A 57,671-nucleotide genomic window follows, 5' to 3' on the forward strand; every position below is an offset into this window, starting at 1 on the left:
TTTAGCCAAAGCACATCGGCAACGTATCTGCCCCAATCTCACGCAACCCCTCCTGGAGGCCAGCGTAAGCTGGCTGCTGCAACAGCGGCTCGTCGGGGCCGCACAGGGTTCCGGGCAATTTCCGGGCTATGCGGGCGATACCCAACCCACCCGGCTTGCCTGGTGCTATGGCGATTTGGGCGTAGCGGTGGCACTCTGGCACGCAGCCGGGGCACTCAACCGCCCAGACTGGCATCTACTCGCCATTGAACTGGTTGAAGAAGCCGCCCTCCGCACCCTGCCCGAAAGTGGCGTTCGGTGCAGCAACGATTATATCGACAGCGGCTTCTGCCACGGTACGGCGGGGCTGGCGCACCTGTTTCACCGCTTCCAGCAGGCAACAAATTCGCTACGGATTCAGCAGGCAGCGCAGTACTGGCTTCAGCAAACGCAGCAGGCAGCCGTTCGTTCCGACGCTGGCACGGCAAGTTTTCTGACGTATACGGCAACCGATTATGCCCCACAACCCAACGGCACCATCGCCCTAAGCTGGCAAACCGACGCGGGCCTGCTGGAAGGTATCACCGGAATAGCGTTGGTACTGCTAACGTTTGCCAGCCCCACTACCCCCGCCTGGGACGCCTGCCTGATGACCGACCTCTCCCCTATTGCTTCGCCATATGAAATTGGTACAAACATTCTGGTATAGTCCCGACCGGCCAACCGGCGGCTGGCTCCATCCAGCCTACAACCTGATGAGCTGGGCACTGAGTTGTCTGCAACTCCGGCAGTTTTATGACAACGTTACGCTGATTACAGACGAGGCCGGAAAAACCCTGCTGATCGATGAACTCGGCCTGCCCTATACCGACGTTCAGGTGGTGCTCGACGATGTGCTGGCGCAGTATCCGAAACCGCTTTGGGTGGTCAGTAAGCTCTATGCCTATGCACTACAGCAGGAACCGTTTCTGCATGTCGACGGCGATGTGTTTCTGTATGAGCCCCTGCCCACCGACCTGCTGACGGCCCCGCTACTGGCCCAGAACGAAGAAATCTCGGACTATTATCTGCCGTACCTGACCGAAATGGACCGAGCTTTTTCGTTTGTACCTCCTGCCATTCGCTGGCGTCAGACAACACTTCACCAACCCATTTCGGCGGCTAACGCTGGCATCCTGGGCGGCAACGACGTAGCTTTTCTGCGGGTCTACGCCGAAGCTGCATTTGACTTCATCGAGCAGAATCGGGCTTATTTCTCTACCCCACAACCACAGCTCAACAATTTCAACATTCTCTTCGAGCAGTATCTGTTCTCAAGCATGGCCGCGTATCACAACGTACCTGTCCGTTATGTTCAATCGCCTAACTTTCAGTTGGAACGCCCTTGTTTTGAGGATGCACCCCGGTTTCAGACGTATCTGCATCCCATTGCCCCGGAGAAAAAAGTTTACCAGACCTGTCAGCACGTGGCCCGCCGGCTCCAGTTGGACTACCCCGATTACTATCGGCGAATCAGTACACTGAGCAACCGTCGGTTCGTGTCTCCGGCTCAATCGCCGTTGTACCCGCTGTTTGCCAGTAGCCCGGCACCATCTGCCCCACCCATAAGCTGGACGCTGAACGGGCAACGCTACCTTCAGCAGCTAATCCCGGTTTTGCCCGACGCTTCGCCCCTGCCGGATCTACCTGACGTAGCTGCGTTACAGGCCAGCGACCAGGCAACGTATATAGATGAACGTGAACACTACCGGCAACACATGGCTGCTCAGACTAACCCGCCAGATGCTGTTACCCTCGATAGGCGGGCTGATGCGTGCTTACGCGCCGACCTGACCGACTTCGACCGACAGCGGTTTGTATTGAGCGACGATATACTGGTTATCGATTGCCAGTGGAACTGGGCACTACCCATCGAACTCGTGTTTCTGCCCGACGCTTTCGACGAGCATGTCAGCCATCAGGCCCGGCACCTCCTCGAAGCCGAACCGAAGTCGGTCAAAATATGCATAGAACCAGATTGGGACACCCGGATGCTGGTAGAAACACCTTACGAAGATATTGTTGATGTGGCAACGCTGGAAGTATTCAACGAACCGCACACCGTGGCAGAAGCCTTCGGCCAATTGCGCGCTTTTTTCGGACCCGACTTCCCCGAATACGAATCCAAAATCACGAAGCGATTCCGGCGACTGGTACGGCAGCTCGTGGCCCGGCGGTGTCTGGTGCCGGTTGAGCACACTGCAACACCTTGAAGTAGCAGGATATCCGCATAAGAAAGCCAAAATAACGTGTTTTAGCCCTTTACGCCCCAAACCTGTACGCCCGCCAGCCCGTAAGTTTTCCCGAATGATGCTTCCACAGCGTCAGTACGACGTAATCAAATTTTCATCATGAAACGAAAAAGAGTAGACCTGGGGCGGCTCGCCCTGGGCAAAGAAACGCTGGCCCACATGGACGGCGTACAGGGCGGAGCCTGGCCCCAGACCAGCGGCATGGGCGGGTATTCTCCCACGTGCGGAATTTCGTGCGGCTGCACCAGTGGCTGTACCCACATGAATCATTGCGAAACGATTGTCACGGTATACAAAAGCTGGGTGATTCCCTGTTTTTGAGTACGCCATTCTGCACCTGTTAACCAGAAAACACCAATGAAAAGACGAACACTGAATCTGGGCCGATTGTCGCTCCAGAAAGAAACGCTCGCCAGCATGGACAGCGTACAGGGCGGCAGTTGGCCCCAAACCAGCGGCATGGGTGGATACTCGCCGACCTGTGGCGTCTCCTGCGGCTGCACAAACTACTGCACGGAGGGGCTATTCTGCCAGGCGTACAGTGCCAACAATACCTGCTGGGTACGCCAGCAAACAACCTGTTACTAACGTGAACTAACGCAAATCATGAAAAAACAACGTGTCGATTTAGGCAAACTGACGCTCAACAAACAAACGCTGACCAATATGGACCAGCTTCAGGGCGGCTCATGGCCTCAGACGAGCGGACCGGGGGGCTATATGCCGACCTGCGGCCCAACCTGCGGCTGCACCATTACCTGCACAGACCGCTGCACCAATCAGGTCTGCGGAGTGTCGATTCTTGTATCTGTAGCCACCTTCTCACTGGCAGTCTGTTAATTTTTTTTCACCAATTCCATATATCAAATCATGAAAAAGAAAACCGTTAATCTCGGCAAACTTTCCCTTTCCAAAGAAACGCTGGCTAACATGGATCAATTGCTGGGTGGCAGTTGGCCCCAAACCAGCGGCATGGGCGGCTACTCGCCAACCTGTGGCGCAAGTTGTAATTGCTTAAGCTCACTGGCTTCAGTACTAATTTGTAAATAAGCCCTGTGTGTCCAAGCCAAGCCTTACCGGCTTGGCTTGGTGCTGAAAAGCCCTCAGGCGCAGCCTATTTGCAAGCGTCCGCAAAATCAGACCATTAGTTGCGGAGAAGAACAAACCCCCAGTTGGGGCGGTGCGTAGGTTTTGGCCACTGATGTACCGCTCACGATTATGCAAACCGACCTGCTCACCAGTCTCGACACCGCCCGTTTTCTGCATCAATTAGTCGATAACCACGAAGATTTGCTTACCCGCGATGATTCGCCCGCGCTTTACGTCGGGACCGGCGGCAGCATGCTTCTCTACGCGCATCTGTTCGTAGCCACGGGCGACAATCGCTATGCCCACTCGCTCTACAGCCTGCTCGACAAAGCGGTAACGTACCTGCGCGAGCGGGTGATGGACACGTCGCTGGTGGGTGGATTTACGGGCGTCGGCTGGCTGTTGCAGCACCTGGCAACGCTGAACCTCATCGATGAGGATGCCGATACGTTCACCCATCTCGACGGGCTGGTCAGCCAGTCGGTAGAGCTGGATATTCGGATGCGCTATTACGAGCTAATGAACGGGCTGGTTGGTAAGGGACTCTACTGTCTCAGCCGGGGAGGGGTGATGGACGATACACTCCGACGGGTGGTGGAAGGTTTGGTGCAAACCGCTGACCACCGACCTGAAGGGCTTACCTGGCGGTATTACGGGCAAGCCGAAGAAAGATACTCGCTGGGATTATCGCACGGCATTCCGGGTGTTATTGCCTTTTTGAGCCGCCTGCTCACACGCTCGTTTATGCCCCACATCGTGCGCCCCCTGCTAATCGACACTATCCGATGGCTGTTGAGCCAGGAAAATCAGGCCGGTCAGGAACGCCACTTCCCCCGCTTCGTACCCGACCGGGACCCGTCGCGGCTGGGCTGGTGCTACGGCGACATGGGCGTGGCAATTGCTTTATGGCCAGCGGCTCAGGCTCTGAACGACGACGTGCTACGGCAAAAAGCCATTCAGATTATGCTAACGGCGGCTCAGTGTTCGGTCGATCAGTCGGGCATATCGATGCATCCGCGCTGGGTCGATGGAGCATTCTGCCACGGGGTCGCCGGTATTGCACATCTGTTCAATCGGTTCTACCGGGCAACGGGTGACTGCCGGTTTGATGATGCCGCCCGGCACTGGCTACAACTGCTGCTGCAAAGTGCCGCCTGCGATTCTGCCGGGCCTTATTCCACCTTCCGCACCCTTATTCATGTCAATAACGCTTACGATGAGCAGGATCGTCCCATTATCGAATGGAAAACGCTGCCGACTCTGCTTGATGGACTATCGGGCATCGGTCTGGTACTGCTCTCCTTCGCCTACCCGGACGTGACGGACTGGGACGCCCCTTTTCTGACGGATGTTCACCGATGAAACCGCTACTCAATCGCCTTCAGCCACACAACTTTTTTGTTGTCCGAACACCCCTGCTGCCTTTAGAAGCCCTCCATGCGCTGTGGACATCTGACACAGACCGCACGGCAATCAGGCGGGCAATGCAGGCCATCTATCGTCAGCCACTCGTGCAGGAAGCACTTTACGTAGCCTCGACCGATCTGTTTATCACGCTGGAACGCTGGCTGACCGACGCCGACATGACTGATAAAGATCGGGATAAACTGGACCTCGCCTATGCCAAATACCTGCTGCGAATGGCCCATCGCCCAACGCCTTTTGGGCTTTTTGCTGGCCTGTCGGTTGGTGAGTGGGCCAACCAAACCGACCTGCACCTGGCAGACCTGATTACAGCACGGCGACACAGCCGATTGGACATGGATTTTCTGGGGGCGGTGGTACAGCAGTTGGCTCGTCAGCCCGACATCCGCGAGCGGCTGCTCTACCGCCCGAACAATACGCTTTATCAGGTGGGCAACCAATACCGCTACACGGAGTACCGCTACAGTGTAGCCGGTCGCAGTCATCATCTGGCAACCGTAGCCTGGTCACCGTATCTGCAAACGGTACTGGACCGGGCTACCTACGGTGCTACGCTACCCGATCTTCTGGCTACTTTAGTCAGTGATGAGATCACCCCAGATGAGGCACGGGCCTACATCGACGAACTAATTGACGGCAAACTGCTGGTCAGTGAACTGGAACCCCGCGTAACGGACCCCGCCAACATCGAGCGGCTGGTAGAAACGCTACGTGAACGCATACCCCACTGGCCCGGCCTGACGGCCTTAGAGCAGGCCGTGTATCGTGTTCATCAACTCGACCAAACACCCTTGGGCGGCAACCGCCCGTCCGATTACACAGCCATTCTCGACCATCTCCATACAGCAGGATTCAACGCCAGCCCATCCCGGCTGTTTCAGGTAGACTGGATAAAAAGCCTGTCGGGACAGACCTTGAACCGGGCCATCATCGATGAGATAAACGGGGCAGTCAGCCTGCTTGCCGACATTGCCAGGCTCGTGTACGAGCCACCGTTGCGGGCTTTTCAGGAGGCTTTCTCAGCCCGATATGAAGAACAGGAAATTCCGCTGCTTAACGTACTCGATACCGAGATTGGGTTAGGATATCCCCTGAGTCGGGCCGACAGCAGCGACAACACGCCCCTGCTCGATACCCTGATGGTTAGCCCGAAAACATCGCCATCGGTGCTGCGGGCGTCAGCGTGGGATCGCTACGCGCTCCAGCAGCATAGCCGGTTGCTGGCGCAGGGGGCTACCGAATGGGTAATCGATGAAGCCGACCTGCGTACTATTGTACCAACAGCCGCAGAACCACCCTTACCGCCCTCACTTTACGCGATGGCCCGACTGCTGGCACCGTCGGGGCAGGCCGTTGATGCGGGCCATTACCAGGTAGTGTTGCAGGGTACGGGCGGGCCGTCGGCAGCGAATCTGCTGGGTCGGTTTACGCACGTTGATCCGGTGCTGGCCGAACAAACCCGGCACCTGCTCGAGATCGAACAGCAGCAAATGCCGGAGGTTGTGCTGGCCGAAATCGTGTACCTGCCCCCGGCTCACGTGGGGAACGTGCAGCTCCGGGTTCCGCTCCGCGCCTACGAAATCCCTATTCTGGCCGCTGCCACCACCGACGACGCCCACACCCTGCCGCTGAGTGACTTATGGCTATCGGTGCGCCAAAACCGGCTGGTGCTGCGGTCAGAACGGCTGAATCGCGAAGTTGTGCCGCGCCTGAGTACGGCGCACAATTACGCGTTCAACGCCATTCCGGCCTACCATTTCCTCTGCGACCTGCAACGGCAGCAGCAACTGACGGGGCTTGGCTGGTCGTGGGGGAGCCTGCTAACCGGAGCTTCTTTCTATCCACGAGTACGATTGGGACGGGTTATTTTACAGCCAGCCACATGGCTTCTTCGCACTGCCGACTTTTTCCCTACCCACCTGACGGGCGACGCCCTGCTGGCGCATCTGCGGCAGGTTCGCACCCAGAAGCAGCTTCCTCGCCGGGTAGTCTACGGCGAAGCCGATAACCAGTTACCTATCGACCTTGAGAATAGCCTGTCGGTCAGTGTACTGCGCGGGCTGGTGAAGCATAGCGCACAGTTCACCGTCGAAGAGTCTTTTTTTGAGCCGAACGCATTGCTGATTAGTGACGGGCAAGGCAAAGGCTACACGAACGAATTCGTATTTCCGCTTCACAACGTAGCGGTCTCAAAGCCTGCTGCGGGTGTGTCTGCCCCGAAGAAGGCAGCAGAGGTGCCGCGTCAGTTCATACCCGGCTCCGAATGGCTGTACATTAAGCTATACTGTGGCCTTAAAATGGCCGATACATTACTGACGGAAGTAGTGGGTCCGTTGGCCGGGCAACTACTGACCGAAGGGCTAATCGACCGCTGGTTTTTTATCCGCTACAGTGATCCTGATAGTCACCTGCGCGTGCGCTTTCATGCGACACAGCCGCAGGCAGGCCACCTGCTCTCCTACCTACACACGGCCCTGTCTCCTTATCAGCAAAGCGGTCTGCTACGGGCGATACAGCTTGACACCTACAAACGGGAGCTGGAACGCTACGGCCCGGCCACGATGGAAGCCAGCGAGGTATTGTTTTTTCATGACAGCCGCGCCGTTGTGTCACTGCTTGAGTTGCTCGAAGGCGACGAGGGAGACACCTACCGCTGGCAACTGGCACTACTGAGTGTGGATAAGTTACTCGACGATTGGGGCCTGCCATTGCCCGACAAAAGCAGGCTTATGGAAACTCTTGCCGGGCATTTTGCTCAGGAGCATATGCTTGACGATACAACTGGCCGGGTGCAGTTCGACACGCACTACCGGCGTCTGCGCCCGACTGTCGATGCACTCATCAGCCGAACGCTGCCCGCCGACGAGTGGGGCGAAGTACTAAACCTGCTGGACCAGCGTACCCAAAACTGGCAATCTGTCATACAGCAGGTGAAACGGTCCTACGTGCAGGGTCTGGCTACCGTACCCTTCCACGACTGGCTCGCCAGCCACATTCACATGACACTCAACCGCTGGTCGCGGTCGCGGCCCCGGCAACAGGAACTGGTCATCTATCAGTTACTGCACCGGCATTACCGCTCGCTGCTGGCGCGTGCCAAACAGAGTCAGCTTACTTCTATACCGACATGAACGGTGTTCCCATCCTAACCGATCTTCTGCCCACGCCCCCTCCAGCGGGGCGGCTCCGCGAAGAAGATCTACAACTGCACAGCCAGCAGGTGTCGCATATTCTTGGCAGTCCACCCGGCTGGCTCCTCCGCTGGGGTATCACGCTGATGTTCTGCGTACTACTGGGCATGTTACTATTCAGCCACCTGATTCGTTATCCCGAACTGATTACAGCCGACATAGTGGTACGCACCCAAACGGCACCGGTACCGGTGGTAGTGCGCCGGTCAGGGAGTTTGCGTCTGCTGGGCGTTCGCGAGGGGCAACCCGTGCGGGCCGGGCAGTTGCTGGGTGTTATCGGTAACTCGTCCAGCTACGACGACGTGCAGGCCACCACCCGGCAAGTACGGGCATTGACCGAAACGCTGCTCAACAACGCCCCTGTTCCGGCGGGGGCACTTACGCATTCGGGCGGGCAACTGGGTGAGTTGCAAAACGCCTATGCGCAACTGCTGGCCGCTTATGGCGCGTACAGTTTCTTCCGCCAGGCCCGGCACCACGACCGTCGGCAGGCCGAGTTGCAGCGGCAGATCGAAACATACCGGACACTGGCAACCCGACTCGATAGCCAGATGGTGCTGGCACGTCGGCGGCAGGAACTGATGAGCCAGCGTAACGCCGTCAATCAGCGGCTGCTGAGCGAGAAGGTATATGCTCAGCTCGAAGCCGATCAGGCGCAGAACGATTACCTGCAATTTCGGCAGAGTACCGAAAATGCAGATGCCAGCCGATTACAGAACCAACTGGCTATTCAGCAGCGCGAACAGGCCGTAATAGAACTCCTGCAACAGCAACGCGAAACGGAGCAGCAGCTACGGCAGCGGTTGCAGGAAAACGCCCTGCTGTATCTGGCACAATATGACATCTGGAAAGAGAATTACATACTCGAATCACCGGTTGCCGGGCGCGTAACATTCGGGCAGCCGATTGACCGCGACCAGTACCTCGAAAGCGGTCGGGAAGCGATGACCATTCTGCCCAACAACGCCCGCCGACTGGCCGCTCATACGTATCTGACTGCTGATCGCTACGGCGAAGTAACTGTGGGGCAGCGGGCCTACCTGCACTTAGCCGCATTCCCCTACCAGCAATACGGGGCAGTGCCGGGGGTGGTAGCCCGCATGGCTCCGGCAGCCCGCAAAGGGCAGTATTTCGTTGTTATCGACCTGCCAGACGGCCTTCGCACCACCTATCACAAACGCCTGACATTCACGCAGGATATGCCGGGTCAGGTGCGGATTCAGACGCGCGATCTCAGCCTGCTCGACCGCTTTTTCCAGCAATACCGCCGATTCTTTACTCCCTGATACAACTGTGGCTTTATTCAATTCTTCGTTCCCTTTTTTCCGGCAGCTCGACCAGATGGACTGCGGCCCAACCTGTTTGCGAATGCTGTTGCAGTACTATGACAAGCCCTACTCGATTCAGTACCTGCGGGAGCTGACCCACAAGGGGCGCGGGGGCGTGTCGATGCTGGCCCTGAGCGATGCCGCCGAACAACTGGGCCTGCACACACTGATGGTCAAAGTGCCCTACCAGTTTCTGCTCGACGAGCCCGTGCTGCCTGCCATCGCCTATTTTGGCCGCGAACATTTTGTGGTTATTCACAAGATAAAAAACGACGTCGTTTATCTGGCCGACCCGGCTATTGGACTGATTACTTACGGTAAAGAGGAGTTCTGCCAGCTCTGGCTACAGGGCGGAGAGGGCTATCTGCTGCTACTCGAACCAACGCCCGATTTCTACGCCCGACAACCTGGCGACGACACGCAGTACAAGCGCGATATCCGGTTTCTGTTCCGTTACCTGACGCCCTATCGTCGGCAACTGGCGCAGGTGATGCTTGGTCTTTTCACGGGTACCGCGCTGTCGCTGATGCTGCCGTTTCTGACGCAGAGCGTTGTAGACGTGGGTATCCAGCAGCGTGATCTCAGTTTTATCTACGTCGTGCTGGGGGCGCAGTTGATGCTGTTTATAGGCAAAACATCAATCGACCTGATCCGCTCGTGGCTGCTGATGCACCTGTCGAGCCGGATCAACATCCGCATCCTGTCCGATTTCCTGACCAAGCTCATGCGCCTGCCAATTGGCTTCTTCGACGCCAAGAGTATGGGCGACCTCCTCCAGCGTATGCGCGACCAGGACCGTATCAAAGACTTCCTGACCTCGTCGTCGCTCGACGTGTTGTTTTCACTGGTGCAACTCGTGGTACTGAGCATTGTGCTGATGACCTACAGCCTGCGCATCTGGGTTATTTTCGGATTGGGCAGCGTCTTGTTCATGATCTGGACGCTCGTATTTATGAAACGGCGGAAAGTACTCGATTACAAACGATTCAGGCAGATGGCGACGGTTAGTGCCAACGAGGTACAGTTGGTGCAGGCCATGCCCGAAATCAAACTCCATAACTGCGAAAAACAGAAACGCTGGGAATGGGAAGACATGCAGGCGCAACTGTACCGCATCGACATGCAGGGGTTGCGGCTGGCGCAGTGGCAATCGACCGGTGGGGCGTTCATTAACGAGTTGAAAAATATCGTCATCTCGTTTTTCTCGGCCTACGAGGTTATTCAAGGACATATGACACTGGGCATGATGCTGGCCGCTACCTATATTCTGGGGCAGATCAACGGGCCAATCATCAGTCTGATTAGCTTTATCCAGCAGGCGCAGGATGCCGGGCAGAGCCTCGAACGGCTGAGCGAAATCCACAACCGTCCCGACGAAGACGCCAACCTGAGCATTGCTCTGCCCCCAGACCGCCAGCCAGATATTCGCCTGACCAACGTCACGTTTCGTTATGGCAGCGGGCCACCCGTGTTAAACAACATCAGCCTGACCATACCGGCGGGCCAGACAACCGCCATTGTTGGGGCCAGCGGTAGCGGAAAAACCACGCTCGTTAAGCTGCTGCTGAAGTTTTACCAGCCGGCAAGTGGTGAAATCACTGTCTGTAACATACCGCTGACGCACCTCAACAGCCGCGACTGGCGCGAACGCTGTGGTAGCGTGATGCAGGACGGGTTTATCTTTTCCGACACCATTGCCCGCAACATTGTGCTGCGCGACGAGGTCATCGATAAAGCCCGGTTGCTGCGAAGCGTTGACATGGCTAACGCCCGCGAGTTCATCGAAGCCCTGCCGCTTCATTACAACACCCGAATCGGGGGCGATGGCGTTGGACTAAGTCAGGGGCAAAAACAGCGGCTGCTGATTGCCCGAGCCATTTATTACAACCCGGATATGCTTTTTTTTGACGAAGCGACCAGCTCGCTCGATGCCAGCAATGAAAAAGAAATCACGGATAAGCTGGCTACATATCTGCGTCACAAAACGGCTGTCGTTATTGCCCACCGGCTCAGCACCGTCAAGAATGCCGACCAGATTATTGTGCTCGACCGGGGCGAAATTCGCGAAGTAGGAACCCACGCCAGCCTGGTGCAGAAACGGGGCCTGTACTTTGAACTGGTCCGTAATCAACTCGAATTAGACACTTAAATCGCCCATGAAGAGCGTTGTTATTGCGCCCGCAGAGCTTATTGGGCAGATTGCTGCTACAGCGGCTGCTACCTTCCAGTTGGGCAACCAGCAGATTGGCTGCGGTCTGGTAGAAGACGCTGACCCACCCTTCGACCCGCACGATTCACAGTTTTCAGAGACTGTGCTGCTGAAAAAACGCGCGTTCTCCTGCAATTACCGTGACCGGACAATCATTCAGTGGCTGGCCAATGCATCATCAGCGGTCGTCTCAGCCGATACGGTTCCGTTCGGGTACGTTGGCTCTGAGTTTGTGGCGGAGGTAATCGACGTGGGGCCGCACGTAACGACCCTGGCCGTCGGAGATCGGGTCATTGGCGATAACAGTTATCCGGTAGCACGCGGGCTGGCGCAGCCAGGCGTGGTTACCAACGAAGCCTCGGCCCGGTATGACGTGCTGCCGGAACACAAATTGGTGCGCCTTCCCGATTCCATGCCCGACGATATAGCCGCCGGGTTTTCGCTGGGGGCGCAAACGGCCTATGCCATGGTACGGAAAGCCCGGCCCCAACCCGGTGCCAGCATTCTGCTCACGGCGGCCAGATCCAACACGTCGTTATGTCTCGCACAGGCCCTGAACAACCACGACAACGTCTACGGCCTAACCTCCAGAACAGACCGGGCTGCTGCGTTACAGAGTCTGGGCGTTCGGCAACTGCTGCCGGTCGATTACGCCAGTCCGCAGTTACTGTCAGATGCGCTTCGGCGGGAGTGGGCAGCGAGATTCGATGTTGTCTTCGATCCATTTATCGACGTACACTGGCATCCGGTCAGCGGTCTGCTTGCGCCAGATGCTACTTATGTCAGTTGCGGCCTGTATCACCAGCAGCCATCTGTTGAGCAGCAACTTACGTTCAGCACTGCCGACACCTTTCTAACCTTTTACCGGTTGCTTGTCCAGAATATTAACCTGATAGGCAATTGCCTCGGCACTACCGATGATCTGACCCGCGCCCTCGCCGATTATACCGCAGGTCGTTACTCGGTATGCATTGATTCTGTCTGTCGCGGAAGCGCGGTTGCTACTTTTTTTGAGCGGTCATTTACAGCCCCAGATCGTTTGGGGAAAGTGATTTATTGCTACGAATAGCATCATCTGGCTGAAGATCGACCATAAAATGATGGTAATCTTTCATAAAGTGTGAGAAATCGTGATAACCCCACTCGGTCCAGTCTATGGCAGACCCATATCGCCCATACACAGGCAACGCCTGCCGAAAACGCTGTATCCGCAGGCAATGCTTCGGGCTGAGTGCCATGTGTTCTTTAAAATACCGTTCCAGCGACCGGTTCGTCACGCACAGCAGCGATGCCAGTTGGCGACTGAAGTAGTTGGCACCGTGAAGTTTATCGGGTTGCAACGCCTGTTGTACGTAACCGAGTCGACTATCGGGCGTGGCGCGTCCGACCAGGAGCCGCATCCAGGTGTTCAGCACCTTTTGAACGGTTGCGGGGTAGCCATCTTCGGCGAGCTGCGCTTCCAGCAGGGATGCGTTTGGCAATAGCACGTCCAGCGGCAACAACTGGTTCATCAGTTCCTGACCCTGCACCCGAAACAGGTGATTGGCCGCTGCCGGATGAAACGTTACTCCAATCAAATAATTTCCAAACTGATGTTTATACGATAACCGGCGAGTATGATAACCGACCAGCGCACTATGCGTGCAAGTATAGACCCGCTCGCCCTGCCGACCAAACACCTCGAAGGGGTTGCCCAGATTGACAATCAATATCGATTGCAGTTTCGCCAGATTGATTTCGACAAACCGGCTCTGCTGATGCTGCGGGTTTCGAAGGTCCAGCATCCAATAGGATTCGATGTACAAAAGCAGATCCGACGCCGGAGCCAGCAATTGGTAATGACGGTCGAAATGCGGCTGATGAATCAGCTCTACGGTCAAGGTCTCCATAAGGGTATGTTTTGGCGAATGGTCTTGTTTTGTCGCGTTTTTACACGGATGTCCAGCAATGAGCCTGTTACTTTTGTGTGCTACGTAATTAGATGACTATTAGCCATGTCACGGTTCTGAGGAGGGCTTTTCTCCGTTGAACGCTCCTGCTGAACGCATATATACCACCTGCAAGCTCTACCGGTTTTTTTACGGCTGATTTTCACTGATCGTTCTGCCCGAAAAGCGTGCCGATCCGGGCCATGAAATCCAGTTTTCAGACACTGGGCTGCGGTTAGTGGTCTTCATTTTTTAACCAAACGCTTGTCCCTTGAAACGTCCTGCCAAACGCCATTCAGAACAGGTTTTGATTACCCAGTTGAAACAACGGGATGAGGCTGCCTTTGAGGAGCTATACCGGTATTACTCACCCGCCCTGTATGGGGTTATCCGTAAGATTGTACGAAATGAAGAAGCTGCCCGCGATCTGCTTCAGGATACTTTTATTAAAATATGGCAACGCTTTGCCGCCTACGATCCAGAGAAAGGACGGCTGTTTACGTGGTTGCTGAATATTGCCCGCAATACAGCCATAGACTCCCTCCGCAGAAATCAGTTTACCCAGCCGATGCCAACAAACGAAACCATCCTTTCGGTACTTGGAAACAGACTGGAGGAAGAAATCAACCAGGAAACCATGGATATGGCAGACCAGATCAGGCTGCTGGACGACAATCAGCAAGCTATTTTAAATTTAGTATATTTTTTTGGTTATACGCAGGAAGAAGCAGCCCAGGCGTTACATATTCCGCTGGGAACGGTGAAAACCCGAATCCGGGCCGCGCTTCGACGTCTGCGGGAAGTTTATTCGGATGGTTGAGGGGCGATGTCGACAGGTTTCGGCGTATAAGCATATAATAGTATAAAACCACTGTTACGGCGGTGTATCTCAGCTTTAAAATAGTATGAAAAAGTCAACGCTTCGGTGCCTTCTTTCATCGGAAACGCTTTACAACTACTGCCTTGGGTTGTTGCCTGCCAATAAAACCAGGCAGGTCAGCCGTCTGGAACGACAGTACCCGGCTGTTCGGGCGCAGATCGACCAGACCCTCGGCGCACTTCGCCGGTACAGTACACCGACCGACTTTGTACCGCAGCCCGCCGATACACAGCGGCTGCTGCGTACACTGCGTGCGTTGGCGCAGTTGCCCGTTGAACTGGAGCAGCTACCATTGCTCGATGCCTGGGCCGACGTGGGTCGCTGGCGGCAGGCCGTTGCCACCCTTCAGCCCCCGCCTTCTTTCAAAGAAACATACGTTTATCCCCTGCGCGACGATGCTACCGTTACGCAGCTTTTGGTGTGGGTAGACAAGGAAGTCAGCGTGGAGGAACATCTGTATGAACAGGAAAGCATTCTGATTCTGGAGGGCTATTGCAACGGTTACGTTGGTTCAGCAATATTTCAGCTCGCTCCCGGCGACTATCTGGACATTCCAACCAGAATTTCGCATAGTTTGCAGGTAGTAGAAGGACCGGTTCAATTAATCGTTCAACGCATTAAAGAATCCGCCTTTTGATGCTCGCAGCAATCTAATAAAAAGGAAATAAGACCACGAAGAAGCCTAATCAACAGCGTCGGCCAGTAACATATTGGCCCGTCGGTGCGTTATCAACAAAACTTTTTGTTACGTTAGCTATCAGATTCTGCGCGGCCAATTGGTCGCCGAACTCAACGCATGCCTGTTTCCAAACTGCTGCTTCGCATTTTTCTCGGTCTGTTGGCACTCGTGCTGCTGCTCGCGGGCTTTGCGGTGCTGGTAGCTACCACACCCTGGGGACAGCAGTTTGTAACGAAGCGCGTAAACTCGTATCTGGCACAGAAGCTGCAATCGCCGTTCCGCATCGGAGCCATTCGCTATAAAATTCCCGATTACATCGAACTCGAAGACGTGTTCTTCAAAACGCCACAGGGCGATACGCTGCTCGATGGAGGCCGGATGCGCGTCGACCTCGACATGTGGGGGCTGCTGAACAATAAAATAGCCCTCAACCAGATCGAACTCGAACGCATTCGTCTGAACATCAGCCGAACACTCCCCGACACGACGTTCAATTTTCAGTACATTCTCAATGCCTTCGACACCGGCACGGCCAATGCGTCGGCCCAGCCCCAACCCGCCGATACGGTGTCGACGCCATTAGCCATTAACCTGACGGGTATTTCGCTCAAAGACGTTCGGATCAAGTACCGCGACGATGTAGTTGGGGCCGACGTAAACGCCTATGTCGATAGTCTGCGGGCTAATTTCCAGAAGACCGACGTATACAAGTCGCAGTATTATTTAGAAAACGTAGCCGTCGATGGCCTGAACGTTTATACTCGTCTGTACAACGGCCTGCCCACGCCCGACAGCCCCGACACGAACCCGAACGACACGCTCGATATTGGCCTCGGCAAATGGCAGATCAACCGTGCCAAATGGGACGTGCGCGTTGAAACAGCCGACTTTCGCACCGCAGGCACGGCAGGGCGGCTCACGATGGAGTCGGACTATTTTTACCTGAACGGTCAGAAAATCGGCATTCGCTCATTAGCTCTGGAAAACGCCGACCTGGCGGCTGTGCTGACAAAAGTCAGTAAGCCCATGTCGAAGAGTCCGGCGAAAACGGCCAAACCTGCTCAGGCTCCGGCAGAACCCGCCACGCCGGGCTGGTTCGCCAAACTGGGTACGGTGCGGCTGGCAAACAACCGGATTCGGTTTGACGACGAGAATGCTCCCCGGGCTGGATGGCCCGTGCAAAAACGTGGATTAGATTACGGCCACCTCGACCTGCGTAACCTCGGCATCGATGGCAAAGCGTTGATTTACGAAGACCTCGGCACACGTGGGCAGCGCATCAGTGGATTTCTGCGCAACGGGAAGTTTCGGGCTACAAGCGGCTTCGTTCTTCAGCAACTCGACGGCGATTTGCTTTATACCGACCGCACAACGCAGCTTACAAACCTCTACATACAAACCCCAACCAGCCTGCTGCGCGATCAGGTAGTGCTGCGCTACGATTCGCTGGGGCAGTTGAGCAACCCGCGTTTCGCCCGACGCGTGGCCGTGCGCGTCAATCTGCGCGATAGCCGACTGTCGGTGGCCGACGTGCTGCAATTAGCTCCATTTCTGGCCGATACGCCCCCCTTCACCGACCGCACGGGCGTTTTCCGGGCTTCGACGCAACTCACCGGTACGCTGGCATCGCTGAACGTGCCGCGCTTCGAGCTGGCGATGCTGTCAGGAACGCGCATCCGGGCCAATGGGCGGCTCACCAACGTAACCGACCCTGATCGGATTGGGCTTGACCTGACTATTTCGGAAGGTACAACCCGGCTGGCCGACATTCAGAAATTAGTGCCGAAAGGTACGATTCCCAATACCGTTGACCTGCCGCCCGATTTGCGCCTGACGGGCCAATTGCGCGGTCAGCTCGATAACCTGACCGCCGATGCCCGGTTAGCGACAAGCTGGGGTACGGCAGCCTTCGATGGTCGACTGGCGGGGTTTGTATCGGGCAAAAATCAGACGTATGACGGTACGCTGAACCTGACAAATTTCGACGCGGGCAAGTGGCTGAAACAGCCGAAAACGCTGGGCATTATCACGGGGCGGGCTTCGTTCAACGGGCGCGGCATCGACCCAAAAACCCTGACTACCCGCTTCGACCTCGACGTACAGACCGCCAACCTCAACGGCTATCGGTATCAGAACTTAGTAGCCGAAGGTCGACTGGCAAACAGCAACCTGACGCTGACGGGTTCGCTGAATGACCCCAACGCCAATCTGAGTCTCGACATACAGTCGGACCTGAAAACAGATTACCCAACCGTGGCGGGCCGGGCCAATGTGCAGCAACTGAATTTGCAGGCTCTAAAACTCTACAAAGACCCGCTGTCGCTGAAAGGCGATATTCTGCTGGATATGACCTCGACCGACCCGGCGCGGCCCGTGGGTACGATTTCGGCGGCTGAGGCTGTGGTAACGCTGAACGGCAAAAGCTACCCCATCGACTCGCTATACGCCCGGCTGTCGGCCAACGGCACAACCAAGAACGTAGTGGCACGGGTGCCGGGGGCGCAGGTGCGGCTCAACGGGCAGTTCGAGTACACGCAGTTGTATGACATCGTGGTGGGCGAAATCAGCAGGTACATTGCCATTCCCGATCTGACCTACAAGCCGGTGCCACCGCCGTATGCGTTTTCGATAGGGCTGAAAGCGTATCAGAATCCGCTCTTGCAGGCATTTGTTCCGGCCCTGACGCGCTTGGATACGGTGCGGCTCAACGCCTATCTCGACAGTCAGAACCGCTCAGACAGCCTGTTGGCACTGTCTGGAGATACAACCCTGTCGGCTACCCTTCGCACGGGCGTGATTGTGTATGATACGATAACCATTCAATCCACTGCGCTCACGCTGCGGGCAGTAAACAACACCTTGAACGTAACGGGTCAGGTCGATGGTGCCCTGTACGAGGGCTACAAAATAGGCCAAACCAACCTGACGGGTACAGCGGCCAACAACCGGCTGCGTTTCGCCGTGGTCAGCAGAGATTCCGTCGATCAGGACCGGCATGGGCTGGCCGGTACGCTCAGTATCGTTGATAAGAACTACCGGCTTCAACTGGCCCGCGAGGGGCTACTGACCAATTATGAACCCTGGACTGCCGATACCACCGGCTTTGCTCAATACGGCCCCGACGGGGTACTGATCGATAATCTGCGCTTGGAAACCGACGGGCAGTTTATCAACGTCAGCAGCACCGAGCAGTACGGCAACGCGCCTATTCGGGTAACAGCCCAACGAGTCAACTTAGCCAATCTGGCGCGGCTGGCCGGGCAGGATACTACGCTGGCGAGTGGTGAACTGAATGGCACCGTGATTGTGCGCGATTATCTGGCCGAAGACAGCCAACTGGCGTTCACTGGCTCGGTGTACGTCGATAGCCTGCGCGTAATAGAGAAACCTATCGGCAACCTGACGGCCCGGTTCAGCAACAACGCAGATGGCCGCATCAACGTCAATACAGTCTTGACCGGGCCGTATAATGACGCCACCGTAGTTGGCTTTTACAATCCTGAGAATGAAAAACAGGCTCTCGATCTGGCTATTAAACTGAACCGATTGGACGCCCGAACTATAGAAGCGTTCAGTTTCGGCGAACTGAGGCAGGCAAAGGGGCAGCTAACCGGTGAATTCAGCGTGGCAGGAGCCATCGACAACCCGCAACTAAACGGCAACGTAGCCTTCGACTCGGTGGCGTTCAACATCAAACAACTGAACGCGACGTACCGAATCGACAAGGAAAATCTGGTCTTCAGCGGTCAGACCATCACCCTGACCAACTTCGACATTCGTGACCAGAAAGGACGGACGCTCACTACCGACGGCACGGTGGTGCTACGCAACCTGCCCGACGCTGCCTACGATTTGCGGGTGCGCGGAAGACAGTTTCAGGTGCTGAACGCGGCCCGAAAAGATAACGATTATGCCTACGGGCAGGCGTCGGTGAGTGCCGACCTGCGCATCAAAGGGGCCGGTTCCAACGCGTCGATTACGGGTAAGGTGAAGCTCGAAGAAGGCAGCAAAATTTCGATAGTGCTACCCGACGAATCGCTGAGTGCCGAGGAGGGCAACAAGGTTGTGACGTTTGTCGACCACCGCGATTCGTTGCTGATCGCCAAATACCTGTATCGCCCCAAACGCGACAGTGCGCGGGCTAAATTAGCCTTCGATGAACTCAGCAATTCCACGATTTCGCTGGATTTGGAAGCCGACGAGAAATCGGAACTGACCATCGTGGTCGATGAACTCAACGGCGACTACCTGCGGGCGCGGGGCCGGGCGCAACTCAACGTGGGCGTGAATGCCGCTGGCGAAATCCGCGTGCTGGGCCGCTACGACGTAACCGAGGGCGAATACTCGCTGACCTACGAAGTGCTGAAACGCAAGTTTGCCATTCAGAAAGGCGGCTATATTAACTTCACCGGCGACCCGCTCCGGGCCGATATCAATATTACCGCCATTTATGAAGTTGAAGCAGCACCCAATGACCTTATTGGCAATGAATCGACACAGTTGGGAAACACCGCCACCCGGCGCAAGCTGCCGTTTGAGGTAGCACTGACCATTAGTGAGAACTTAGCTACACCGAAGTTGGATTTCGACATTCGCCTGCCCGAAGCCGAGGGCAGCGCGGCTGGGACGTCAAGCGCGTTGGGAACGGCCATTGTCAACAAACTGAGAACACTCCGGTTAGACCAGTCGCAGATTAATAAACAGGTATTTGCGCTGCTGATTTTAAATCGGTTTCTGCCCGAAAACACCGCAGATTTCTTCTCCAGTTCAAACGGTACGGGGCTGAACAATCAGGCCGAAAACCTGGCCCGCAACAGCGTTAGCAAGCTCATTTCCGATCAGTTGGGGCGGCTGGCATCGAACTTGCTGAAGGGCTTCGACGTAGACGTAAACTTGGTATCGCAAACGGGCAGCGCGAACACGGGTGGCACCACCAATGGTGCCCGAACCGACCTGAACGTAGGACTGTCGCGCAGTTTTCTGGAAGGACGTATTACGGTATCGGTCGGGAAAAATTTCGTACTCGAAAATACGGCGGGCGCAGCTACGGCAGCTAATCAGGTGTTCGATAACGTAACGGTCAACTACAACGTCACGCCCGACGGTCGGTATGTGCTGCGGGCGTATCGGCGCAACGACTATCAGGCCGTGCTCGACGGGTTTATTATTGAAACTGGCGTTGGTTTCGTCATCACCATCGATTACAATACACTGGCCGACATGTTTCGCCGAAGTTCCGATGCGGCTCTGAACTGACATGACTGAGATACACCCCACCCCCAACCCCTCCCCAGTAGGGAGGGGCTTTTTAAAAAGGCGTTCGCTGATAAGCCCCTCCCTACTGGGGAGGGGTTGGGGTGGGGTGTATCTGCTGCTTATTCTGCTGCTCAACGCCTGCAACATTGCCAAAAACCTGCCAGCCAATGAGCGGCTTTACATGGGCACTGACATTGTGCTGAAACCCGATTCAACGATTTCTACAACCGATCAGGCGGCCATCACCGAACAACTGACGGCTCTGGCCCGGCCCCGTCCCAACAAAAAACTGTTCGGGTATCCCTACAAGGTTGGGCTTTATTACCTCTTTGGCGAACCTAAAAAAGAGAACGGTTTTCGGTCGTGGTTCCGGCGCAAATTTGGCGAAGAGCCGGTGCTGGCGAGCGCAAAGGCTATTTCGTCGAGTATTCCAATCTGGGAAGCTGCTCTGCGAAACGAAGGCTATTTCGGCTCAACCGTGACAGGGCAGCTTCTGGAAGAAAGTTACCGGGCGAAGGGCGTTTATGAGGTGACGGTGAAGCCGCGATTTTATATCGACTCGGTGGGCATTCTGGCCGATTCGACGCCCATAGGCCGATCACTTCGGTTTGTGAGTCGTCGCCCCGCATTGCGGAAAGGCGATCCATACCGGCTTGAAACCATCAAAAACGAGCGCGAACGTATCGGGCAATTGCTCAAGCAACGGGGGTTTTATTACTTCATTCCCGACTACGTGGCCGTGCTGGCTGATAACGATTCGGTGGCCCATCGTACCGACCTGTTTTTTGCCATAAAGCCCGAAATTCCCGACGCGGCCCGCGAAGAATACGACATCCGCAACGTATTCATCTACCCAAACTATAACCTGTCTACGGCGCAGTCTGATACCAACCTGAGCCAGGCGTATCGGTCGCCGGAGGGGTTCCGCATTGTCGATTCAACGCGTCGCTTCAACCCGAAGTTGTTCCGGGACGTGGTAACGGTGTTGCCCGGCACGCGCTACAACGCCCGGCAGCAGGACCTGACGCTGTCGCGATTCATTAATCTCGGCACGTTTAAGTTTGTCCGTAACCGCTTTGAACCGGCTCAACAGGGCGATTCTGCCGTACTTGACGTACACTATTACCTGACGCCAAGCCCTAACAAAGCCGTTCGGCTGGAGCTTGACGGCACCTCACGTTCCAACAACTTCAACGGGGGGCAGGCTGTACTGAGCTGGCGTAACCGTAATGCGCTCAGGCGGGCCGAACTCCTGACCCTCAACGCCAATGCCGGTATCGAATTTCAGGTGGGTGGCGGTGCACAGGCGATCACAAACTACCGGTTTGGAGCCGATGCCGTGCTTAGCCTTCCGCGTTTGGTAGGGCCGGTCCGGTTTCGCCAATATCAGCGAACAGCCCTGCCTAAAACCAACATTACGCTTGGTTATCAGGCCAATATCCGGGGCGATTTGTATCGTATTAATTCGGCCCAAACTACCTTCGGCTACGCCTGGCGTCAGAGTCAGCAAATTGAACACGTATTTCAGCCGTTCAACGTAAACTATATTTTCGTGCCGCTGAGTCGCGTAACCGACCGTTTCTACGAAATCCTGTTCGACCCCGATGCCGACGCACTCGTGAAGCGGCAGCTCAATCAGATTCTTTCTTCAGATCAGCTCATTCTGAGCACGTTGTATACGTTTAATTACAACTCGCTGCCCCGACCGAACAGCCCCACTACGTTTCGTCTGACGACGAACGCCGAAATAGCCGGAAACTTGGCGAGCCTGTTTATTCCTCTGAGAGAAGGACAGGATCGAAAAACGATTTTAAACGTTCCGTTCGCGCAGTATGCCCGAGTAGATGCCGATGCCCGGCTATACCGAAGACTAACGTCGAATATGACCCTGGCAAACCGTCTGTTTGTTGGGCTGGGGCTTCCCTATGGAAATTCGAATGGCTTTACGCTTCCGCTAACCCGGCAGTATTTTGTGGGTGGCAGCAACAGCATCCGTGCCTTTCGGCCCCGCGCTATCGGGCCGGGCCTGTACACCCGCGACACCCTGCGCGACGTGCCGTTGTTTCAGGATGGCGGGGGTGATATTCGACTCGAAGCCAACACCGAACTGCGTTATAAATTCAATAAATATTTTGAGGGAGCAGCCTTTATTGATGCCGGTAATATCTGGACCTTTTACCCCGGCGAAGGGTTCACCACCGACGCTACCCTGTCGCAGTTCCGGCGTGACTTTTACCGGCAGATTGCCATCGGCACCGGGATTGGCCTGCGCGTCGACCTGTCGTATTTTCTGATACGCTTAGATTTGGGTACTCCGCTCCGCAAACCCTACAAAACCAACGGCAGCGAGTGGGTCATCGATCAGATCAACCTCCGCGATCCAACCTGGCGACGACAAAACATTGTGCTGAACATCGCCGTGGGTTATCCGTTTTAGACATCGAAACTACAGCACCGGCCTCAGCACCCGCCAGACCGTTTCGGCTACGATTTTGTGGCCCGCCGGGGTTGGATGAATACCATCGGGCAGATTTAATTTTGGCACTCCGCCCACCCCTTCGAGCAGAAACGGAATCAGCACGGCCTTGTTTTTGTCGGCCAGTTCTTTAAATAAATCGCGGAACTCGCGGGTGTAGCTTGTGCCGAGGTTGGGCGGAATCTGCATCCCGGCCAGCACAATGGTAGCGTCGGGGTTTTTCTTCCGAACGGTATCCATAATGGCTTGCAGGTTTCGGCGCGTATCGGTCAGGGGCAGACCGCGCAGCCCATCGTTGCCACCTAATTCGAGAACAAACACCGATACGGGCTGGCGCAGTACCCAGCCAATCCGGCTTTTGCCACCTGCCGTAGTTTCGCCACTCAGCCCGGCATTCACAACCGTATAGTTTAATTTCAGCGAGTCGATTTTTTTACCCACCAGCGCAGGAAACGCTTCGTCCGGCTCTACGCCATAACCCGCCGTAAGGCTATTCCCATAAAAAAGTATAACGCGTTTCGTTGCGGCTGATTGCGCGTTTGCCAACTGCCTATTGCCAGTTGCCAACTGCTGGCTGTTGGCTGTTGATTGTTCACTGTTCGAGCCGCATCCCCACACCGCTGATAACAGCAGCAGGCCGCTTATAAAAGAAATGGGTGTTGATTTCGTTTTCCAGAACTTCATCGTTTATCTGTCAGTTTGTGTTTAAACGCAGCGGAGAGGGAGAATTGCGCAGAGAATGCAAAGATACTCCCTGAACGCTGCACAAAACCTCTGTTCCCTCTGGGTTTAACACCAACATGAGCATTTTACGGGTCGAAAATCTGACTAAAACATACACCAGCGGGGGCCGTGAGTTAACGGTGCTACACGACGTTAATTTTTCGCTCGAACCGGGCGATACGTTCGCTATTGTTGGTCCCAGCGGTAGCGGCAAAACTACGTTGCTGGGTCTGTGTGCCGGGCTTGACCGGGCGTCGTCGGGCAGCGTATTTCTGAACGAAATCCGGCTCGATACGCTCAGCGAAGACCAGCGGGCAGCCATTCGGAACCAGTACGTTGGGTTTATCTTTCAAAACTTTCAACTGCTGCCTACGCTCACGGCGCTCGAAAATGTGATGGTGCCGCTCGAACTGCGGGGCGAACGCGGAGCGCAGAAAACGGCGCAGGCTTTGCTTGAGCGCGTGGGGCTGGGGCAGCGCGGCCACCACTACCCTACCCAACTGTCGGGGGGCGAGCAGCAGCGTGTGTCGCTGGCGCGGGCCTTCGCCAATCGTCCGAAATTACTTTTCGCCGACGAACCCACCGGCAACCTCGACACCGACACCAGCGCAACCGTTGTCGATCTGCTGTTTGAACTCAACCGGGAGGCTGGCACCACGCTCGTGTTGGTCACGCACGACCTCGAATTAGCCGCCCGCACCCAGCGCATGATCAGAATCCGGGGTGGTGCGGTGGTGGAGGATACACAATTGATATTGAATGATCGAATGACGGAATGATTGAATGCAGGCATTCGCGTTTCAAAAAGTCAATCATTCCGTCATTCAACTAGTCAACCATGAATACCTCCTGGCTTTTTCGCATGGCCTGGCGCGACAGCCGCCGAAGCCGCCAACGCCTGCTGCTGTTTATGTCGGCCATTGTGCTGGGCATTGCGGCTCTCGTTGCCATCAACTCCTTCGGCGACAACCTCGCCCGCAGCATCGACGAACAGGCCCGCGAACTGCTCGGTGCCGACCTAACGCTGTCGTACAACCGACCGCCTTCGCCCAAAACAAATCAACTGATTAAAAACATTGGTAACGACCGCGCTTTTGAGGTCTCATTTGCTTCATTAGTTTCTATCCCGAAAACGGGGGGCGTTCGGCTGGCACAGGTGAAAGGGCTGGAGGGCCGTTTTCCATATTATGGGGATTGGGAGGTAGAACCCGCGTCGGTCATCGCAACATTCCGGCAGGCCAGCAACCGCGTGGCGTTGGTCGATGATGGGTTGTTAGTGCAGTTGAATGCCCAACCCGGCGACTCGGTAAAGGTCGGGAATCTGTCGTTTCTCATTGTCGGACGCGTTACGAAAACGCCGGGTCAGGCCGTTGTGGCGGCAACGGTAGCCCCAACGGTATTTATACCGAACAAGTTTTTAGCCAACACGGGCCTGTTGCAGCGCGGTAGCCGGATTTCTTACAAGTATTATTATCAGTTCAGGCCTGGCACCAACGTAGATGCGTATCTAAAAACAATCTCAGCCCGACTCGACAAAGAGGGTATAAATTCAGACACGGTAGCTGAGCGCAAGCGGCAAACAGGACGCTCATTTGCCGATCTGACCAAGTACCTGAGTTTGGTAGCGTTTGTGGCTCTGCTGCTGGGTTGCGTGGGCGTGGCGAGTGCTGTGCAGTTGTACGTGCGCGAGAAAATTGCCTCCGTTGCCATTCTACGCACATTGGGCGCGAGCGGGCGGCAGGCCATGCTCATTTACCTGTATCAAACCGCGCTCATGGGTTTGCTGGGGGCCATTATTGGGGCCGTGCTTGGCTCTGGAGTACAATGGCTGCTACCCCGTGTTTTCGGCGATTTTCTGCCTGTAACGGTCGAAACGGCCCTGTCGGCTCCTGCTGTGGTGGGTGGCATCAGCACAGGACTGCTTATTTCGGTGCTGTTTGCCCTGCTGCCGCTGTTGAGCATACGCAATGTGTCGCCCCTGCGAGCGATACGCACGGCTTACGAAGACGACCTGAGCCGACGCGACCCGCTGCGGTGGGCCGTGTATCTGCTTATCATCGGGTTCATCGTTGGCTTTGCGTACTGGCAAACGCGCAATTTCGGGCTGGCCGTGGGTTTCACGGGCGGACTGGCATTGGCGTTCGGCATCCTGACCGCGCTGGGTCTGGGGCTAATCTGGTTAGTACGTCGGTTCTTCCCGGCGTCGTGGAGTTATGTCTGGCGGCAAAGTTTAGCGAACCTGTATCGACCTAATAACCAGACGCTTATTCTGGTCACGTCCATCGGCTTAGGCGCATTTCTGATTGCCACGCTCTCGCTTACGCAGGGCTTGCTGCTGGGCCGGGTCGAGTTGTCGGGCAGTGGTAATCAGCCGAATATGGTGCTGTTCGACATTCAGAACGAACAGGCTGCCGGGGTTCGGTCGCTGGTACAGGCGCAGCGGTTGCCCATCTTGCAGGAAGTGCCGGTGGTGACGATGCGGCTCTCGGCCATCAACGGGCGCAACGCCGAAGCAATCCGCAAAGACACGTCGGCCAAGATTCCAGATTGGGCCTTAACCCGCGAGTACCGGGTCACGTACCGCGACACGCTGATTTCGTCGGAGAAACTATTGACCGGCAGAGCGCAACGGCAGGAAAACGGCGCGGTGTACGTCACGGTCGAGAAAGATTACCTCGAACGGCTACACCTGAAACTCGGCGATACGCTGACGTTCAACGTACAGGGTCTGCCCATTCCGGCTATTATCGGCGGCACGCGCGAAGTAGACTGGAACCGCGTACAGACCAATTTTCTGCTGGTTTTCCCGTCGGGCGTACTCGATCAGGCACCGCAATTCCGGGTGCTGATGACCCGCGTTCCTGATACGCAAACCTCGGCCCGGTTGCAGCGCGATCTGGTGAATCAATTTCCGAACGTATCGGCTATCGATCTGGGATTAATCCTGAAAACGGTTGACGAGATTCTGAGCAAAATCTCATTCGTTATTCGGTTTATGGCCCTATTCAGTATCCTGACGGGGCTACTGGTGCTGAGCAGTTCGGTGGTTATCAGCAAATATCAACGTTTGCGGGAGAGTGTGCTGCTCCGCACGTTAGGCGCAAGCCGGGCTCAGATTCTGCGGATTACGGCTCTTGAATACGGGTTGCTGGGCTTGCTGGCGGCTCTGTCGGGTATTCTGCTGTCGCTGGCTGGCACGTGGGCATTAGCGCAATTTGTGTTTGAAGTACCCTTCCGCCCCAACGCGCTGCCGTTGGTGGTCGTTGCTGGCGTTGTTACAGGGCTAACGGTGCTGATTGGTCTCTTCAACAGCCGCGACGTACTGATACGTTCGCCGTTGGAGGTGCTGCGCAACGAAGGGTAGGCGATAAAACCGTCGAGACTGCTGTTTCCATATTATTTTTTTCTGCGACTAAAGGCCGACTGCCGAAGAGGCATTCGACTATTCCTACACCTTTAATTGTACAGTCGCATGAAAATTAACGTCACCATTGACATCTTCAGTGGTCGGCCAAACCCGACACTGACGCTGGAAGGCAACGAAGCCGAGCAGGTATTACGCGAAGTACAAACGGCATCCGACTTTTCGGCACTAACCGATCAGGATACGCCCGAACCGTTTAATCTGGGATTTCGCGGTATCATTATCGAACAAACCGACGACGCCACTACCGACCTGCCTACCGCTTTTCGCGTTACTCCCGACCGGCTTTACACCGGCAATAGTTCGGCAACTGCCCGCGACACCAACTTCGAGAAGATCATTTTCGACCGACTGACGAAGTTTCGGGTGCCTGGCTCGAAAAAAACATTCGAGCAATTGCTACGGAACGAGGTGGCTCAGTTTCGGCTTGAGCGCGAACAGATTGTAGCCCGCCCGCCCATCATTATCGACCCGATCAAGATTTTTCCGATCTGTCGATGTGCTCCGGCCTCTGACATTGCCTGGTGGAACGATGGCAGCACCCGACAGTTCAATAACAACTGTTACAATTACGCCACCAACTACCGCACCAACACCTTTGCCCAGCCGGGTAAGGCGGCTGGACAGCAATACACGTCGCTGGCCGGTTGTATTGTTGGAGCCGGGCAGCGCAGTGCCCGCGACGGAGCCGTTGCCGACGCACTCATCGATCTGCCCAATGCCGACAATAAATGCCCCGCTACGGGCCATCTGGTCGCGTTGGTCGTTTGGCCGGGCGTCGATTATCACTGGTATCGAAAAGGGCCGAATGGCCGGTGGTCGCACAAACCCGGTAGCACAGCCGCCACCCTGCTCGACAATGCGGGTAATGCCATCACCGATCCCCGCACCGCCAACCGGGGCAACTACACGCAATTCTGTACGTTTATGCAGGCAATTCACGGACACGTGATGATTCGCTAAACTAACCAGCGGCTATGCGCCTAATCTGCACACTATTGCTGTTTTCAGGCCGTCCAAATCCAGAGTGGACTGTAGAGGATGAATCTGTAAAACAGGCCATTATGGAGCGGATCAGGCTGTTGCCCGCCCGGTCAGATACGCCCGAGCAACCGTCTAAACTGGGTTATCAGGGTTGCCGACTCCAGACCGACGATCAATACTGGTCGGTACGGGAGGGTATTGTGCGGCAGGAGTCGCCCGGTCAGCCACGCGGTTTTTCGGACCCGGACCGACAACTCGAAAAAATGCTGCTTCAAACGGCACCGTCGGCATACAGCGCATTGGCCTACAGTCTTTTATCGTCTGAATTTTGATACAGGCCGCTCGATCTTCTCGTAGAAACCGACCAGCGGCCTACGTTTTTTCTCCTACACCGTTTACCATTCATGGAAACCGCCCAACCAAAACCCAAAAAAGCGTCGAAGAAAGCAGCGGATTACGCGCCTTCGACCGTGATGCCCACACCGGCACATGAACCCTTTGCACCACAGCCCGAAACGCCCGTTGGCTTTCCGCCCCTGCCCGATGCCATTGCCACTCAATCGCAAGTGCCACAGGAGCTGTTCCAGACCGTTTCGGAAGACATCAGTACGCTCGACCTGCCTCGCCCGGTTTTCCGGTTTTATAGCCTGAACGCAGGCTGCTATTTAGTTCGATTCGATCCGGTAGGTACGCTTTACCACTACGATGGCACTATCCGCGTGGAGCGTTCGGCGTTCAACGTAACGGCCAGTGGTGATTTGTATTACCACAAGCCACTACCGATCTGGCCCATTCCGATTCCACCCATTCCCATTCTTGACTCACCTACTCATCAGGACGTTCACGCGCTGCTGGGCGAGCCGAATCCGGCTAACGGCATTCCCAAATTTGCCCGCAGCCGGTATCGGTATTACCTCCGTATTACCCAGATTCTGGAAGGTATTAGCGTGTCGAGTACGTTCACGATGGCCTTTGAGATGTGGAAGTTTAAGGGAGCCACGGCCTCTCCGATGTGGGGAAATGAAGGGTTATTCACCGCCGAAATGACGTTCGGTTCGGCACCGGCCAGCTACCCCGCCGGAGCCGATTACCTGACCGGCAAAGTAAAAAATAACAGGGGCGTGGTAGTCGGTACGCTAACAATGGGCCAGGTATCGAAATTTCTGCGCGAAGCCACGGTTGAAATTGACACCGTATCGGGGTCAGAAGCTCCACTCGACAGCGGAGCGGGCCATACCTGGCAGTCGGTTTTCAGTGCCGTTGGCTGGAAACTCAACGTGCTGCCGAGTCATACAGACATAGCAGAACCGAGTGGTAACTCGTGGAGCGATGGCGAAATGCACGCGGCTATGCTGGCCCGGCGCGATTCGTCCAATTTAGACGCCGAATGGCGGTATCACGTGCTGGCCGTTAAAAACATTGATTCCACTCCGCGTGGCATCATGTACGACGCCGGTGGCACCGATTCCAACAACGTGCCGCGAGAGGGTATCGGCATTGCCTCACACTGGACCATTCCCAATGTCAACCCCTGGGGCAGGGTGAAAGGACAACGATTCGGAGCCGCCAAAGCTCCCTATTTCCGAACCGCGCTCCACGAAATCGGCCATGCGATGGGCCTCTACCACAACACGGTCGACTTCGGTATTATGAATACAACCGACGTTATTGCTGCCGGAGCCGTAGCCCCGGTTCAGTTCCCGGATAACATAAAATGGGCGCACGCAGCCGACGACCAGAAACGCCTGCGACATATGCCCGACGTGTTTGTTCGACCGGGCGGTATTGCGTTCGGCACGCCCTACCCCACACACCCGATTAGCCCCGACGACGAACACGTTGAAGCCGTTGGCCTGTCGTTACAGGTATCGCCCCTGCACGATGTATTGCCCATTGGTGCCCCGGCCCGCTTTGAAATCAGCCTGACCAACGATTCGCTCTATCTGTTGCCCGCGCCGGTTAGTCTGCAAATGAAAAACGGCTTCGTTAGTGGGCGAGTTACCGACCCGTCGGGTACGGTACGCACCTTTAAACCGTTGATTATCTGTGTCGAAGAGGTTCCGCTTGCTTACATGCAACCAAACGATGTACGCACGGAATCTATTACGCTGTTGCGCGGAGCCGAAGGTGCTTTGTTCCCGATTGCCGGTGCCTACACGATTGAGGTTGAGGTTAGCTGGGATATGCCGGGTGGTCATGCGGGGGTATCGGGTACAGCGAACGTTTTCGTAACGGGTGCTCGTACCGATTCCCATGCGTCGGCGGCTCTCAAGGTGTTATCGACCCCCGATGCGCTGCTCAGCATCGTGCTGACGGGCGATCACCTGACCGAAGGTAATGAGGCCATTCAGGCAGCCTTGGCCGACGAAACGCTCCATCCGCATTTTGCTTATGTAGAAGCCAAACGGCTGGCGCAGCCTTTCATCGACCGACCGGCTAATCTCGAAGCTGCGGCTTCGCTGCTGACCGATGAAACAGTGATGAGTTCTGCCGAGATTCGTAAATGCGCTAAATTGCTCGGAAAAGCCGATACCAAAGGTAATAAGGACGCGAAAGGAAAAATTGTTGACGTGTTGGCAAGCAAGGCCAAAGGTAGTGCCAATGCCGATGCACTCGAAGCCGCGCTGACGAAGCTTTAAAGACGAATGCACTATACACACTTCAGCCGGTTGTGGCAGTTAGCAACGCTGCTCTTCCTATTGAGCGCGGTCAGCATCGACTGCCGCAACCGGCTGGCTTCAACCGATTTAGGTACGACGATGACGTTGCAGGGGCGATGGAAAAAAATAACGATGTCGGCCTGTAGCCAGGCTTATCCGGCCCTCATCGAATTCAAAGCGAACGGTCTTTATTCAGCCGAGAGCGACCCGAAAGCACCGGTGCATCCGGTGTGGGACGTTGGCACGTTTGCCGTTGAGCCGGGACAAGTGCAGCTCTCTACGTCCAACGATGCCGTTATTACGTACAAAACCGCGCAGACCCGGAAACAGATTAGTTTTCAAGCTCCCGATGGCTGCACGATTACCTACGAAAAGCTATAAGATCATCGACTCATCACGTCACTCAATTCGTATTTTTCGATAGAAAGGTAAGCTAACACTGCCATCAAAATCCTCGAAGACAAGTTTATAATCACCCTTTTGGGGAGCGTCGGGCAATTTCCAACGCCACAAATTAAAATCGGTAGCCAGCGCAAATGGTCTAAAACTGCCAAGGTTCGTTAATTCATAAACCATATTTGGGTTGGCTACACTGATGATCCGAACCGCTTTTACAGTACGGGTCGTCAGCGTACTATACGAGAGATCGCCAATTGTAAATGAATAGCGCACGGCCAACGCTTCTCCACCTTTGAAAGCCGGTAAAGCAGGCATCCAATCGAAAGAAGCGGTATAACTCTTAGGTGGGCCAACGTAAGCGAAACTTTGCGACGACCGGGCGTTGGGAATGGTAAACAAAGACCGGTAGGGCTTACCATCCTGCGGAATAACATCAAGCAGATACTGGCCGCTGGGCTGAATAGCCGGCAAAGCTAACTGGGCCACCGTTGTATTGAGTATGGCGGCATTTCCTTCGAGCGTTTGAGTAAAATCGTTTGTGAGCCGAACGACCACCCGCTTTGCTGGTTCCAGATTTCGCCCCGAAATTGCGATGACCCCAGTTGCCGGAGCCGATGGGCTAACCAGCCCAATAATCGGCGGTCCGGCTTTGATAGTCAGCGGAAAATCAACAGATTCGATGCCAGCCAGTGAGTTCTGACCCGGCACTATAGTTTGCTCCACTCTTGACCGTATCGTGAGTGTGTATTCGCCAGCCGTTATATTGACGGGCAACGATCCTGTTAGTTGTAGTTTAGCAATTTTGGGAATGTTTTGATTTGGGGCATTTACATAGACAGGTTCCCCATTTAGAGCATTCACCATGTAGTTTTCGCTGGTGAAAGTTTCCTGCGTAGTATTGTTCACAAAACGAACGCTAAAATATCGTTGAGCGGGCATACCCGCATCTAAATTATCGACCGTAAACAGAAACCTGAAAGGCTGATAATACTCCTTTATTGTTAACGCCAACGCCGAATCGGGCGTAAATTTCAGCGGGCTGGGCGTTTCGATAACTATTTCATAATATAGTTTACAGTTGCCAAGTTCGTCTTTCTGTACGCAAACTCTGGGCAATGGGTTGGCTTTCACCGGATAAAGCGCCCCCGAACGAGGGTCAAGCACCCGAACGCCCTCGCTCACTTTATACGTAATTCTAACGTTGGGTTCTTTATAATCGGCTGGCAGTTTGATGATGATGGAACGGCCCGAAATAAATGCCTTACCTACACCATCGACAGTAGCTTCCAGAATAGCCGGTTCGCTACCCGATCCTGGTACAACTACGGCATCCTGTAAATCCGGCAAAAGCGTAGGTTTTTGAGTAACCGGAGCAGAGACAGGTGGTTTGGCGACCGGATCAGGAGTGGGTTTCTGACAACTCAGCGATGCCAATAAGCCGACGAAAACGAGAAGTTTTTTCATGATGCGCCCATTTGTGATGGCAAATTACCCGTTTAGGTGTTTTGTATCAACCCGCATCAACGACCCGCATAGTTGTTAAATAGTTCGAAGAAACCGTAAATTTTAATTTAATTTCTACTTCCACTGCATCACATCCAGCACGTTGGGGCAGAAATCGTATTCGTCCGGTACGTTGGAGCCGATGAGTAACAAACAGTCGGGCGATAGTTGGCGTACCTGTTGATGATACCAGGCTGCCCCCTGCCGGTCGAGGTTGGCTGTCGGCTCGTCGAGAATCACGACCGGCGCAGTAGAAAAAAACGCCAGCCCCAGTTTGACGCGCTGTTTCATGCCCGACGAAAAATACTTGATCTCTTTGTGGCGGGCGTGGCTCAACAGCAGCCGGTCGGCTACAACTTCGGGCGTCAGGCCCGCTTTGAAGGGTTTAAACGTCTGATGAAAGCGAAGCAACTCATCAAGCGTCAGTTCTTCCACCAATTCCAGATAAGGCGCGGCCATACTAACCTGCCGAAACCAGTCGTCGGGATCGAGCAGTTTACCGGCTACCGAATACAGAAGCTGCCCTTCGGTAGCGGGCAGGCTTCCGGCCAGCAGTTGCAGCAGGGTTGATTTGCCACTGCCGTTTGGTCCCACGAACGTGTAGCTGTTTCCGGCGGTTAGTGTCAGATCAACGCGTCGGAAAATCCACTCCTTTCGGTATTTTTTGCCAATCTGTTCAGCTACAATCTGCATGATTAGTGAAGAGTGAAAAATGAAAAATGAAAAATGAAAAGTTGTTCACGTCTGATTATGAATCTCTTTTCACTTTTCACTCTTCACTTTTCACTAATTTACTCTCCCCGGTCGGCACCTGACGAAGGGCCGCGCATAATGCCGCGTTCTGAGGTGCGGATAAAATTCACGATCTCGTCGCGTTCGTCGGACGGGGGCAGTTCGAGTTCGATTTGTGTGAGCGCATCGGCATTATTCAGGCCGCGCATGTAGATGTAACGGTAGATTTCCTGAATCTGATTGATTTTGTCGTTATCGAAACCGCGCCGACGCAGCCCAATCGAGTTAATGCCCGTGTACGACAGCGGTTCGCGGGCGGCTTTGGTAAACGGCGGCACGTCTTTCCGCACTAACGACCCGCCCGATACCATCGCATGAGGACCAATTTTTACCCACTGATGCACCGAACTCGACCCACCAATGATGGCCCAATCGCCCATGTGAACATGACCGGCCATCTGCACATTATTGATAATCAAGCAGTTGTTTCCAATTCGACAATCGTGTGCTACGTGGGCGTAAGCCATCACCAAGCAGTTCGACCCGATCTCGGTTTTCCAGTGTTCTTCGGTTCCCCGGCTAATAGTAGCATATTCGCGAATCGTGGTTCCGTCGCCGATGAACGTGCGCGTATATTCATCTTTGAATTTTAAATCCTGCGGAGTCGATGAGATAACCGCGCCCGGATAAATTTTGCAGTTACGCCCGATGCGTGCGCCTTCGTTGATAACGGCATGAGAACCAATCCAGGTGCCCTCACCAATTTCAACGTCTTTATGAATGATGGCGAACGGCTCGACCACCACGTTTTGGGCAATCTTGGCTTCGGGATGTATGTACGCTAATGGTTGGATCATGTTTTTTAAGTGATGAGTGATGAACGATGAGTGATGAGTGAGGGCATTAATATAGGCGGTGCCACTCATCGCTCATCACTCATCGTTCATCACTTTTTTTTAACGAGGCTGGCAATCATATCCGCTTCGCATACCAACTGATTGCTGACATAGCCCCGGCCCTGCATTTTTACAATACCGCGTTTCATGGGTGAGGTAAACTCACACCGAAAGATTACAGTATCGCCCGGCAAAACGTTGCGCCGGAATCGGCAATTTTCGATACCAACCAGAAAGGGCCAGTAATTTTCGGGATCAGGCACGGTGCTAAGCACCAGAATACCACCCGTTTGGGCCATAGCTTCGAGTTGCAGTACGCCGGGCATTACCGGATTTCCCGGAAAGTGCCCAGGAAAAAACGGCTCGTTCATGGTCACGTTCTTGATACCTACCACGCTGTTTTCGTCCAGCGCAATAATCTTATCGATCATCTGGAACGGGTAGCGGTGTGGCAGCAGTTGCGAAATGCGGTTAATGTCAAGAACGGGCGGTTGCGTCGGATCGTATTTGGGAACCTGATTGGCCGCGTTTTTCTGAATCAATTTTTTGATTTTTTTGGCAAATGCCACGTTAGCTGCATGGCCGGGTCGGGCCGCCAGAATTTGTGCCTTAATGGGCCGACCAATCAGGGCCAGATCGCCTACCACGTCGAGCAGTTTGTGGCGGGCCATTTCGTTGGGATAGTGCAGCGTCAGGTTGTTCAGAATACCATCGTTCCTGTTAACGCTTACTTTGGGCTTGTTGAGCAACTGCGCCAGGTGCGTCAGTTCGTCGTCGTTTACTTCACGATCAACAATCACAATGGCATTGGTCAGATCGCCCCCTTTTATCAGATTTTGCCTGTAAAGTGCTTCGAGTTCATGCAGGAATACGAAAGTACGGCAATTGGCAATCTGCTCGGGGAAGAGGCTAATATCGTTCAGATACGCGTGTTGGCTGCTGATAACCCGCGAGTTATAATCAACCATTACGGTCAGGCGGTAATCGCTGAGCGGCAGCGCGGCTAACTCGATGCCTTTTTCGTCGTTGCGGAAATGTACGTACTCATTAACCTCGAAGTAGTTGCGGTTGGCGTTTTGTTCCTCAAGACCGGCACTCCGCAGGGCATCGACAAACTGAATCGACGACCCATCCATAATAGGAGGTTCGGGGCCATCCAACTGAATCAGCACGTTATCGATCTGCAAACCAACCAGCGCGGCCAGTGTATGCTCAACGGTGTGGATTCGGGCACCACTCTGTTCGATGGTTGTGCCGCGCGATAAATCAACAACGTTATCAACGTCGGCTTCCACAATGGGCTGACCGGGCAGATCGACGCGCTGAAATTTATAGCCGTGATTGGTTGGTGCGGGCAGAAATGTCATCGTTGCCGATACGCCCGTGTGCAAGCCCACGCCCGATACCGAAACGGCCTTCTGAATGGTCTGTTGTTTGGTATTCATTTTTTCTTTTCTAAATCACTCACGCGCCGTTCCAGATCAGGAAGCTTTCGGAAAATAGCGAGTGACCGCATACTCTCTTTGAGGCCGAAAGCCGGCGAACTGTTAAGCGACGTGCCTTCTTCCGTAACGTTCTTGCCTACCCCCGACTGCGCTCCAACGCGTGTGCCGTTCGCAATCGTCAAATGACCGGCAAAGCCCACCTGCCCCGCAATAACGCAGTTATCGCCAATTTTGGTTGACCCCGAAATACCCGTTTGAGCTGCAATAACCGTGTTTTTTCCGATTTCGACATTATGTCCAATCTGAATCAGGTTATCTAATTTTGCACCCTGCCGGATAATGGTTGAACCCAGTGTAGCGCAATCGATGGTCGTGTTTGATCCTACGTTGACATTATCTTCCAGAATCACATTGCCGAGTTGCGGAATCGTTTTGTAAGAACCGTCGGGCTGGGGCGCAAAACCGAAGCCTTCGCTACCAATAACGGCGTTGGGGTGAATCACGCAGTGTTGCCCGATGATGCAGTTGTCGAGAATACGCACCCCCGGAAAAATAATGGTATTATCGCCAATGCGAACACCATTGCCGATGTAGGCGTGTGGGTAAATCTTGACGTTCCGGCCAATCTGACAATTGCTGCCGATATACGAAAACGCCCCCCGATACACCTGTTCGCCCACCTGACTTCCTTCTCCAAGATACGAGGGCTGTTCAACGCCAACCCGCGCAAAACTCTGAAGTTTGTAGTATTCTTCGAGAAGCTGCGTAAACGCCGAATACGAGTTTTCAACAAAAATCAGAGCCGACGAAACCGGCTTTTTCGGCTGAAACGAACGGTCAACAATTACTGCCGACGCCTGCGTAGTATAAAGATGCGTTTCGTACTTCAAATTTGACAGGAACGAGATATCACCCGGTTGTCCCTCTTCAATTTTGGCTAATTTAGTGATAGCCAAGGTGTCGTTTCCGGCGACTTCGCCCCCCAGCAGTGTAGCAATCTGCCTGACTGTAAACTTCATATACGTATAACGCCCGTCGACAAACAACCAATCGGGGTTGCTTTCCGGGCCGCTAAGGTAGGTAACAAATTGCACTTTTCCGCAATACTGCCTTTACGGAGCTACGCCCCGCGCCCAGCAAACGTAATACCGACGAACAATATTAGTCAGTACCTGAATATTCGATAAATCCGATGCATCAGCTATATCAATAACGCGGCCCGACTTCAGTTTAATGTTTATCCGGTCGCCGGTTGGCAAATAAGCAGCATTGGTGGCCTGCCCTTCTATCAGAAAATACGACAGATTTTCGTCGGTAACACCTGCCCGGCGCAGTTGGTCGGCCAATTCATCGACTAATGGTTGGGCAAACGGCTCGGTCGAGAGCATAATTTTAAACAACCGCCGGTCGAGAAGCATCTGGCAAAGGGTCGATAATACCGTATCGGGATGGCTCGTCCATTGTTTCACGCAACTCCAGACATCGTAATCGTCTAAGCGTGTAAAGGCCGCCAGATAAATCGGATCAGTCTGAAAATCAGCCAGCAGCACACTTCGTTCCAGAAACAGTCGAAACGTGTCGGGCGCGTAAACGTCGGTGTTCTGGCCAAGCAGAAACCGCGCCCGGCGCAGAACCTGAATCAGCATCGACTCGCAGCAGATCGAGGTCTTGTGCAGATACACTTGCCAGTACATGAGCCGCCGGGCGTTCAGAAAATTCTCGATACTCAAAATACCTTTGGCCTCTACCACCAACTGATCATCGACTAAGTCGAGCATTTTAATGATACGGTCGGCGCCAATGGCTCCCTCGGCCACACCCGTATAATACCCGTCGCGGTTGAGGTAGTCCATACGGTCCATGTCTAACTGACTCGACATGAGCTGATGAAAAAATGGCCGTTGATACGTACCTTCAAACATCTGAATCGCCAATGACAGCCGCCCGTCAAACTGCCGGTTGAGGTCGTGCATGAGTTGCAGTGAAATGGCTTCGTGCTTCACGTCGTCGAGCAGGCAGCATTCGAGTACGTGCGAAAACGGCCCGTGTCCGATGTCGTGCAGCAGAATACCAATCTGAGCAGCTTCGCATTCGGCATCACTGATACGATGGCCCTTGCTTTGCAGTGTTTGCATGGCCTGCCCCATCAGATGCATGGCCCCCAGCGCGTGGTGAAAGCGTGTATGCAACGCCCCAGGATACACGTATTCCGACAAACCCAATTGTTTGATACGCCTAAGTCGCTGAAAGTAAGGATGTTCTACCAGATCGAACAGCAACTCGGTCGGAATGGTGATGAAGCCGTAAACGGGGTCGTTGAGGATTTTTTTCTTGTTGGGCGCAGCCATTGGGCAAAGGTAACGGTCAGCAACAGAGCTTTTTAGGGTTGGCGTAATGAAAAAAGTATTATTTCGACCGAATGTGTCGGAAAATGCGTAAATTTGCACCAGCAAAGTTGAGTAATCAATCAGCTAAGGGCTTGTAACTCAGTTGGTTAGAGTGCCTGACTCATAATCAGTAAGTCCCAGGTTCGAGTCCTGGCTGGCCCACATAAAAAGCCGTTGCATCAATCGATGTAACGGCTTTTTTGTTGGATTGAGTATTCTTTAGCTACAATTCACAAATCGTGCGATACATTTCGCCGGTTTTTACGTCACAACCAGCGATCACGTAACCTATTATTCTGTAGCCGTATCGCTTTGACGACCGTATCAAGATATGATCCTATACCCTTCCGTAACCGCTTCGTCGGCACGTTACTGCCCGCCATTTGGCATAACCGTTGGCGCGTCGGGTTGGTTACGCTGGCATTTATGCTTAGTGGCGTGGCGGTTGCGCTGCTGTTGCCCGAAGAGTTTGTGTCGGAAGCCCGGATCATACCCGAAATGACCAACGGATCGGGCAGTGTGGTGAAACGGCTGGCGTCGGTGGCAGGTATTGGGGGTCTCGACTTCTCAGACGCCGACGATGTAGATGCCGTGCGGCCCGATTTGTATCCGAATATTTTACAAAGCACACCTTTTTTGCTGTATCTAATTAACCAACGCATCAAGCGTCAAACGGGGCAGGCTACAACGGTAGGGGAGTTTCTGTTGCCCGATACTGGGGTGGGCTGGTCGTGGCGACAATGGCTTTCCAGTGGGCGGCAACTGAACCGGTCGGCCAATCAGAACGGTTTGTTACAGCTTACGCCCCGGCAACGCGACATTGCCGACGACATCAGCGGGCGGCTAAATACCCGGCTCGATACGCGCTCCGGCATCATCACCATCTCGGCCCGAATGCCCGACCCGCTTGTGGCCGCTACCGTAACGCAACGGGCAATGACTTACCTGACCCGCTACGTAACCGAGTACCGAACCGGCAAAGCCCGGCACGATCTGCGGTTTTGTGAGCAACAACTTCAAACGGCCCGGCAACGCTACCGGGACGCGCAATACGCCCTGTTCATGCACAACGACCGGCACAAAAACGTGGTGTTGCAAACAGCTACGATAGAAAAACATCGGTTAGATACCGAACTGGTGCTGGCCCAGAGCGTTTACAATCAACTGGCGCAGCAACGTGAACAGATAAAATTGCGCGTTCAGGAGCGAACGCCCATTTTTAAAACGCTGGAGCCGCCAACCATTCCGCATCAGCGCGTTTCGCCCAAACGAACGATTCTGGTTGTTTTGTTCACGGCTGTTGGGCTAACTATCGGTTCGCTGATGGCCCTGCTCAACCAACAGCCGTGGGACGTTTTGTGGCAGACATTTCTGAAAAATAATTAGTCCGACTAACCCGTGTACAACGATTTACTTACGAAACAGAAACAACTCGCCGTTATCGGGCTGGGCTATGTGGGGCTGCCGATTGCGCTGGCATTTGCCCGGCGGTTTCGGGTTATTGGCTTCGACGTCAACGCCGAGCGCGTATCCCTGATGCAGCAATGCGAAGACCCGTCGCGTCAATTAGTTGCCGACGACTTTGCCGATACCGATATTATGTTCACGGCCAATTCTGATGACCTGCGTCAGGCCCATTTTTTCGTGGTGGCAGTGCCAACGCCGGTCGATGATTATAAAGTGCCTGATCTTCAATTTCTTGAGCAGGCATCACAAACAGTTGGCCGCGCCCTGAAACCCGGCGATTATGTAGTGTATGAATCGACTGTGTATCCCGGTTGCACAGAAGACGACTGCCTGCCCATACTGGCGCAAACATCGGGCCTGACACCGGGCCGTGATTTTAACTTTGGCTACTCCCCCGAACGCATCAACCCCGGCGATAAGGACCGTAAACTAACTGATATTCTGAAGGTTGTATCGGGCAATAACCCCGAAGCAGCTCAGACCATTGCCGATGTGTATGGCAGCGTGATTACGGCGGGCATCTATACCGCACCAAGCATCCGCGTAGCCGAAGCGGCAAAAGTTATCGAAAACGTGCAGCGCGACCTGAACATCTCGCTCATGAACGAATTGGCGATCCTTTTCGACCGAATGGACCTCGATACACAGGAGGTGTTACAAACGGCATCGACCAAGTGGAATTTTCTGCCATTTACGCCCGGTTTGGTGGGTGGGCACTGCATTGGTGTCGATCCGTATTACCTGCTCCATAAAGCGCATCAGTTAGATTATGACCCGCAGGTCATTAACTCCGGTCGGCGGGTCAACGATGGAATGCCCGCCTTTATCGCCAGCAAACTGTTGCAACTGCTGCTCCGGCACGGTAAACACCCGCGCCACACCAAGGTACTCGTGATGGGTCTGACATTCAAGGAGAACGTTGCCGACGTGCGTAACTCGAAAGTAGCTGAGCTGGTTCGTGAGTTGATGAAATACGCTATCAATGTCCACATCGTTGACCCGTATGCATCGGCCAACGACGTGGCGCACGAATACGGACTTACCCTGCTCGACGCGCCTTCGATACAGTATGATGCGGTTGTTGTAGCAGTTGGACACGATGCTTACCGAACGCTGGATTTGGCCTATTTCCAATCCATCATGAATGGCACGCCTATTCTCCTCGATCTGAAAGGGTTATACCCAAAACCAGTCGAAGAAACGCTTACTTACTGGCGTTTGTGAGCCGCGAAAATGGCTAATTTCTCATCCCGTTTCTACCGTTTTCGCATGAATGTAATTATTGTCGGCTGCAACGTATTCGACTCACTGGAGTTTCATCTGGCCGATTCATTTCGGGCACTGGGCCATAACGCCCGCGTTATAGACGTGACGGGCCGGGGTGCCTTGTCTAAAAAAATCGGCTATTGGTCGGCACGCTTTGCCGGGTCTTACGACCGGGTCGTCGGGCATCGGCTGGCAACGCGTATTATTCATCACAACCCTGATTTAGTGATTGTTGTGTACCGGCATCTGCACCCCGTTCTGGTCGATGACATTAAAACTACGTTGCCCTACGTGCCGGTAATACAGGTTAACCCCGACGCGCTCTCGAACCTCGAAAAGCAACAGATTATTGCTGCCGACTTCGACTATTACTTTTCTAAAGAACCATACATAGTCAATCTGTTACGGCATAAAAATGGCCTGAATGCCTACTATCTTCCCGAAGGCTTCAATCCACGCGTCCATTGCCGGCCACTTCCCGAAAAAGCAGTAGCCGAGCGGGAAACAGTAGTTGACGTGCTGATGTACGGTAGCCTGTATGCGTACCGCGCCCGTTTTGTGGAGCAACTGCTTCGTGCGGGGCTTCGCGTGGCTATTTACGGCACTAAAGGCCCTTATCTGCGGTCGGCAATCCGGGCCGTATTCCAGGGGAAGTATTTAGTTGGCGATGAAAAAAATCGGCTCGTTTATGGAGCTAAGATCACCCTCAACACGCTGCACTACGCCGAAATCACGTCAGCCAATCAAAAGTATTTCGAGATTAACGGCATTGGCGGTTTTCAGCTTTGCGATGACAAGCCTACGCTGAGCGATTATTCTGCTGTGCCAACAGAGTTAGTTACGTTCCGGTCGCTTTCTGACGCCATCGACAAAATCCGGTACTATCTGGCCCGCCCCGCCGAACGCCACGAACTCGCCGAGCAACAGTACCAGCATTTTCAACAGCACCACACTTTCGACCATCGGGCCATTCAGTTGCTCCAGACTATTGGCCTTGCCTGACTTATGCCCGATGATACGCATCATCATTTTACGCGCTGTTTGTGGCTCTCGCTGCCAATAGCTGGATTGTCAATAGTCTGGCCATCAACGGGTTGGTTTGTAAGTGTAGGTGGCTTATCGGCGGTGGGCGGCTTTTATGGCCTTGCATCATTGCTGGCAAACCCGGCCAGTCGGTTCAATTTTTTTCGGGTGGCGGCTGTAGCAGTTGTGCTGGGAAATGCAGCCGGGAGCCTGTTCAGTTTTGTAACACTGTCGTTTCAGGCCAACGACCTCTGGAAAACTATACTGGAACTCGCCCACACCACGCCCACCGATTTAACACTGGCACAAGCGTATGTCAACCTGTTTTCGCTGGCCCTATTAGTGGTTGATAAAAAACTGGAAAACAGTCAATTGATCAACACATTGCAAGCTATGACCGCTGTTTGCCTTGGGCTTCACCGCAACGCCGTACAGTGGCTGATGAGTGCCTTGCTGGTGAGTCAGGCGTATCTGCTGCAACTCGGCGTGGTGGTTTACGGCGGTAAAGACCTTTCTCAGGAAGGCACGCCAACACACCCGCTGCTGGCCCTAACCGGGCCGTTTGTGCCGCTCCTGCCCTTTGCGCTGGCCTTCTACCAGCGCGGGTATTGGCAACAAAATCAGTACGCCAGAGCGGTGCTGTGCGGTTTATTACTGATGCTCGAACTGGGCTGGTTTTTTCTGCTGGGTCGGCGCAGCATTTTTTTCTTCTTTGTGCTTATGGCAATGGGCCTGACCTTTAATCAGCCGGTAACGCGCCAGTTGTTGCGCCGAAACGCGCTGCCCATTCTATTAACGGTCGGTATTGCCGCCGGACTCGCCGATATATACCATAAACTGCGGGTGCTGTACCGGTTTGAACGTGTTCAGCAGATGCAGTTGGCCGATGCGCTGGCGGGTATTCGCGCAGCCGACGACAGCCGATACGCCGACATTCGTAACCGGAATCTGGCCCTGCGGTCAAGCTACGGCCCAATGGCGTTGGGGCAGTTCGTCAACCTGTTCCGAACCAGTCCGGCTGCACCGCTGGGAGGGCGGCAGTTGGCGGGTAGTTTACTTATGACAGCACCGAGCGACTGGCTGATTGACAAGCGCACGGTGCTGGTCAAAGAATTTTTGTACGAAAGTGCGTATGGCCTCGGTCTGACCGACATCAGCGAAACCCTATGTCTCGAATCGTTCATTGATTTTGGCTGGCCGGGGTTTCTGCCCTACGTACTACTATTGGCCTTATTGCTCTATCCCGCTTATGCAGCGGCTAAACACAATCCGTTGTTCGCCCTGCTAACAGGAGTTATGCTTACATCGCTGGCAATGAGCATGATCGAAACCGATTTAATTACCCTACTGGCAAGCCTGCGATGGCTATTTATTGCTTATATACTAACGCGTTTATCATGACGATTTTGCATTTGCTACGCAGTTCCGGCACAGGCCACAGCATCGAAACTGTGTTTTCCGACGTTCGGTGGGGCCCTTTTATCAACAAGAACTTTACCGTTGAGCCAGTAACTATGCCGTGCATTAGCCGGGACTGGCAGAGCGTTTGGCGGAATCTACGGTTCGCCCGTCAACAGCAAGCCGATGTTTTTCACATCACCGGCGATGTACATTACCTCGCGCTGGCCCTGCCTAAATCCCGAACCGTACTGACCATTCACGATGCTATTCCGCTTGTCAGGAATCGGCACCGGCCTCTTCGATACGCCCTGTTCTGGCTGCTGTGGTATTACTGGCCCATGCGCCGGGCCAGCATCGTAACCACAGTTTCTGAAAAAAGCCGACAGGAACTGCTTCAGCGCGTGGGGCGCGTGGCCCGCAAGGTTGTGGTGGTGGCGAATCCGGTCGGTTCACTGTTTCAGTACTGCCCACAACCGGTTAACACCCGTTGCCCAACGCTCCTCCATATTGGTACAGCCCCGCATAAAAACCTGACCCGGCTCATTCAGGCTCTCGATGGGTTTGCCTGTCGATTAATTATTGTCGGACCCCTGACCGACAGCGACAAAGCCGAGTTGAACCACCGACGCATCGTGTATGAAAATTATGTTGATCTTCCTCAGCACCAGCTACTTAATCTGTACAAAACCTGCGACCTCGTTTCGTTTGTCTCGACCTATGAGGGCTTTGGCCTGCCGATTCTGGAAGCACAGGCTGTTGGGCGTCCCGTGCTAACCAGTGCTATCAGCCCGTTGCGCGAAGTGGCGGGGATGGGAGCACACTTCGTCGATCCAACCAATATTCAGGACATCCGGGCCGGACTTGAGCGCATTTGTGGGGATGTTGCGTACCGCGAAACGTTGGTTGCCAACGGGCTGGTTAATGTTAAAAAGTTTACAATATCTCAAATTGAGCGTTACTATGCGGCTTTGTACGCGTCTATGGGTATATCTGACCCATGAACAAGTTACAAGCTACCGGGCCTTCAGCCATACTTCTATTTGTCGAATACTTTTTGCCGGGCTATAAGTTTGGCGGGCCGGTGCAGGCCGTAGCCAATCTGGTAAGGCTGCTGAAAGATACGTACACGTTTTTCATCGTCGCCCGCGACCGCGACGTGGGCGATACGCAGCCTTACCCCAACAGGCCAGCCAACTGCTGGCTACGACAAGACGGCTATTGGGTCCGTTATCTGTCTCCCGACCAGATTAACCACTTCAACATCAATAGCTTACTTACAGAACGCCCGTATCGGTACGTTTACACGAACAGCCTGTTTTCGCGGTTCACGCGGCAGTTGTTGCTTACGCGCACAAACATACCGTTGCTGCTTGCCCCCCGTGGCGAATTACACCCCGGCGCACTACGGCTGAAAGCCTGGAAAAAACGGCCTTACGTATGGCTGCTGCGGCACTGCAAAGCAAAGGATATCCGCTGGCACGCTACCGATGCTGTTGAGCAGCAATACATCGACACTCATTTTCCGGGCAGCCAGGTTCGGATCGCGCCCGACGTGCCGAACCGGCTCCCCCGAAGGCCCCTTTATCAGAAACAGGCCGGGCAGGTTCGCTTACTGTGGCTGGCCCGCATTGCCCGTAATAAAGGGCTGCTGTTCTTGCTCAACTGCCTGAAACAGCTTCCCAATCAGTCTGTTACGCTGGATATATATGGCCCCATTGCCGACACCGATTACTGGCACAAATGCCAGCGGCTCCTCAACACGCTGCCAACGTCTTGCTGTGTTAAGTATCGGGGACCACTCCCCTATCCGCTGATTGGCGATACCATAAGTCAGTATGATTTTCTGGCGTTACCAAGCGATGGTGAGAATTTTGGGCATGTTATCGCCGAAAGCCTGTCGGCAGGTTTACCCGTGCTGGTCAGCGACCAGACGCCGTGGCAAAAGCTGGCCGAACAGGGGGCGGGTTGGGCCATACCCTTACAGCCTGATGCCTGGCTTACTGTGCTGCAAACGTGCGTTGACATGCCCGATGTGCTATATCAAACGCTCGTTGCCAACGCCCCGCTGGTAGTTGAAAGCCAGAGCAATTTACCAGCAATTGCGAAGCAGTACAACCAACTGTTCACTCCAGAAGTGTTTGCCGATGAGCCGGTTGCGTAAGCTTTTTCGTTTCGCCGGACTGTATGGATGGCAACGAACCCTGACCAAAACCATTGCCCGTAATCGACGCCTGACCCGGTGGTTGCCAACGCATCTACCCAATACAGGCAAAGCCGACGTCTCTGTGATTGGCTGCGGGCAATTCGCATTCAGCACGGTCTGCTTTTTTCTGCGGAAACATATGAAAAATCGCTTCCTGTCGGCCTATGATCCCGACGTGTTTCAACGCCAGTCGCTGGGTCGGTATTACGGATTTCGGCAAGCAGCCAGTACGCCCAACGCCCTACTGACTGAGCCGGGTCTGCGGGTGTTATACGTGCTCTCGAATCACGCGTCGCATACCCCCTACGCCGTGGCGGGGCTGGATCGCGGCCTTACCGTGTACATTGAAAAGCCGGTAGCTATCAGTTGGCAGCAATTGGTTGCCTTATCGGCGGCACAACGGCGTAGTACCGGGCAGTTGGTCGCAGGATACAATCGTCCGTATGCCCCTGCGATACAGACACTTCGCGAGCGGGTTCGCGCCATGCCCAACACAGGCAGCTTCGTGCTGACGATGCACATCAACGGGCACGCTATAGCAACAGATCACTGGTATCGGCACCCCGCCGAAGGGTCGCGCATTTGCGGTAATCTGGGCCACTGGATCGACCTGACGCTGCACGTCTGGCACTGGCGTAGCCTGCCCAACTGGATCGACGTTCGGCTGACGTGCGCCCGCGCTGCAGAACCCGACGATTCGCTTTGCCTCACTCTGACAACCGACCACCATGACCTTGCTACTATCGTTCTGACCTCGCAAACCGAACCGTTTGAGGGCGTTTGCGAGTATATCAACGTTCAGTATGGCAACCTCATCGCCCGCATCGACGATTTCCGGAGCCTGACCTGCTGGCAGGGGCCACATCGCCAAACCATTCGCTACCAGCCTAAAAACCTCGGCCATGAGCGCACAGTGCTGCAACCCTTCCGGCCTAATAACCGCGAATGGCGCGAAGTCGAACTATCGTCGCTGCTTATGCTGCACGTGTATGACATGCTGCTGACCGGAGCCGAAGTTTCCCGGTTCGTGATAGCCGACCAATACGCCTGTTTCGAGCAGGCCGTGAATGAAGTCAATAACTGCCCTATTCCCTTTTAAATCAGACCGTTATGTACCTGTTAACTTTAGTCGGCACACGCCCGAACTTCATCAAAGCGGCCCCGCTGCACCGGGCATTTTCGGCACGCGCGGGCATCAGGTCGGCACTTGTGCATACCGGCCAACACCACGACCAGCAAATGAGTGAGGTATTTTTCGCTCAACTCAATCTGCCCAAACCAGCTTACCACCTCGGCGTGGGCAATTCGTCGGTGCAGACCGTTACGCAACAAACGGCAGAAATTATGTGCCGACTTGAACCGGTGCTGACGACCGAACGGCCCGACTGGCTCGTGGTTATTGGCGATGTAACGAGTACACTGGCCGGGGCGTTGGTGGCCGCCCGCCTGGGTATTCGCGTGGCGCACGTCGAAGCGGGACTACGCTCCGGCGACCGGCAAATGCCCGAAGAAATCAACCGCATTCTGGTCGATAGTCTGGCCGACGCGCTCTTCGTAACCGAGCAGTCGGGAGTAGATAACCTTCAGCGTGAAGGTATTGCCGACCACAAAATTCATTTCACAGGTAACGTACTAATTGACGCGCTGACTGACTTTCTTCCCAGAGCAACTGCCCGCAACACCGTTGGCCGGCTGGGGCTATCGAAAGGTAGCTACGTGCTACTGACGCTGCATCGCCCGGCTAACGTCGATACGAAAGCGGGCCTGCAACACCTGCTTCAACTCGTAGCCAGTACGGCCCGGCAGTGCGTAGTGGTCTGGCCCCTGCATCCGCGCACCCGCGCCAACCTCCAGACATTTGGGCTGCTCAGTCAACTCAACTCACTACCAAACGTGCTGTTGCTGGAACCGCAGGGTTACATCGAATTTCTGAATCTGCTCGATCAGGCGGATTTAGTCATAACCGATTCGGGTGGCATTCAGGAAGAAACAACCTGGCTGCGGGTTCCCTGCCTGACACTCCGGTCTACGACCGAGCGGCCCGTTACGACTACGCTCGGCACCAATCAGCTTTTCCCCGACTTTACGCCCGAAACGGCAGAGCCTGTCATTGCCAGCCTATTGAACAGCCAACCAGCCGATAGCCAGATTCCTCCACACTGGGACGGCCAAACCGCGCAGCGCATCGCCAACATACTGACACAGTGAATCAGCTTATTCAAGACCTCCGCACGGGCGAAACGCGACTAATCGAGGTGCCGATTCCGGCGGTAGGGCCGGGGCAGGTGCTGATTCGCACGCGCCGGTCGCTGGTGTCGCCCGGCACCGAGCGGATGCTCGTATCGTTTGGGCGCGGGAATTGGTTAGACAAAGCCTGGCAGCAGCCCGAACGGGTAAAACAGGTGCTGAATAAAGTACGTACCGACGGACTGCGGCCTACGCTCGAAACCGTATTTCGCAAGCTCGACCAGCCGTTGCCACTGGGCTACTGTAACGTTGGTATTGTGTTGGCCGTGGGCGAAGGCGTGACTGATTTGCATAGTGGGCAGCGGGTAGTCAGCAACGGTCCTCATGCCGAAGCCGTTTGTGTGGCGCGCAATTTGGTTGCGGCTATTCCCGATGCTGTCAGCGACGATGATGCGGCTTTCACCGTCATGGGAGCCATTGGTTTGCAGGGCATTCGGTTACTGAATCCTACGCTGGGCGAAACGGTGGTGGTTATCGGTCTGGGGCTGATTGGCCTCCTCACAGCCCAGTTACTGCGGCTCAACGGGTGCCGGGTTATCGGCACAGACGTAAACGAACATCGGCTTACACTGGCCCGGCAGTTCGGCATTACTGCTATCAACGCCACCGATGCGGTTAGTACCGTTTTAGCGCGTACCGACAACGTTGGGGCCGATGGCATCGTCATAACAGCCTCGACCCGACACGATAAGCTGATAGCGCAGGCCGCGCAAATGAGCCGCAAACGTGGCCGGATTGTGCTGGTCGGCGTGGTTGGTCTGTCGCTGAACCGGAGCGATTTTTACGCCAAAGAGCTGACGTTTCAGGTATCGTGTTCCTACGGTCCCGGTCGCTACGATCCCACCTACGAGCAACAGGGTCAAGATTACCCGCTACCGTTTGTGCGCTGGACCGAAAACCGGAATTTCCAGGCCATTCTGCACCTGCTCGGCACCAAGCAGTTATTGGTTGGCCCCCTGATCTCCGAAGTTGTTCGGCTGGAAGCATATCAGCGCGTTTACGACCGGATGAACGACCCCAAAGCCAGCGGTGGGCCAATGGTGGCGTCGTTGTTTCGCTACACTGAATCGGCCCCGCTTGAGTCGACGCTGACGCTAAACGAGCGGTATGTTTCGGCGGGTTCGAGCGCGATTGGCCTGATCGGCGCGGGTAACTTTGCCGCATCGACACTCCTGCCCGCGCTGAAAGCTGCCGGGGCGTCGGTCAAAACCATCGCGAGTGCCAACGGGCTGTCGGCCACACGATTAGCACAGAAGTTTGCCATTGCCCGAAGTACTACCGATTACCAAACTATTCTGAACGACCCGGCGATTAGCCTATGCATTATTGCCACCCGGCACAACAGCCACGCCCGCCTGACCATAGACGCATTACAGGCCGGAAAGCACGTTTTTGTGGAAAAACCGCTGGCGATCTACGCACCCGAACTGGCTGAAATCGTATCGGCTCAACAAGTATCAGAACGGTTTGTAACAGTCGGGTTCAACCGCCGTTTCTCGCCCTATGTGCAAAAGATGAAGGCGTTGGTGGGTGGTGCGGCATCGCATATGACCCTCATGAACGTAGTGGCGACGATGAACGCAGGAGCCGTACCGCCCGATTCGTGGCTACACAACCGGACCGTTGGGGGCGGGCGCATTCCTGGCGAAGCCTGCCATCTGGTCGATCTGATTACGTTTCTGACCGGGAGCCGCGTTGCGGGCGTTTGCCTGAACACGATGGGGCCGTTCAGCGAAACCGCCGATTCGGCCTCTCTGTTGCTGCGTTATGAAAACGGCGCAACGGGCGTGGTAAATTACTTCGCCAACGGTAGCACCAGCTATGCCAAAGAACGCGTAGAAGTTTACACCCAGGGCAGAACCCTCATTCTCGATAATTTCCGCCAACTAACGGGCTACGGTTTTCAGAATTTCTCGCGCATGACCGGGCGGCAAGACAAGGGACACGCCGAACAATTCAGGCGGTTGGTTGCCTGGCTATCAAATCCCAACATCCGCCCCAACGAACTGCTGATTCCGTTTGCAGACTGCGTGAACGCTACACAAACCATGCTGGCAGCGTTGCAGAGTGGTCGCGATAAGCGTTGGGTGCCCGTAGACACTAATTCCCTGACAACGAGACATCTACGATGAGAGCCATCGGGATCTACTGGCGAACCGTTCGGCATCTGACGTGTCGACAACTATGGTTCCAGGTCTGGCACCGGCTACGGGTACGCGGGCGGTTGCGCGTTCCAGAGCGGGGCGGGGCGGGCCATTGGTTGGCAGTATCTGCGGTTGACACGATGATTTCTGACTCGTACCAGCCCGATTCTAACACAGTTACGTCTTTAAATCAGTCGGTTAGCTTTCCTGAACGTATCGATTGGAATTATGCTTCGAATGGTAAGCTATGGACGTATCACCTAAATTATTTTGACTTCCTGAATCAGCCGGGCCTGAACGCAAGTGCCGGACTGAGGCTTATACGAGACTTTGTCAGTCAGTCGGATACCATTCTTGATGGATTGGAGGCTTATCCGACTTCGTTGCGGGTTATGAACTGGATTCGGTTTTTGAGCCGCAACCAGATTTATGACCATCGTATCGATACGCATTTGTTCGCGCAAACGGCTCGGCTGCGTGGGCGGCTCGAACATCATCTGGGCGGTAATCATCTGCTTGAGAACAGTTTCGCGCTCTTGCTGGCAAGTCTGTACTTCCGCCACCGTCGCTGGTTTCGCAAAGCCAGATCGCTCGTGCGGACTGAACTGAAGCGGCAAATTCTGCCCGATGGAGGACATGCCGAACGCAGCCCCTCCTACCATAACCTGCTTCTCGAACACCTGACTTGCCTGACCGCTGCTCTCCGTGTCGATACGTGGCATAGCGACCCGGCTCTATCGCCGTTTCTGGAAAACAAAGCTGATAACATGCGTAACTGGCTGTCGGCCATTACATTTCAAAACGGCGACTGCCCGGTAATAAACGACTGCATTCCCCTGACTGCCCAGCCGACAGCGTCGCTAACCGCTCCGGCTACGCAGCTATCCCACTCCGGCTATTACTTTTTTCGTCAGCCACAGTACGAACTTTTCGTAGACGCGGGCGCAGTTGGGTTTGATCAACAACCGGGACACGCGCACGCCGACACGTTCAACTTTGTGCTGCATGTCCGGGGTGAGCCACTCATCGTTGACGTCGGCACATCGACTTATGAGCCGGGCGAACGGCGGCAATGGGAACGCAGCACGGCGGCCCACAACACGGTAGAGGTGGCTGGGCAGAATTCGTCGGAAGTATGGTCGAATTTTCGGGTCGGACGGCGGGCGCGGGTTACGGTGCTTGACCAAACAAACCAAACGCTCACTGCCCGGCACGATGGCTACCGGCATCTCGGCCTCATCCACGAACGCGCCTGGACAGTCGCGCCTGACGCGCTGACCATCTACGACCAGTTACACGCGAAAGCCGGTTGTGCCACGCATCAATCTACGGCCCGTTTCTATTTCCATCCCGATCAGGTTGTTTCACGAACCGACGAAACCATTTTGGTCAGAACGACCCGGCTCCTGTTTACATCGTCGGGATCAATCAGGGTTCGGCTTACGGCGTATAAAATGGCCGACGGATTTAACCGGCTTCGCCCGGCCTGCTGTGTTGAAGTCGATTTCACAGGCAAGCTTTCAAGCTTTTTTCACTTTTCGGATGACAATCCTGTACCTGACATTTTATTTTGAACCCGACCTGTCGGCTGGCTCTTTCCGGAACACGGCGTTGGTTGGCGAACTGGCGCGGCAACTCACACCCGCCGACCAAATACATGTAATTACCACCCAACCCAATCGTTATCAGTCATTTAGTCCATCGGCAACGGCGTATGAAAAACGAGGCAACGTTACAATTGAGCGCATCTCGCTGCCTACTCATACCAACGGTTTTCGCGATCAGATACGAGCCTTTGCGTCGTATTACCGGGCAGTGCATCGGCTCAGCCGGTTGGTGCAGTATGATCTGGTCTTTGCCTCATCGTCGCGACTGTTTACGGCCTTCCTGGGAGCGCGGCTATCTCAAAAACGGCGCGTCCCGCTGTTTCTCGATGTGCGCGATTTATTTCGTGAAACCATTCTGGAAATGCTTAACCCAGTTGTGCGCCTGTTGCTATGGCCGTTTTTGTGGGTTTCCGAACGGTACGCCTTTAGCCGGGCCACGCATATCAATTTAGTTTCAGAAGGTTTCCGGCCCTACATCCAGCCATTCCGACAAACTTCGTATAGCTTCTTTCCGAACGGTATCGATGACTTATTTCTTAAACAGCCCGTTGCAGAAACGCTACCAGCAACTAACTGTGGGACAATACTTTACGCCGGAAATATTGGAGCAGGACAGGGGTTGGAAAAAATAATTCCGCAGGCAGCCCGACGTCTGGGCGACGGGTATCGGTTTATTGTCATTGGCGATGGTGGTCGGCGAGCGGCTCTCGAAGCTGCTATTCGGGCGGAAGGCGTTCAGAACGTACTTGTGCAGAAACCCGTTAACCGTGCAGCTTTGGTAGCAGCGTATCAACAGGCCCATTACCTGTTCGTGCACTTAAACGACTATAAAGCCCTGCATCGAGTGCTACCGTCCAAATTGTTTGAGTATGGAGCAACGGACAAACCCATTCTGGCTGGCGTTGCGGGCTACCCGGCTCAGTTTGTCCGATCCTATATACCCAATTCGCTGGTGTTCCGACCAACTGATGCGGCTGGTTTAGTAGAGTTAATACAAAACACGCCCTATCAAACCCAGCCACGGCCTGAATTTATAGAACAATTTAACAGACAGGCTATTATGAGCGAAATGGCGCGGTGTCTGCTGGCGTTTGAGCAACAAAAAAAGTCGGCTGTTTAGAGATGTCCCTAAACAGCCGACGCGTAACTCGCTGTTTTATCACTTCACACTCTTGCCAATTGCCAACAGACTTTCGGGGCTTTGATAGCCCAGAATTTTCTTCAAAACGCGGCCATTACCATCAATGAACATCAGTGTGGGGTAGCCCTCAATTGGATAGACCTGCGACAAGGCCGGGCCTTCCCCTTTTTCCATGTCGATCTTTACATTGATGAACCTGCTGTTGTAGAAATCGCCTAAATCCTTCTTCGTAAACACGTTTTTCTGCAACATTTTGCAGGGGCCACACCAGCTTGTGTAAGCATCTAAAAAGATGATTTTTTTCTCCACCTTAGCTTTTTTCAGAATGTCACGCCACGACGCTTCGGTAAACTGAATCCCCGGCTCTCCGGCTTTACCTGGCTTTTTGGGATCGACCAACGATACAACGGCGTGGGTTGGGGCGGGGCCGAAGCCGATGAACAAAACCGCCAATATCCATGCTAACTTTTTCATAGGTGTACCGGCAAACCGGCTCTTCTTGTGGTTTTTGATGCTATAACGAACCAACAACCCGCTTTCGTTTCTTACTGCTCGGTTGCCGAAGCAAATTAACTCTTCCACGGTAAACAGGCAAACCCTGTGCCATTCTGCCCAATCTTTCCGAACTTTGCAGTTCAGTCAACAGCCAACAATGAACATCCAACAGTTTTGCGGTGGGCAGAAATCATTGTTGACTGATAACTGTTCACTGAAAAATTATGCCCGTTAAGCAAGCCACCTTCTTCGTCAGCAACTCCGACCCGGCCAAATGCCCCGCGCCCGACCGGCCCGAATATGCCTTTATTGGCCGCTCAAACGTCGGCAAGTCGTCGTTGATCAATATGCTGACAGGCCGCAGTGGGTTAGCCAAAATATCAGGCAAGCCCGGTAAAACGCAATTAATCAACCACTTCATTATCGATAACGAATGGTATCTGGTCGATTTACCCGGCTATGGTTATGCGAAAGTGAGCAAAACTGAGCGCGAAAAATTTGCCGCGCTCATTAACGGCTATCTGACCAGTCGGCCTAATTTGGTTTGCACCTTCGTGCTGGTCGATTCGCGCATTGATCCGCAAAAACTCGACCTCGATTTCATGGAAAACCTCGGCGACCGGAATATTCCATTTGTAATCGCGTTTACCAAAACCGAAAAGCTCGGCCCGCAAAAATTGCAGACCCAACTGGAAAATTACCGGGCAACACTGCTCGAAACCTGGGAGGAAGTGCCGCAAATTTTTGTTACATCGGCCATTACAGCCGCCGGTCGCGAAGAAATCCTGGCGTTTATCCGACCTCTGAATAAAGAGTACCTTCAGTCGTTGAGTGACTGAATGGTTGAGTGATTGAATGGAACAATTAGGTCATGTATACACTCAATCATTCCATCAGTCAATAATTCAATCAGAATCTGCGTTACCAGTTTATTACAACTCTATGGAAGCTTTAAAGCAAATTGCCAATGTGGCCGGGTATCCCGGTCTGTACCGAATTTTAAAACCTGGTCGGGCGGGCGTTATCGTTGAATCGCTTGATGATAAGAAGGCCAAGACCATGATGGGGCCAACCGCTCGCGTGTCGGTCCTGAACGATATTTCGATTTACGTTGACGACAACAGCGACGAACAGTCGGTTCCGCTGGCCGAGGTGCTGCTGACGATCAATCAAAAATACGGCGAAACGCTACCCGTTGATCCCAAAGCGTCGACCGACGAACTCGCCACGTTCATGGCCGAAGCCGTTCCGACCTATGACCGTGAACGCGTTCGGGCCACCGACATTAAAAAATTAGTAATGTGGTATGGCATTCTGCGGCAATATGCCCCGGAAGTCTTTGAGCCATCTGCCGAAGAAAGCCCGAGCCATCAGAACCAGGATTAGCCAGGATTGTCAAGATTAAACAGGATTTTACGCTGCGCTTAAACTGTTCGGGACATACGTCCCGAACTTGCTAACGGCGGATTTTTATCCGCAGACACAGCTTTCAGCGCGGACGAATGTCCGCTGTAGTAGGTTCGGGACGTATGTCCCGAACAGCCCGACTGAACCAAAATAGTAGCTTGGACCATCAAGATTAAACAGGATTAACAACCCAACGAAGCAACTAAGCGCAGCGTAGAATCCTGTTTAATCTCGATAATCCCGGCTAATCCTGGTTCTGATGGCTCGGACTTAATCTACCGAACTCAGTTTCACCGTATTGGTACGGCGGTCCTGGGTAAGCGGCATACTCAGCGTATTGATAAAAATATCGCCCGATACTAATTTCTTCTGCGTAATCAGCGTTTGCTTGATGCCTTCAACGGTCTGGTCGATAGTCAGTTCAGGGTTTTGCTCGTAAGGCAGCACCTGAACACCCCAGTACAGGCCGAGCGTGTTGCGCAGTTGCGGGTCGTTCGAGAACACGTACAAATCAGCTTTGGGACGGTGGTGCGACAGTCGCACGGCTGTGTAACCGGAGTTTGTAATACCGATAATAGCCTTCGCCTTTGTATCGCGGGCCAGGCGGCAGGCACTCATCACCACGTTGTCGTTGATAACGTTTTCGCTCGGCTGCTCGTTGACGTGGGCGTGATAGCGGAAATAAATCTTATCGGTCAAGGTTTCTACCTGCCGGATGGTGTTTGCCATCGCATCAACAGCCAGCACGGGGTATTTGCCCGATGCAGTTTCGGCACTGAGCATCACGGCGTCGGCACCGTCGAGTACCGAGTTGGCAATGTCATTGATTTCGGCTCGGGTGGGCCGGGGTGCGTCGATCATGCTTTCGAGCATTTGCGTTGCCACAATTACGGGCTTGGCAGCTTTGTTACACTTTTCGACCAGCATTTTCTGAATCATCGGCACCTCTTCGGCGGGCAGTTCAACGCCGAGGTCGCCCCGCGCCACCATCAGGCCATCGGTAGCAGTAATGATTTCATCGATATTCTGAATGGCTTCGGGCTTTTCGATTTTGGCGATAACCCGGCTTTTTTTGCCTTTCGAGCGAATATATTCTTTGATTTCGAGAATCTCTGACGCTTCGCGCACAAACGAGAGGGCGATCCACTCCACGTCATTTTCCAGGCCAAATTCAAGGTCGGTCCAGTCTTTGTCGGTCACGGCGGGCATAGACACTCGCGTGTTAGGCAGGTTCACGCCCTTCTTCGACTTCATCGAACCACCATACACCACTTCAGTAACTACATCAGTACCCTCTGTTCGGAGCACGCGCACTTCGAGCTTGCCATCATCCATCAGAATGCGCTCGCCCGGATGCACGTCTTTATACATATCCTTGTAGGGTGTACTGACGCGTTCGGCGGTGCCAATAATATCGTCGTTGGTGAACGTCAGGGTATTACCGGCTTCAATCAGGACGCCATCTTTCTCGGCGACGTTGCCAATCCGAATTTTCGGGCCTTGCAAATCCTGCAAAATGCAGAGATTGAGATTATGTTCGGCGTTGATTTCGCGGATGCGGTTGAGCCGCATCAGATGATCTTCGTGGGTACCGTGCGAGAAATTAAGCCGGAATACATTGACGCCAGCCTGGGCCAGAGCCAGCAGTTGTTCTTTTGTCTCAGAAGCCGGACCAACGGTGGCTACAATCTTGGTTTTCTTGGACATGAGGGGACAGAAAAGTTGGGCAGATTGGCCGAAGGCCGCTGCAAAAATAACCGGACATGTAGATAAACCGGCGTATTCGCAGAAATTTTACGGGCAGAAGCAAAACTAAGCTCTGCTTGGATATTGTTGCCCGGATAAGCAGTTCCTGTATTGTGTAGAGTGAAATGATAACCTCCTGCTTCACAAATTTACCTCAGTAACGTTTAGTATATCATGCAACAAGTTCGGCTGTTATCACTGCAATCCCAACTCCTGCCAAACCTGATCGCGGGTTAGCCATTTGGTAGTTTCAGCTTTTGTTTTTAACAATTGAACGTAATCGAAAAAGTCTTCGAGCGAGTCGAACTCTGTCAACTCATCGGCCAAAGTACGATATGCCTGATACGGCAGCACGGCAAACTTAGGTTCGCCATTTTCTTCAATAATTTGAGCTTGCAGTGTCATCTATATATGTCTTTTCTGCTTCCTACATTAACCACTTCGATAATTCGCAATTTATCCTCTCGGCTAAACAGAACCTGGTAATTACCAACTCGTAAACGAAAACCAGCTATAGGATGATTCATTAACTGCTTAACATTGGCCGCTTCGCCCGGATTAGCAGCCAGTTCATCAAGTTTTACCAAAATTCGCTTCGCGTCTGCCTTCGGTATTTTTTTGAGGTTTTTGGTAGCTTTCTCCGTGAACAACAACTCGTACATGCGTGGCAAATAGTGGATAGAAATACAATCAAATCAAATGTACGCCAAATACTAATCTCCATCAAAACGTCAGTTCCCGAATCTTGTCCATATACGACCGGCTGACACGCACGACGTCGCCGTTTTGCAGAATGACGTCGTAGCTCGATGGGTACTTCTGGATTTCACGCACAAAATTCAGGTTGATAATATCGGAACGATGTACGCGCAGAAACTGCTTCGGGTTGAGTTTGGCTTCGAGTGCGCTGATGCCGTAGTTGCTCAGGTGTTTGCCGTTTGCTGTTACGAGCGTGGCATAGTCGCCCTCGGCTTCGATACGCAGAATATCGGATACGGCCACCGTAACGAGTCGATTGCCGGTTTGCACCAGAATTTTTTCGGGATAATCGGCGGTTGCTAACAGGCTTTCGGCCAGCGGCTGAATCTTCTGGAGATTGGTTTGCCGCCCGTCGGTTATGCGTTGAATGGCCTGCGCAAAGCGGTCGCGGGTGTAGGGTTTGAGCAGGTAATCGACCGCATGTACCTCGAACGCCCGAAGCGCGTATTGGTCGTAGGCAGTCGAAAAAATAATCTGCGGAATCTCATCGATGTGTTTCAGCACGTCGAACCCCGTCAGGCCGGGCATCTGCACGTCTAAGAAAATCAGATCGGGCCGGAACTCGTTGATGAGCCGCACGGCATCGACGCCATTGTTGGCTTCGCCCACCACAATCAGCGTTGGGTAGGCTTCCAGATACTGCCGAATCAGCATACGCCCGGCGGCTTCATCGTCAATTATGATTACTTTCTGCATATGTTTTTGTGACACAGAGATGCACCAAGACGCACGGAGATACACGGAGGATTATTTTAAAAATATCTTGGTGTATCTCTGTGTGTTCTCTGTGCATCTCTGTGTCATAACTTCTCTAAACTGGTATCTCGAATTGCACCCGCAGTCCGTGGGGCTGAACCGGGCTGATGTGTAGTTCGTGGCCG

47 protein-coding genes, 1 tRNA gene and 1 pseudogene (2 of these 49 cut by a window edge) are annotated in these 57,671 nt (G+C 54.2%); 35 read left to right on the top strand and 14 right to left on the bottom strand.

The genetic code is table 11. The features are described 5' to 3' along the window. The 11 genes from AWR27_RS15315 to AWR27_RS15360 form a co-directional block, all read left to right on the top strand. On the top strand, positions 1-688 hold the 3' portion of the coding sequence (locus AWR27_RS15315; RefSeq protein ID WP_077131974.1) for a lanthionine synthetase C family protein. The gene continues 566 nt to the left of window position 1, outside the view; the window shows 688 of its 1,254 coding nt (coding positions 567-1,254); its start codon lies beyond the left edge, outside the window; it ends in the stop codon at positions 686-688. Then, entirely contained in the window at positions 660-2,231 is a 1,572-nt protein-coding gene (locus AWR27_RS15320) for a DUF6734 family protein (protein ID WP_157579231.1), read from the top strand. Before AWR27_RS15315 ends, AWR27_RS15320 begins: the two co-directional genes overlap by 29 nt. Positions 2,232-2,369: 138 nt before the next feature. Beyond that, complete coding sequence (locus AWR27_RS15325) at positions 2,370-2,591, top strand: hypothetical protein (protein ID WP_077131976.1); 222 nt, start codon at positions 2,370-2,372, stop codon at positions 2,589-2,591. 36 nt (positions 2,592-2,627) lie between these two features. Then, the gene (locus AWR27_RS15330; RefSeq protein ID WP_077131977.1) at positions 2,628-2,858 is read left to right on the top strand and encodes a hypothetical protein; all 231 of its coding nucleotides are present in this window, start codon (positions 2,628-2,630) and stop codon (positions 2,856-2,858) included. 18 nt (positions 2,859-2,876) lie between these two features. After that, a complete protein-coding gene (locus AWR27_RS15335; RefSeq protein ID WP_077131978.1) occupies positions 2,877-3,110 on the top strand; it encodes a hypothetical protein in 234 nt (77 codons plus the stop codon). A gap of 30 nt (positions 3,111-3,140) precedes the next feature. Next, positions 3,141-3,320 (top strand): class I lanthipeptide, encoded by a 180-nt coding sequence (locus AWR27_RS25340; protein WP_157579232.1) that lies wholly within the window; start codon positions 3,141-3,143, stop codon positions 3,318-3,320. A gap of 168 nt (positions 3,321-3,488) precedes the next feature. Further along, positions 3,489-4,721 (top strand): lanthionine synthetase C family protein, encoded by a 1,233-nt coding sequence (locus tag AWR27_RS15340; protein ID WP_157579233.1) that lies wholly within the window; start codon positions 3,489-3,491, stop codon positions 4,719-4,721. Further along, positions 4,718-7,915: a lantibiotic dehydratase gene (locus AWR27_RS15345; RefSeq protein ID WP_083732871.1), complete on the top strand. Its 3,198-nt coding sequence runs from the start codon at positions 4,718-4,720 to the stop codon at positions 7,913-7,915. Before AWR27_RS15340 ends, AWR27_RS15345 begins: the two co-directional genes overlap by 4 nt. Continuing rightward, positions 7,912-9,261 (top strand): HlyD family secretion protein, encoded by a 1,350-nt coding sequence (locus AWR27_RS15350; protein ID WP_077131981.1) that lies wholly within the window; start codon positions 7,912-7,914, stop codon positions 9,259-9,261. Before AWR27_RS15345 ends, AWR27_RS15350 begins: the two co-directional genes overlap by 4 nt. A 7-nt stretch (positions 9,262-9,268) precedes the next feature. Then, a complete protein-coding gene (locus AWR27_RS15355) occupies positions 9,269-11,452 on the top strand; it encodes a peptidase domain-containing ABC transporter (RefSeq protein ID WP_257788517.1) in 2,184 nt (727 codons plus the stop codon). Between the two features lie 7 nt (positions 11,453-11,459). Continuing rightward, a complete protein-coding gene (locus tag AWR27_RS15360; protein ID WP_077131982.1) occupies positions 11,460-12,581 on the top strand; it encodes an MDR/zinc-dependent alcohol dehydrogenase-like family protein in 1,122 nt (373 codons plus the stop codon). On the opposite strand, the gene AWR27_RS15365 is transcribed toward AWR27_RS15360, so the two are convergent. After that, a complete protein-coding gene (locus tag AWR27_RS15365) occupies positions 12,535-13,401 on the bottom strand; it encodes a DUF6597 domain-containing transcriptional factor (RefSeq protein WP_077131983.1) in 867 nt (288 codons plus the stop codon). The genes AWR27_RS15360 and AWR27_RS15365 overlap by 47 nt on opposite strands. A 310-nt stretch (positions 13,402-13,711) precedes the next feature. Between AWR27_RS15365 and AWR27_RS15370 the strand changes: the two genes are divergently transcribed. The 4 genes from AWR27_RS15370 (at position 13,712) to tamL (ending at position 22,692) form a co-directional block, all read left to right on the top strand. Further along, complete coding sequence (locus tag AWR27_RS15370) at positions 13,712-14,260, top strand: RNA polymerase sigma factor (RefSeq protein WP_077131984.1); 549 nt, start codon at positions 13,712-13,714, stop codon at positions 14,258-14,260. Between the two features lie 85 nt (positions 14,261-14,345). Beyond that, on the top strand, positions 14,346-14,957 hold the full coding sequence (locus AWR27_RS15375) for a cupin domain-containing protein (protein ID WP_077131985.1): 612 nt from the start codon (positions 14,346-14,348) through the stop codon (positions 14,955-14,957). Between the two features lie 159 nt (positions 14,958-15,116). Next, positions 15,117-20,255 (top strand): translocation/assembly module TamB domain-containing protein, encoded by a 5,139-nt coding sequence (locus AWR27_RS15380; RefSeq protein ID WP_077131986.1) that lies wholly within the window; start codon positions 15,117-15,119, stop codon positions 20,253-20,255. 1 nt (position 20,256) lies between these two features. After that, complete coding sequence (gene tamL / locus AWR27_RS15385; RefSeq protein WP_232325846.1) at positions 20,257-22,692, top strand: translocation and assembly module lipoprotein TamL; 2,436 nt, start codon at positions 20,257-20,259, stop codon at positions 22,690-22,692. A 9-nt stretch (positions 22,693-22,701) separates the two neighbouring features. On the opposite strand, the gene AWR27_RS15390 is transcribed toward tamL, so the two are convergent. Then, positions 22,702-23,415, bottom strand: a complete 714-nt coding sequence (locus AWR27_RS15390; protein ID WP_077131987.1) for an arylesterase — start codon at positions 23,413-23,415, stop codon at positions 22,702-22,704. A gap of 164 nt (positions 23,416-23,579) precedes the next feature. On the opposite strand from AWR27_RS15390, the pseudogene AWR27_RS15395 reads away from it, so the two are divergent. From AWR27_RS15395 to AWR27_RS15420, 6 genes and pseudogenes are all read left to right on the top strand, one after another. Next, positions 23,580-24,233, top strand: a pseudogene (locus AWR27_RS15395) (ABC transporter ATP-binding protein); the annotation flags it as partial. 59 nt (positions 24,234-24,292) lie between these two features. Next, complete coding sequence (locus AWR27_RS15400; protein WP_418346586.1) at positions 24,293-26,818, top strand: ABC transporter permease; 2,526 nt, start codon at positions 24,293-24,295, stop codon at positions 26,816-26,818. A 108-nt stretch (positions 26,819-26,926) separates the two neighbouring features. After that, a complete protein-coding gene (locus tag AWR27_RS15405; protein ID WP_077131989.1) occupies positions 26,927-27,841 on the top strand; it encodes a hypothetical protein in 915 nt (304 codons plus the stop codon). 14 nt (positions 27,842-27,855) lie between these two features. Next, positions 27,856-28,194, top strand: a complete 339-nt coding sequence (locus AWR27_RS15410; protein ID WP_157579234.1) for a hypothetical protein — start codon at positions 27,856-27,858, stop codon at positions 28,192-28,194. 72 nt (positions 28,195-28,266) lie between these two features. Continuing rightward, positions 28,267-30,501 (top strand): hypothetical protein, encoded by a 2,235-nt coding sequence (locus AWR27_RS15415; protein ID WP_198045010.1) that lies wholly within the window; start codon positions 28,267-28,269, stop codon positions 30,499-30,501. Between the two features lie 6 nt (positions 30,502-30,507). Then, complete coding sequence (locus tag AWR27_RS15420) at positions 30,508-30,903, top strand: hypothetical protein (RefSeq protein WP_077131991.1); 396 nt, start codon at positions 30,508-30,510, stop codon at positions 30,901-30,903. 18 nt (positions 30,904-30,921) lie between these two features. On the opposite strand, the gene AWR27_RS15425 is transcribed toward AWR27_RS15420, so the two are convergent. The 6 genes from AWR27_RS15425 to AWR27_RS15450 form a co-directional block, all read right to left on the bottom strand. Then, positions 30,922-32,385, bottom strand: coding sequence for a hypothetical protein (locus AWR27_RS15425; RefSeq protein ID WP_157579235.1), 1,464 nt, complete (start codon positions 32,383-32,385; stop codon positions 30,922-30,924). Between the two features lie 114 nt (positions 32,386-32,499). After that, on the bottom strand, positions 32,500-33,117 hold the full coding sequence (locus AWR27_RS15430; RefSeq protein ID WP_198045011.1) for an ABC transporter ATP-binding protein: 618 nt from the start codon (positions 33,115-33,117) through the stop codon (positions 32,500-32,502). A 98-nt stretch (positions 33,118-33,215) separates the two neighbouring features. Beyond that, positions 33,216-34,013 carry an acyl-ACP--UDP-N-acetylglucosamine O-acyltransferase gene (lpxA, locus tag AWR27_RS15435; RefSeq protein WP_077131994.1) on the bottom strand — a complete coding sequence of 266 codons (798 nt, stop codon included), beginning with the start codon at positions 34,011-34,013 and terminating at the stop codon, positions 33,216-33,218. 89 nt (positions 34,014-34,102) lie between these two features. Beyond that, positions 34,103-35,497 (bottom strand): bifunctional UDP-3-O-[3-hydroxymyristoyl] N-acetylglucosamine deacetylase/3-hydroxyacyl-ACP dehydratase, encoded by a 1,395-nt coding sequence (locus tag AWR27_RS15440; protein ID WP_077131995.1) that lies wholly within the window; start codon positions 35,495-35,497, stop codon positions 34,103-34,105. Then, positions 35,494-36,516: a UDP-3-O-(3-hydroxymyristoyl)glucosamine N-acyltransferase gene (lpxD, locus tag AWR27_RS15445; RefSeq protein WP_077134022.1), complete on the bottom strand. Its 1,023-nt coding sequence runs from the start codon at positions 36,514-36,516 to the stop codon at positions 35,494-35,496. The genes AWR27_RS15440 and lpxD overlap by 4 nt, the downstream gene beginning before the upstream one ends. Positions 36,517-36,609: 93 nt before the next feature. Continuing rightward, positions 36,610-37,845 (bottom strand): HD domain-containing protein, encoded by a 1,236-nt coding sequence (locus tag AWR27_RS15450; RefSeq protein WP_077131996.1) that lies wholly within the window; start codon positions 37,843-37,845, stop codon positions 36,610-36,612. A gap of 127 nt (positions 37,846-37,972) precedes the next feature. On the opposite strand from AWR27_RS15450, the gene AWR27_RS15455 reads away from it, so the two are divergent. From AWR27_RS15455 to AWR27_RS15510, 12 genes are all read left to right on the top strand, one after another. Further along, a tRNA-Ile gene (locus AWR27_RS15455) sits at positions 37,973-38,046 on the top strand. Between the two features lie 150 nt (positions 38,047-38,196). Continuing rightward, the gene (locus AWR27_RS15460) at positions 38,197-39,270 is read left to right on the top strand and encodes a Wzz/FepE/Etk N-terminal domain-containing protein (RefSeq protein ID WP_198045012.1); all 1,074 of its coding nucleotides are present in this window, start codon (positions 38,197-38,199) and stop codon (positions 39,268-39,270) included. A gap of 12 nt (positions 39,271-39,282) precedes the next feature. Continuing rightward, positions 39,283-40,575, top strand: a complete 1,293-nt coding sequence (locus AWR27_RS15465) for a nucleotide sugar dehydrogenase (RefSeq protein WP_077131997.1) — start codon at positions 39,283-39,285, stop codon at positions 40,573-40,575. Positions 40,576-40,620: 45 nt separating this feature from the next. After that, on the top strand, positions 40,621-41,619 hold the full coding sequence (locus AWR27_RS15470) for a CgeB family protein (protein ID WP_077131998.1): 999 nt from the start codon (positions 40,621-40,623) through the stop codon (positions 41,617-41,619). 3 nt (positions 41,620-41,622) lie between these two features. After that, on the top strand, positions 41,623-43,041 hold the full coding sequence (locus AWR27_RS15475) for a hypothetical protein (RefSeq protein WP_157579237.1): 1,419 nt from the start codon (positions 41,623-41,625) through the stop codon (positions 43,039-43,041). After that, positions 43,038-44,042 carry a glycosyltransferase family 4 protein gene (locus AWR27_RS15480; protein ID WP_077132000.1) on the top strand — a complete coding sequence of 335 codons (1,005 nt, stop codon included), beginning with the start codon at positions 43,038-43,040 and terminating at the stop codon, positions 44,040-44,042. Before AWR27_RS15475 ends, AWR27_RS15480 begins: the two co-directional genes overlap by 4 nt. Next, on the top strand, positions 44,039-45,202 hold the full coding sequence (locus tag AWR27_RS15485; protein ID WP_077132001.1) for a glycosyltransferase: 1,164 nt from the start codon (positions 44,039-44,041) through the stop codon (positions 45,200-45,202). The genes AWR27_RS15480 and AWR27_RS15485 overlap by 4 nt, the downstream gene beginning before the upstream one ends. After that, entirely contained in the window at positions 45,186-46,343 is a 1,158-nt protein-coding gene (locus AWR27_RS15490; protein WP_077132002.1) for a Gfo/Idh/MocA family protein, read from the top strand. Before AWR27_RS15485 ends, AWR27_RS15490 begins: the two co-directional genes overlap by 17 nt. 11 nt (positions 46,344-46,354) lie before the next feature. Then, positions 46,355-47,452, top strand: a complete 1,098-nt coding sequence (wecB, locus tag AWR27_RS15495; protein WP_077132003.1) for a non-hydrolyzing UDP-N-acetylglucosamine 2-epimerase — start codon at positions 46,355-46,357, stop codon at positions 47,450-47,452. After that, a complete protein-coding gene (locus AWR27_RS15500) occupies positions 47,449-49,623 on the top strand; it encodes a bi-domain-containing oxidoreductase (protein ID WP_077132004.1) in 2,175 nt (724 codons plus the stop codon). Before wecB ends, AWR27_RS15500 begins: the two co-directional genes overlap by 4 nt. Next, on the top strand, positions 49,620-51,209 hold the full coding sequence (locus tag AWR27_RS15505) for a heparinase II/III family protein (protein WP_077132005.1): 1,590 nt from the start codon (positions 49,620-49,622) through the stop codon (positions 51,207-51,209). The genes AWR27_RS15500 and AWR27_RS15505 overlap by 4 nt, the downstream gene beginning before the upstream one ends. Then, entirely contained in the window at positions 51,178-52,362 is a 1,185-nt protein-coding gene (locus AWR27_RS15510; RefSeq protein ID WP_077132006.1) for a glycosyltransferase family 4 protein, read from the top strand. The genes AWR27_RS15505 and AWR27_RS15510 overlap by 32 nt, the downstream gene beginning before the upstream one ends. A 39-nt stretch (positions 52,363-52,401) precedes the next feature. On the opposite strand, the gene AWR27_RS15515 is transcribed toward AWR27_RS15510, so the two are convergent. Next, complete coding sequence (locus AWR27_RS15515) at positions 52,402-52,857, bottom strand: thioredoxin family protein (RefSeq protein ID WP_077134024.1); 456 nt, start codon at positions 52,855-52,857, stop codon at positions 52,402-52,404. Between the two features lie 245 nt (positions 52,858-53,102). Between AWR27_RS15515 and yihA the strand changes: the two genes are divergently transcribed. Both yihA and AWR27_RS15525 read left to right on the top strand, forming a co-directional pair. Then, positions 53,103-53,717: a ribosome biogenesis GTP-binding protein YihA/YsxC gene (gene yihA / locus AWR27_RS15520; RefSeq protein WP_077132007.1), complete on the top strand. Its 615-nt coding sequence runs from the start codon at positions 53,103-53,105 to the stop codon at positions 53,715-53,717. A gap of 103 nt (positions 53,718-53,820) precedes the next feature. Further along, complete coding sequence (locus AWR27_RS15525; protein ID WP_077132008.1) at positions 53,821-54,264, top strand: DUF5606 family protein; 444 nt, start codon at positions 53,821-53,823, stop codon at positions 54,262-54,264. Positions 54,265-54,555: 291 nt separating this feature from the next. Here AWR27_RS15525 and pyk read toward each other — a convergent pair whose 3' ends face one another. The 5 genes from pyk to AWR27_RS15550 all read right to left on the bottom strand — a co-directional run. After that, positions 54,556-55,992 (bottom strand): pyruvate kinase, encoded by a 1,437-nt coding sequence (gene pyk, locus AWR27_RS15530; protein WP_077132009.1) that lies wholly within the window; start codon positions 55,990-55,992, stop codon positions 54,556-54,558. 234 nt (positions 55,993-56,226) lie between these two features. Further along, on the bottom strand, positions 56,227-56,436 hold the full coding sequence (locus AWR27_RS15535) for a prevent-host-death family protein (protein ID WP_077132010.1): 210 nt from the start codon (positions 56,434-56,436) through the stop codon (positions 56,227-56,229). Continuing rightward, positions 56,433-56,693, bottom strand: a complete 261-nt coding sequence (locus AWR27_RS15540; RefSeq protein ID WP_077132011.1) for a type II toxin-antitoxin system RelE family toxin — start codon at positions 56,691-56,693, stop codon at positions 56,433-56,435. The genes AWR27_RS15535 and AWR27_RS15540 overlap by 4 nt, the downstream gene beginning before the upstream one ends. Positions 56,694-56,754: 61 nt before the next feature. Continuing rightward, positions 56,755-57,486 (bottom strand): LytR/AlgR family response regulator transcription factor, encoded by a 732-nt coding sequence (locus tag AWR27_RS15545; protein WP_077132012.1) that lies wholly within the window; start codon positions 57,484-57,486, stop codon positions 56,755-56,757. Positions 57,487-57,601: 115 nt separating this feature from the next. Further along, on the bottom strand, positions 57,602-57,671 hold the final stretch of the coding sequence (locus tag AWR27_RS15550) for a sensor histidine kinase (protein ID WP_077132013.1). The gene runs 995 nt beyond the window's last position; the window shows 70 of its 1,065 coding nt (coding positions 996-1,065); the start codon falls outside the window, past its right edge — the gene reads right to left on this strand; it ends in the stop codon at positions 57,602-57,604.

Origin of the sequence: Spirosoma montaniterrae (genome assembly GCF_001988955.1) — a bacterium.
In the GTDB taxonomy this organism is placed as follows: Bacteria; Bacteroidota; Bacteroidia; order Cytophagales; family Spirosomataceae; genus Spirosoma; species Spirosoma montaniterrae.

Coding starts and splice junctions, on each gene's coding strand:
- AWR27_RS25340 (WP_157579232.1), top strand. CDS start 3,141: ATGAAAAAGAAAACCGTTAATCTCGGCAAACTTTCCCTTTCCAAAGAA.
- AWR27_RS15450 (WP_077131996.1), bottom strand. CDS start 37,845: ATGGCTGCGCCCAACAAGAAAAAAATCCTCAACGACCCCGTTTACGGC.
- AWR27_RS15535 (WP_077132010.1), bottom strand. CDS start 56,436: ATGACACTGCAAGCTCAAATTATTGAAGAAAATGGCGAACCTAAGTTT.
- AWR27_RS15365 (WP_077131983.1), bottom strand. CDS start 13,401: ATGGAGACCTTGACCGTAGAGCTGATTCATCAGCCGCATTTCGACCGT.
- lpxD (WP_077134022.1), bottom strand. CDS start 36,516: ATGAAGTTTACAGTCAGGCAGATTGCTACACTGCTGGGGGGCGAAGTC.
- AWR27_RS15430 (WP_198045011.1), bottom strand. CDS start 33,117: ATGCAGATTGTAGCTGAACAGATTGGCAAAAAATACCGAAAGGAGTGG.
- AWR27_RS15525 (WP_077132008.1), top strand. CDS start 53,821: ATGGAAGCTTTAAAGCAAATTGCCAATGTGGCCGGGTATCCCGGTCTG.
- AWR27_RS15335 (WP_077131978.1), top strand. CDS start 2,877: ATGAAAAAACAACGTGTCGATTTAGGCAAACTGACGCTCAACAAACAA.
- AWR27_RS15510 (WP_077132006.1), top strand. CDS start 51,178: ATGACAATCCTGTACCTGACATTTTATTTTGAACCCGACCTGTCGGCT.
- AWR27_RS15410 (WP_157579234.1), top strand. CDS start 27,856: ATGCGCCTAATCTGCACACTATTGCTGTTTTCAGGCCGTCCAAATCCA.
- AWR27_RS15540 (WP_077132011.1), bottom strand. CDS start 56,693: ATGTACGAGTTGTTGTTCACGGAGAAAGCTACCAAAAACCTCAAAAAA.
- tamL (WP_232325846.1), top strand. CDS start 20,257: ATGACTGAGATACACCCCACCCCCAACCCCTCCCCAGTAGGGAGGGGC.
- AWR27_RS15485 (WP_077132001.1), top strand. CDS start 44,039: ATGAACAAGTTACAAGCTACCGGGCCTTCAGCCATACTTCTATTTGTC.
- AWR27_RS15480 (WP_077132000.1), top strand. CDS start 43,038: ATGACGATTTTGCATTTGCTACGCAGTTCCGGCACAGGCCACAGCATC.
- AWR27_RS15415 (WP_198045010.1), top strand. CDS start 28,267: ATGGAAACCGCCCAACCAAAACCCAAAAAAGCGTCGAAGAAAGCAGCG.
- AWR27_RS15420 (WP_077131991.1), top strand. CDS start 30,508: ATGCACTATACACACTTCAGCCGGTTGTGGCAGTTAGCAACGCTGCTC.
- AWR27_RS15505 (WP_077132005.1), top strand. CDS start 49,620: ATGAGAGCCATCGGGATCTACTGGCGAACCGTTCGGCATCTGACGTGT.
- AWR27_RS15400 (WP_418346586.1), top strand. CDS start 24,293: ATGAATACCTCCTGGCTTTTTCGCATGGCCTGGCGCGACAGCCGCCGA.
- AWR27_RS15360 (WP_077131982.1), top strand. CDS start 11,460: ATGAAGAGCGTTGTTATTGCGCCCGCAGAGCTTATTGGGCAGATTGCT.
- AWR27_RS15425 (WP_157579235.1), bottom strand. CDS start 32,385: ATGAAAAAACTTCTCGTTTTCGTCGGCTTATTGGCATCGCTGAGTTGT.
- AWR27_RS15405 (WP_077131989.1), top strand. CDS start 26,927: ATGAAAATTAACGTCACCATTGACATCTTCAGTGGTCGGCCAAACCCG.
- wecB (WP_077132003.1), top strand. CDS start 46,355: ATGTACCTGTTAACTTTAGTCGGCACACGCCCGAACTTCATCAAAGCG.
- AWR27_RS15380 (WP_077131986.1), top strand. CDS start 15,117: ATGCCTGTTTCCAAACTGCTGCTTCGCATTTTTCTCGGTCTGTTGGCA.
- AWR27_RS15470 (WP_077131998.1), top strand. CDS start 40,621: ATGAATGTAATTATTGTCGGCTGCAACGTATTCGACTCACTGGAGTTT.
- AWR27_RS15350 (WP_077131981.1), top strand. CDS start 7,912: ATGAACGGTGTTCCCATCCTAACCGATCTTCTGCCCACGCCCCCTCCA.
- AWR27_RS15330 (WP_077131977.1), top strand. CDS start 2,628: ATGAAAAGACGAACACTGAATCTGGGCCGATTGTCGCTCCAGAAAGAA.
- AWR27_RS15375 (WP_077131985.1), top strand. CDS start 14,346: ATGAAAAAGTCAACGCTTCGGTGCCTTCTTTCATCGGAAACGCTTTAC.
- AWR27_RS15340 (WP_157579233.1), top strand. CDS start 3,489: ATGCAAACCGACCTGCTCACCAGTCTCGACACCGCCCGTTTTCTGCAT.
- pyk (WP_077132009.1), bottom strand. CDS start 55,992: ATGTCCAAGAAAACCAAGATTGTAGCCACCGTTGGTCCGGCTTCTGAG.
- AWR27_RS15475 (WP_157579237.1), top strand. CDS start 41,623: ATGCCCGATGATACGCATCATCATTTTACGCGCTGTTTGTGGCTCTCG.
- AWR27_RS15515 (WP_077134024.1), bottom strand. CDS start 52,857: ATGAAAAAGTTAGCATGGATATTGGCGGTTTTGTTCATCGGCTTCGGC.
- AWR27_RS15545 (WP_077132012.1), bottom strand. CDS start 57,486: ATGCAGAAAGTAATCATAATTGACGATGAAGCCGCCGGGCGTATGCTG.
- AWR27_RS15390 (WP_077131987.1), bottom strand. CDS start 23,415: ATGAAGTTCTGGAAAACGAAATCAACACCCATTTCTTTTATAAGCGGC.
- AWR27_RS15325 (WP_077131976.1), top strand. CDS start 2,370: ATGAAACGAAAAAGAGTAGACCTGGGGCGGCTCGCCCTGGGCAAAGAA.
- AWR27_RS15345 (WP_083732871.1), top strand. CDS start 4,718: ATGAAACCGCTACTCAATCGCCTTCAGCCACACAACTTTTTTGTTGTC.
- AWR27_RS15320 (WP_157579231.1), top strand. CDS start 660: ATGAAATTGGTACAAACATTCTGGTATAGTCCCGACCGGCCAACCGGC.
- AWR27_RS15440 (WP_077131995.1), bottom strand. CDS start 35,497: ATGAATACCAAACAACAGACCATTCAGAAGGCCGTTTCGGTATCGGGC.
- yihA (WP_077132007.1), top strand. CDS start 53,103: ATGCCCGTTAAGCAAGCCACCTTCTTCGTCAGCAACTCCGACCCGGCC.
- lpxA (WP_077131994.1), bottom strand. CDS start 34,013: ATGATCCAACCATTAGCGTACATACATCCCGAAGCCAAGATTGCCCAA.
- AWR27_RS15490 (WP_077132002.1), top strand. CDS start 45,186: ATGAGCCGGTTGCGTAAGCTTTTTCGTTTCGCCGGACTGTATGGATGG.